The organism is Marvinbryantia sp. (assembly GCF_047017445.1).
GTDB lineage: Bacteria > Bacillota > Clostridia > Lachnospirales > Lachnospiraceae > Marvinbryantia.
On record NZ_JBKXTT010000002.1, the window covers coordinates 345,696 to 403,366 of the forward strand.

53 protein-coding genes and 2 tRNA genes (1 of these 55 only partly in view) are annotated in these 57,671 nt (G+C 50.7%); 12 read left to right on the plus strand and 43 right to left on the minus strand.

The genetic code is table 11. The features are described from left to right. The 14 genes from ACLU9Q_RS03490 to ACLU9Q_RS03555 form a co-directional block, all read right to left on the minus strand. On the minus strand, positions 1-639 hold the start of the coding sequence (locus ACLU9Q_RS03490; RefSeq protein ID WP_412624665.1) for a glycoside hydrolase family 32 protein. 879 nt of this gene lie to the left of the window's left edge; only the first 639 of its 1,518 coding nucleotides appear in the window; the start codon lies at positions 637-639; its stop codon lies off the left edge, out of view. A gap of 219 nt (positions 640-858) precedes the next feature. Beyond that, positions 859-1,707, minus strand: coding sequence for a carbohydrate ABC transporter permease (locus ACLU9Q_RS03495; RefSeq protein WP_298515077.1), 849 nt, complete (start codon positions 1,705-1,707; stop codon positions 859-861). Beyond that, positions 1,707-2,588, minus strand: coding sequence for a carbohydrate ABC transporter permease (locus ACLU9Q_RS03500; protein WP_298515074.1), 882 nt, complete (start codon positions 2,586-2,588; stop codon positions 1,707-1,709). The genes ACLU9Q_RS03495 and ACLU9Q_RS03500 overlap by 1 nt, the downstream gene beginning before the upstream one ends. Next, the gene (locus ACLU9Q_RS03505) at positions 2,588-3,913 is read right to left on the minus strand and encodes an extracellular solute-binding protein (protein ID WP_330666978.1); all 1,326 of its coding nucleotides are present in this window, start codon (positions 3,911-3,913) and stop codon (positions 2,588-2,590) included. Before ACLU9Q_RS03505 ends, ACLU9Q_RS03500 begins: the two co-directional genes overlap by 1 nt. Before the next feature lie 436 nt (positions 3,914-4,349). Further along, positions 4,350-5,327: a LacI family DNA-binding transcriptional regulator gene (locus ACLU9Q_RS03510; protein WP_412624666.1), complete on the minus strand. Its 978-nt coding sequence runs from the start codon at positions 5,325-5,327 to the stop codon at positions 4,350-4,352. Positions 5,328-5,448: 121 nt separating this feature from the next. After that, positions 5,449-6,138, minus strand: a complete 690-nt coding sequence (locus ACLU9Q_RS03515; RefSeq protein ID WP_296834434.1) for a P-II family nitrogen regulator — start codon at positions 6,136-6,138, stop codon at positions 5,449-5,451. Positions 6,139-6,218: 80 nt separating this feature from the next. Continuing rightward, entirely contained in the window at positions 6,219-7,676 is a 1,458-nt protein-coding gene (locus tag ACLU9Q_RS03520; protein ID WP_296834477.1) for a DUF1538 domain-containing protein, read from the minus strand. A gap of 188 nt (positions 7,677-7,864) precedes the next feature. Next, on the minus strand, positions 7,865-8,791 hold the full coding sequence (locus tag ACLU9Q_RS03525) for a TraX family protein (protein ID WP_296907325.1): 927 nt from the start codon (positions 8,789-8,791) through the stop codon (positions 7,865-7,867). A 29-nt stretch (positions 8,792-8,820) separates the two neighbouring features. Next, the gene (locus ACLU9Q_RS03530; protein WP_298514467.1) at positions 8,821-9,966 is read right to left on the minus strand and encodes an arabinogalactan endo-beta-1,4-galactanase; all 1,146 of its coding nucleotides are present in this window, start codon (positions 9,964-9,966) and stop codon (positions 8,821-8,823) included. A gap of 224 nt (positions 9,967-10,190) precedes the next feature. Further along, positions 10,191-10,415 carry a hypothetical protein gene (locus ACLU9Q_RS03535; RefSeq protein ID WP_298514464.1) on the minus strand — a complete coding sequence of 75 codons (225 nt, stop codon included), beginning with the start codon at positions 10,413-10,415 and terminating at the stop codon, positions 10,191-10,193. Continuing rightward, the gene (locus ACLU9Q_RS03540) at positions 10,388-12,226 is read right to left on the minus strand and encodes a hypothetical protein (protein ID WP_412624667.1); all 1,839 of its coding nucleotides are present in this window, start codon (positions 12,224-12,226) and stop codon (positions 10,388-10,390) included. Before ACLU9Q_RS03540 ends, ACLU9Q_RS03535 begins: the two co-directional genes overlap by 28 nt. A 30-nt stretch (positions 12,227-12,256) precedes the next feature. Further along, the gene (locus ACLU9Q_RS03545) at positions 12,257-13,111 is read right to left on the minus strand and encodes a sugar ABC transporter permease (RefSeq protein WP_296838109.1); all 855 of its coding nucleotides are present in this window, start codon (positions 13,109-13,111) and stop codon (positions 12,257-12,259) included. Then, the gene (locus ACLU9Q_RS03550; RefSeq protein WP_296838113.1) at positions 13,111-14,568 is read right to left on the minus strand and encodes a carbohydrate ABC transporter permease; all 1,458 of its coding nucleotides are present in this window, start codon (positions 14,566-14,568) and stop codon (positions 13,111-13,113) included. The genes ACLU9Q_RS03545 and ACLU9Q_RS03550 overlap by 1 nt, the downstream gene beginning before the upstream one ends. Before the next feature lie 252 nt (positions 14,569-14,820). After that, complete coding sequence (locus ACLU9Q_RS03555) at positions 14,821-16,074, minus strand: extracellular solute-binding protein (protein WP_302592012.1); 1,254 nt, start codon at positions 16,072-16,074, stop codon at positions 14,821-14,823. A 322-nt stretch (positions 16,075-16,396) separates the two neighbouring features. On the opposite strand from ACLU9Q_RS03555, the gene ACLU9Q_RS03560 reads away from it, so the two are divergent. From ACLU9Q_RS03560 to ACLU9Q_RS03575, 4 genes are all read left to right on the plus strand, one after another. Then, positions 16,397-16,470, plus strand: a tRNA-Val gene (locus tag ACLU9Q_RS03560). A 63-nt stretch (positions 16,471-16,533) separates the two neighbouring features. Continuing rightward, positions 16,534-16,606: transfer RNA gene (locus tag ACLU9Q_RS03565), tRNA-Ala, on the plus strand. Between the two features lie 162 nt (positions 16,607-16,768). Beyond that, a complete protein-coding gene (locus tag ACLU9Q_RS03570; RefSeq protein ID WP_296838118.1) occupies positions 16,769-17,314 on the plus strand; it encodes a Uma2 family endonuclease in 546 nt (181 codons plus the stop codon). A gap of 50 nt (positions 17,315-17,364) precedes the next feature. Next, positions 17,365-17,682 (plus strand): hypothetical protein, encoded by a 318-nt coding sequence (locus ACLU9Q_RS03575; protein ID WP_296838121.1) that lies wholly within the window; start codon positions 17,365-17,367, stop codon positions 17,680-17,682. A 315-nt stretch (positions 17,683-17,997) separates the two neighbouring features. Here the strand turns inward: ACLU9Q_RS03575 and ACLU9Q_RS03580 are convergent, their stop codons facing one another. Genes ACLU9Q_RS03580 through ACLU9Q_RS03590 form a run of 3 tightly spaced genes read right to left on the minus strand, consistent with a single transcriptional unit; the run spans position 17,998 to position 19,456 of the window. After that, positions 17,998-18,414, minus strand: coding sequence for a hypothetical protein (locus ACLU9Q_RS03580; protein WP_296838124.1), 417 nt, complete (start codon positions 18,412-18,414; stop codon positions 17,998-18,000). Between the two features lie 35 nt (positions 18,415-18,449). After that, complete coding sequence (locus ACLU9Q_RS03585; RefSeq protein ID WP_296838127.1) at positions 18,450-19,007, minus strand: hypothetical protein; 558 nt, start codon at positions 19,005-19,007, stop codon at positions 18,450-18,452. An 8-nt stretch (positions 19,008-19,015) separates the two neighbouring features. Continuing rightward, on the minus strand, positions 19,016-19,456 hold the full coding sequence (locus ACLU9Q_RS03590; RefSeq protein WP_298514455.1) for a hypothetical protein: 441 nt from the start codon (positions 19,454-19,456) through the stop codon (positions 19,016-19,018). A 90-nt stretch (positions 19,457-19,546) separates the two neighbouring features. Between ACLU9Q_RS03590 and ACLU9Q_RS03595 the strand changes: the two genes are divergently transcribed. Both ACLU9Q_RS03595 and ACLU9Q_RS03600 read left to right on the plus strand, forming a co-directional pair. Next, on the plus strand, positions 19,547-19,915 hold the full coding sequence (locus tag ACLU9Q_RS03595) for a DUF6120 family protein (RefSeq protein ID WP_296838132.1): 369 nt from the start codon (positions 19,547-19,549) through the stop codon (positions 19,913-19,915). Positions 19,916-19,941: 26 nt separating this feature from the next. Further along, positions 19,942-20,403, plus strand: a complete 462-nt coding sequence (locus ACLU9Q_RS03600) for a hypothetical protein (RefSeq protein WP_296838135.1) — start codon at positions 19,942-19,944, stop codon at positions 20,401-20,403. 151 nt (positions 20,404-20,554) lie between these two features. On the opposite strand, the gene proC is transcribed toward ACLU9Q_RS03600, so the two are convergent. The 6 genes from proC to ACLU9Q_RS03630 all read right to left on the minus strand — a co-directional run bounded on the left by proC (position 20,555) and on the right by ACLU9Q_RS03630 (position 26,451). Next, on the minus strand, positions 20,555-21,346 hold the full coding sequence (proC, locus tag ACLU9Q_RS03605; protein ID WP_296838138.1) for a pyrroline-5-carboxylate reductase: 792 nt from the start codon (positions 21,344-21,346) through the stop codon (positions 20,555-20,557). Positions 21,347-21,430: 84 nt separating this feature from the next. Then, positions 21,431-22,435, minus strand: a complete 1,005-nt coding sequence (locus ACLU9Q_RS03610) for a LacI family DNA-binding transcriptional regulator (protein ID WP_296838141.1) — start codon at positions 22,433-22,435, stop codon at positions 21,431-21,433. A gap of 193 nt (positions 22,436-22,628) precedes the next feature. After that, positions 22,629-23,294, minus strand: coding sequence for an ABC transporter ATP-binding protein (locus ACLU9Q_RS03615; protein WP_296838145.1), 666 nt, complete (start codon positions 23,292-23,294; stop codon positions 22,629-22,631). Between the two features lie 2 nt (positions 23,295-23,296). Continuing rightward, positions 23,297-24,739: an ABC transporter permease gene (locus tag ACLU9Q_RS03620; protein WP_412624668.1), complete on the minus strand. Its 1,443-nt coding sequence runs from the start codon at positions 24,737-24,739 to the stop codon at positions 23,297-23,299. A gap of 4 nt (positions 24,740-24,743) precedes the next feature. After that, positions 24,744-25,961 carry an ABC transporter permease gene (locus tag ACLU9Q_RS03625; protein ID WP_296832557.1) on the minus strand — a complete coding sequence of 406 codons (1,218 nt, stop codon included), beginning with the start codon at positions 25,959-25,961 and terminating at the stop codon, positions 24,744-24,746. A gap of 16 nt (positions 25,962-25,977) precedes the next feature. Continuing rightward, a complete protein-coding gene (locus ACLU9Q_RS03630) occupies positions 25,978-26,451 on the minus strand; it encodes a hypothetical protein (RefSeq protein WP_296832552.1) in 474 nt (157 codons plus the stop codon). A 253-nt stretch (positions 26,452-26,704) separates the two neighbouring features. Between ACLU9Q_RS03630 and ACLU9Q_RS03635 the strand changes: the two genes are divergently transcribed. Together ACLU9Q_RS03635 and ACLU9Q_RS03640 are read left to right on the plus strand one after the other, a co-directional pair. Then, positions 26,705-27,394, plus strand: coding sequence for a response regulator transcription factor (locus ACLU9Q_RS03635; protein ID WP_296832549.1), 690 nt, complete (start codon positions 26,705-26,707; stop codon positions 27,392-27,394). Further along, complete coding sequence (locus tag ACLU9Q_RS03640) at positions 27,387-28,697, plus strand: sensor histidine kinase (protein WP_296832546.1); 1,311 nt, start codon at positions 27,387-27,389, stop codon at positions 28,695-28,697. Before ACLU9Q_RS03635 ends, ACLU9Q_RS03640 begins: the two co-directional genes overlap by 8 nt. 174 nt (positions 28,698-28,871) lie before the next feature. Here ACLU9Q_RS03640 and ACLU9Q_RS03645 read toward each other — a convergent pair whose 3' ends face one another. The 7 genes from ACLU9Q_RS03645 to ACLU9Q_RS03675 form a co-directional block, all read right to left on the minus strand. Further along, entirely contained in the window at positions 28,872-29,777 is a 906-nt protein-coding gene (locus tag ACLU9Q_RS03645) for a carbohydrate ABC transporter permease (RefSeq protein ID WP_296832543.1), read from the minus strand. Positions 29,778-29,793: 16 nt separating this feature from the next. Beyond that, a complete protein-coding gene (locus tag ACLU9Q_RS03650; RefSeq protein ID WP_296832540.1) occupies positions 29,794-30,708 on the minus strand; it encodes a carbohydrate ABC transporter permease in 915 nt (304 codons plus the stop codon). 149 nt (positions 30,709-30,857) lie between these two features. Then, positions 30,858-32,114, minus strand: a complete 1,257-nt coding sequence (locus ACLU9Q_RS03655) for an ABC transporter substrate-binding protein (protein WP_296832537.1) — start codon at positions 32,112-32,114, stop codon at positions 30,858-30,860. A gap of 147 nt (positions 32,115-32,261) precedes the next feature. Then, positions 32,262-32,903, minus strand: coding sequence for an SGNH/GDSL hydrolase family protein (locus ACLU9Q_RS03660; protein ID WP_296832533.1), 642 nt, complete (start codon positions 32,901-32,903; stop codon positions 32,262-32,264). A gap of 1 nt (position 32,904) precedes the next feature. Further along, positions 32,905-33,603, minus strand: a complete 699-nt coding sequence (locus ACLU9Q_RS03665) for an N-acetylmannosamine-6-phosphate 2-epimerase (RefSeq protein WP_296832529.1) — start codon at positions 33,601-33,603, stop codon at positions 32,905-32,907. 13 nt (positions 33,604-33,616) lie between these two features. Further along, positions 33,617-34,501, minus strand: coding sequence for an ROK family protein (locus ACLU9Q_RS03670; protein ID WP_296832526.1), 885 nt, complete (start codon positions 34,499-34,501; stop codon positions 33,617-33,619). Positions 34,502-34,549: 48 nt separating this feature from the next. Further along, positions 34,550-35,467: a dihydrodipicolinate synthase family protein gene (locus ACLU9Q_RS03675; RefSeq protein ID WP_296832522.1), complete on the minus strand. Its 918-nt coding sequence runs from the start codon at positions 35,465-35,467 to the stop codon at positions 34,550-34,552. A gap of 200 nt (positions 35,468-35,667) precedes the next feature. Here ACLU9Q_RS03675 and ACLU9Q_RS03680 point away from each other — a divergent pair, with 200 nt between their 5' ends. Then, positions 35,668-36,525 carry a MurR/RpiR family transcriptional regulator gene (locus tag ACLU9Q_RS03680; RefSeq protein WP_296832519.1) on the plus strand — a complete coding sequence of 286 codons (858 nt, stop codon included), beginning with the start codon at positions 35,668-35,670 and terminating at the stop codon, positions 36,523-36,525. An 85-nt stretch (positions 36,526-36,610) separates the two neighbouring features. On the opposite strand, the gene ACLU9Q_RS03685 is transcribed toward ACLU9Q_RS03680, so the two are convergent. The 3 genes from ACLU9Q_RS03685 to ACLU9Q_RS03695 all read right to left on the minus strand — a co-directional run bounded on the left by ACLU9Q_RS03685 (position 36,611) and on the right by ACLU9Q_RS03695 (position 39,684). Then, positions 36,611-37,477, minus strand: a complete 867-nt coding sequence (locus ACLU9Q_RS03685; RefSeq protein WP_296832516.1) for a carbohydrate ABC transporter permease — start codon at positions 37,475-37,477, stop codon at positions 36,611-36,613. Next, positions 37,470-38,360, minus strand: coding sequence for a carbohydrate ABC transporter permease (locus tag ACLU9Q_RS03690; RefSeq protein ID WP_296832513.1), 891 nt, complete (start codon positions 38,358-38,360; stop codon positions 37,470-37,472). The genes ACLU9Q_RS03685 and ACLU9Q_RS03690 overlap by 8 nt, the downstream gene beginning before the upstream one ends. A gap of 103 nt (positions 38,361-38,463) precedes the next feature. After that, on the minus strand, positions 38,464-39,684 hold the full coding sequence (locus ACLU9Q_RS03695; RefSeq protein WP_296832511.1) for an ABC transporter substrate-binding protein: 1,221 nt from the start codon (positions 39,682-39,684) through the stop codon (positions 38,464-38,466). A 246-nt stretch (positions 39,685-39,930) separates the two neighbouring features. Here ACLU9Q_RS03695 and ACLU9Q_RS03700 point away from each other — a divergent pair, with 246 nt between their 5' ends. Beyond that, on the plus strand, positions 39,931-41,049 hold the full coding sequence (locus ACLU9Q_RS03700) for a phosphotransferase enzyme family protein (RefSeq protein WP_298513976.1): 1,119 nt from the start codon (positions 39,931-39,933) through the stop codon (positions 41,047-41,049). A gap of 214 nt (positions 41,050-41,263) precedes the next feature. Here ACLU9Q_RS03700 and ACLU9Q_RS03705 read toward each other — a convergent pair whose 3' ends face one another. From ACLU9Q_RS03705 to ACLU9Q_RS03725, 5 genes are all read right to left on the minus strand, one after another. Continuing rightward, a complete protein-coding gene (locus tag ACLU9Q_RS03705) occupies positions 41,264-43,273 on the minus strand; it encodes a beta-galactosidase (protein WP_296832505.1) in 2,010 nt (669 codons plus the stop codon). Positions 43,274-43,286: 13 nt separating this feature from the next. Then, the gene (locus ACLU9Q_RS03710) at positions 43,287-45,122 is read right to left on the minus strand and encodes a hypothetical protein (RefSeq protein ID WP_296832503.1); all 1,836 of its coding nucleotides are present in this window, start codon (positions 45,120-45,122) and stop codon (positions 43,287-43,289) included. A gap of 9 nt (positions 45,123-45,131) precedes the next feature. Next, entirely contained in the window at positions 45,132-46,016 is an 885-nt protein-coding gene (locus ACLU9Q_RS03715; RefSeq protein WP_302592007.1) for a carbohydrate ABC transporter permease, read from the minus strand. Between the two features lie 12 nt (positions 46,017-46,028). Continuing rightward, positions 46,029-46,937, minus strand: coding sequence for an ABC transporter permease (locus ACLU9Q_RS03720; protein ID WP_412624669.1), 909 nt, complete (start codon positions 46,935-46,937; stop codon positions 46,029-46,031). Between the two features lie 77 nt (positions 46,938-47,014). Beyond that, the gene (locus tag ACLU9Q_RS03725; protein ID WP_302592006.1) at positions 47,015-48,697 is read right to left on the minus strand and encodes an extracellular solute-binding protein; all 1,683 of its coding nucleotides are present in this window, start codon (positions 48,695-48,697) and stop codon (positions 47,015-47,017) included. A gap of 232 nt (positions 48,698-48,929) precedes the next feature. Here ACLU9Q_RS03725 and ACLU9Q_RS03730 point away from each other — a divergent pair, with 232 nt between their 5' ends. Together ACLU9Q_RS03730 and ACLU9Q_RS03735 are read left to right on the plus strand one after the other, a co-directional pair. Beyond that, positions 48,930-50,705 carry a sensor histidine kinase gene (locus ACLU9Q_RS03730; protein ID WP_302592005.1) on the plus strand — a complete coding sequence of 592 codons (1,776 nt, stop codon included), beginning with the start codon at positions 48,930-48,932 and terminating at the stop codon, positions 50,703-50,705. Beyond that, a complete protein-coding gene (locus ACLU9Q_RS03735) occupies positions 50,680-52,077 on the plus strand; it encodes a response regulator transcription factor (RefSeq protein WP_296832490.1) in 1,398 nt (465 codons plus the stop codon). Before ACLU9Q_RS03730 ends, ACLU9Q_RS03735 begins: the two co-directional genes overlap by 26 nt. A gap of 59 nt (positions 52,078-52,136) precedes the next feature. Here the strand turns inward: ACLU9Q_RS03735 and ACLU9Q_RS03740 are convergent, their stop codons facing one another. The 5 genes from ACLU9Q_RS03740 to otnK all read right to left on the minus strand — a co-directional run bounded on the left by ACLU9Q_RS03740 (position 52,137) and on the right by otnK (position 57,658). Beyond that, a complete protein-coding gene (locus ACLU9Q_RS03740; RefSeq protein ID WP_296832485.1) occupies positions 52,137-53,015 on the minus strand; it encodes a methylenetetrahydrofolate reductase in 879 nt (292 codons plus the stop codon). Between the two features lie 19 nt (positions 53,016-53,034). Then, positions 53,035-53,658, minus strand: a complete 624-nt coding sequence (locus ACLU9Q_RS03745) for a methylenetetrahydrofolate reductase C-terminal domain-containing protein (protein ID WP_296832482.1) — start codon at positions 53,656-53,658, stop codon at positions 53,035-53,037. A 1-nt stretch (position 53,659) separates the two neighbouring features. Beyond that, a complete protein-coding gene (rsxC, locus tag ACLU9Q_RS03750) occupies positions 53,660-55,621 on the minus strand; it encodes an electron transport complex subunit RsxC (RefSeq protein WP_296832478.1) in 1,962 nt (653 codons plus the stop codon). Positions 55,622-55,776: 155 nt separating this feature from the next. Then, the gene (locus tag ACLU9Q_RS03755) at positions 55,777-56,376 is read right to left on the minus strand and encodes a class II aldolase/adducin family protein (protein WP_296832476.1); all 600 of its coding nucleotides are present in this window, start codon (positions 56,374-56,376) and stop codon (positions 55,777-55,779) included. A gap of 1 nt (position 56,377) precedes the next feature. Then, on the minus strand, positions 56,378-57,658 hold the full coding sequence (gene otnK, locus ACLU9Q_RS03760; RefSeq protein WP_296832473.1) for a 3-oxo-tetronate kinase: 1,281 nt from the start codon (positions 57,656-57,658) through the stop codon (positions 56,378-56,380). Positions 57,659-57,671 lie beyond the last annotated feature (13 nt).

Sequence of the window (57,671 nt, forward strand, 5' to 3'; positions counted from 1 at the left end):
CTCGCCGCCGTCCGTGCTGTAAGCGATGCGCTGCGTGAACAGCTTATCCTTACTCCACCGGTTTCCCCCGCCTGCCGCCGTGTAGTAAAACAGCAGCGCATCCTTCGGCAAATCCAGCATTCCCCGCTCGTTGACAAGACCGCAGCCGGAATACATCGTGCCGTTTTCATCCGGGTACAGCGCCTCTTCTTTCTGCGTAAAGTGAAGCAGATCCTCCGAAACTGCGTGTCCCCACGACATGTTCTGCCAGCGCGTATTCATCGGATTGTACTGAAAAAACAGGTGGTACCTGCCGTCGTGATACACCAGACCGTTCGGATCGTTGATCCACCCTCTCTGCGCCGTGAAATGAATCAGCGGTCTTACCAGCGGCTCCTGCGCGTCGCTGTCGGCCTGCACAAGCTCCTCAAAAAACGCTTCGGAAAAATCGCCCCGCAGAGCCAGCTCATGTCCCCGGTATTTTTCTACATTCAGATAGCTGTAATAATCGCATTTCCCGTCCGTTTCCTTCTGGTTTACCGGCACCTGAAATTCAAACAGCTTCTCCTCACCGCAAAAAATCTCCAGGAGCTCCTCCTGCCTTCCGGCATACACCGGGATCCCCAGGTATTTCTGATTTATTTTTATGCCATATTCCATATTCTGTCCTCCGTAAAGCTGTTGGGTTTTCTCTATAATCATAAACAAAACGCAGCGGGAATGCAAGATACACTTCCCGCTGCGTCAGAAAAACCTTTTCGCATCAGCCTTTTACTGCACCGGAGGTTACATCCTCTGCAATATATCTCTGCAGGAACAGGTACAGAACCAGGATCGTACACAGTTCCTTGCGTCCAAGTACAAAGCTCGGAAGCTATACTACTTAACAGCGCCGTTTACAACACCATTTAAAATCTGCTTCTGGCATACGATATAGAACAGAAGAATCGGAATCAATGCCAGCAGGTAGGATGCAAATGCCAGGTTGTAATTCGTACCAAACTGTGTCTGAAAGTTGAGCTGCGCCAGCGGCAACGTATTCTGTCCGGTACCGGACATAATAACAAGCGGTGTCATAACATCGTTCCAGGTGCTCATCGCCGTCAGAACGGCAACGGTAGCATGCATCGGTTTCATGATCGGGAACACGATAGACCAGTAGGTCTTCCATGTCGTCGCACCGTCTACACGCGCCGCTTCTTCCAGCGCCAGCGGAATGTTGGTCAGATAACCTCTGTACAGCATCAGGTTCAGCGGCATATAGAACACCGTATAACAAAGGATAACGCCAAGACGGTTCGCAATACCCATCTGCGCCGTCTGCTTAACCAGCGGCATCATCAGAATCGCAAACGGTACGAACATACCGCTTACAATATACAGGTACGCAAAATTGTAAAATTTGCTGCCCTTCATGCTGCGTCCGATCGCATAACCGCCAAGACCGTGAATCACAATAGAAAGTACAACGGTGGTTACCGTAAGGAGTAAGCTGTTGCCAAGAGAATGCCAGAAATCAGTCACGCGCATCGCCTCTGCAAAATTTGAAAGGCTCCAGGATGCCGGAAGCGACAGTGCACCGGCAATATCGTTTGTCATTTCAGAAGGCTGCTTGAATGCGATGATTACTGCCATATATAAGGGAAAGAAAATCGTCACACAGCCGATAATCAACAGAATTGTAATCGGCCAGTTGACCGTTCTTGCTGCTTTATTCGTCTTACGCATTATAACTGCTCCTCCTTTCTGTTGGTAATCATTGTCTGTGCTACGGAAATAACAACAATTACGACAAAGAATACGAATGCGTTCGCACTCTGGAAACCAAACTGTCCGCCGCTCATACCATTATTATAAATCAGGTAGGAGATAGACTCTGTGCTCTGGGAAGGACCGCCCTTTGTCAATGCCATAATCTGATCGAATACCATCAGGAAGTTTTTCATGCAAAGTACCATGTTGATGGAGAAGAACGGAATAATCAGCGGGAAGGTAAGCTCTTTAAACTGTTTCCATCCGCTTACACCGTCAATTGCACCCGCCTCATATACATCCTCCGGAACGGTCTGAAGACCGGAAATATAAATGATGGTATTCATTGCAATTGCCTGCCAGCATCCTACGATTACAATAGCAATCCATGCCGTGTTCGTGCTGGAAAGCATACTGCTGCTCAGCGCTCCAATACCGAGTGCCTGTCCGATCGCCGGCAGAACATAGGTGAAGATAAAGCTGAAAATGTAGCCGATAACCAGTCCGCCGAGTACGTTCGGGATAAAGTAAATTCCGCGGAGCGCACTCTTAAATTTGATTTTACTGTTAAGCCCCAGCGCAAGAATCAGACTGATTATATTAGTGATAATTGTGCTGACCAGTGCATACTTAAAAGTAAACCAATAAGATTTCCCCACACGCGCATCGGAAAACAGGTCTATGTAGTTTCGAAGGCCAACCCACTCATAAGAACCATAGCCTTTAAAATTTGTGAAGCTGTACATGAAGCCTTTAATCAGCGGCAACGTATTAAAGCAGAAAAACAATGCCAGTATCGGAATCGTAATCAGCATAAATGTACGTTTTCTGTCCTGTGCCCCTTTAGATAATTTCATCACTCTTCTCCCCCTTCTGTCAGTTTTTCCGGATGCTCTTCGTAGAACTTCTGAACCTTTGTGACGAGGTCGCGGTTGTAACGAACCCACTCTGTATCAAATCTCTCAAGGAAGGTATCCAGCGCATTTTCGCTGTCATCCATCAGGAAGGTCTGAATCATTGCGTCTACCGCCATCTCAGACGGATAGTGATGGTCCTGATAGTCCGCCATCTTATCATTTTCGATGTATTCCTTCATGCCATCCAGCATGGATGGAAGCTCGAAGTCACCCTTCTTACATGGAACCGCACTCTGGTCATCCAGATATGTCTGGATATTCTCATCTTCATACAGGAAATCCAGCACCTCGTAGATAGCGTCCTTTTTGTCTTCCATTCCTGCCATAACAGACCACTGAAGGTCGTTACCGGAATTAAGGAGGTTTTCGTCAGCATTATTGCTTGCCGGGAATACGAAAGAATCAATATTGATATCCGGATTTACGGATTTAATCTGCGGAACCGCATAGCTTCCGATTACATACATTGCGGATTCCCCTCTTGCAAATGCCGTGCAGGCATCGTTATAGCTGTATGCATACGGGTCTGCCTGTGCATACTGGAGCAAAGATTTTGTTACTTCCGCTACCGGGCGATATGCATCTGCGAATTTTGCCGTACCCGCATTTACCTGTGAGCAGATATCAGACGGTGCAAGGTCTACGCAGATCGCATTCCATGGTGCAAAACATGTCCAGGTATCCTTAAATCCAAAGTAAAGCGGCTGAATGCCCGCTGCCTGGATATCATCGCAGAGTTTATAGAATTCATCCAGTGTGGTCGGAATTGTCCATCCATGTTCGTCAAAGATATCCTTGTTATACAGGACACCGGCTGCATTTGCCATGTACGGAACTGCATAAACGCCATCATACGGGATAAATTCCAGCTCTTTATCCGTGCGAAGATAGGATTCCTTGATCTCACTCAGCCCCTGATAGTCGGAAATATCCATCAGCATATCAGAATCCAGGAAATTGGAATAGTTGATATCGCCACCGATGCCAATAATCTCCGGATAATCCTCACGGATAAATCTCGTTTTCAGGATGGTCATTGCATCGTTCGGAGAATCGATCTTCAGCTCAATGTCATCATGTGTTGCGTTAAATTTCTCCTCCAGTGCCTCGAAGGCTTTTACTGCTTCCGGCTTGTACTGGACAATTTCAATGACCGTCTTGCCGTCTGCTCCTTCTTTTGCGCCGCAGCCGGAAAGCAGCGCCGCAGTTGCCGCAAGCCCCATCAGCGCGATGACACCTGCGGCAGTTTTTTTGTGTTGTTTCATAAATACATCCTCCCTTCTTTTTTTCTGCTTTTGATAGTCATATCTTAGCACAATCGCGCTTCATATGTCAACCGATTATCACAATAAAACCGCCCCATTTTTGCATTTTCAGTACATATTCACGAAAATACGTTTATATTTTTGTATGTTTTTACCATCAATTTTGTTTAAAAGTGATTACTCGACATTTCACTCCATTTTCGCGAATGTTTATCGTATGTTATGTTTTCAAAAAAAATCTGTATTTTCTGCCAAATATATGCTGCATTTATTTTGCTTTTACGTGTGCATCCCCACAGATCTTTTGGGGCCGAGCAGGAAATCCGGCGCAATTTTCCATGCAACAAAAAAGAGAGTACATGCATAATCATGCTGTATACTCTCTATAAGGCTGATTTTCTGCTGTCTCTTTATCCGGCAAAGCGCCCTTTCCCCGTCAGGTGCTCTCCCTTATCACCAAACTCACCGGGAAGACACTTCTTGCCGGGACCATCTCGCCTGCCGCAGAACGCACCACCGCCGAAATGGCCGCCTCCGCCATTTCCTTCACCGGCTGGCGGATCGTCGTGATGCCGGGCGACATCAGGGACGCGATCATCACATCATCGTACCCGACGATCTTCATCTGCCCCGGAACCTCCATGTTTCTCTCGCAGCATACCTTAATCGCCTGCGCCGCGATCACGTCTGAGCTGGCGAAAATACCGTCCGTGTGCGGATACTGCTCCAGTGCACTTCTGATAACCGGATAATAGTTCATATCATCATAAAATGCCTGCCCCGGGTCGACCGCATAATGCTCGACGCCGTGCCGCCTGCACACCTCCTCAAAAGCTGCCTTTCTGCTGTCCGCGGGCATTGGCTGCTCATTGACGCCGCCGATATGCAGCAGGCACTTACACCCCCTGCCGATCAGATGCTCCGCCGCCAGCACGCCGCCGCTGTAGTTGTCGCATTCGATGCCGGCAGTGCCCGCATCCAGAAAACGCTCAATTGTAATCAGCGGAAATCCGAGATTTTTGAATTTCTCCGTGCTGAAGGAACCGCTGCACAGGATCACTCCCGCCACCCGGTTGCTCTTGCACGCCTCTATGTATTCCTCCTCTTTTTCCTCCTTTTCTTTGGAATTGAAAAGAAGTATCCGGTACCGACTGTTATACGCCGCCTGCTCCAGATTGCTGATCACCTTTGAGAAAAACGGATGAACAATGTGCGGAACGATCACGCCGATGGTATTGCTTTTCTGCTTGGAAAGCGAACGCGCCATCTCGTTCGGCTGATAATTCAGCCTCTTCATCACATCGTATACCTTTTCTCTTGTCTGCCCGCTGATATACCCCCTGTTGTTGAGCACTCTTGACACGGTGCCGACGGTCAGCCCCGCCTCCCGCGCAACATCCTTTAAAGTCGCCACTGTTTCACCTTCTCTGTCGTTTTCTTTCCTTAAATATACCATTTTTCCGACAATGTGTCAACCGCTAAACATATTAAGGACAGCCTGCCCATAACAGCCCTGTCAAGCCGCTCTGTTAAGACTACTCTTCCGGCACCGGCTCCATCAGGCGCATACCCAGCGCACTCGTAACAGGCAGGGAAAATATAATGGTTCGCGCCTTGCTCTCCAGCCCCGCTTCGTCCATAATCGCCCGCATCACGCTGTTTTTATCGACGCTTTTCACCACAATAAGCACGATTTCCTTTTCCTCCGCCAGAGATACGCCGAGGAACTTCTTTGCACCCTCCATTCCGGTTCCCTTGGCGTGAACCACGGTTCCGCCGCCCGCGCCCGCACCGCGCGCCGCATCCATGACAAGCTCCGTGTACCCCTGGTTTGAAATGGCAATCAGAAGTTCGTATTTTGTATCCTTCAAGCTGCTCTCCTCCCCCTTCACAAAATTCTGGCGCTCCGTCAGAAACCGGAGCTGTTTTTCCCCTCCGATGCTGCTCACCGGGATGATAAAGACAATTCCCGTACCGGGCACTTCAATATTCAGCTTCTCGCGCAGCCCCTTTTTTACATCACCCCAGGTTTCACGCGTAACCAACGAAATCAACACTACCTTTGTCGATTCCTCCAGACCAAAATAATCCAGGATCTCACCGGCGGCGGTTCCCCGCGCCATCATCCACATTATCACGCTGATGCCCTGCTGCCCGTAGAACTCCGAAATTTTCTTCACCTTATATTTATTTAAAACAGATACCATCATATACAGTTCGCTCATATTTTCCTCCCACGCCCGGCACACATCCGGCAGCTTCCTTCACACCGGATGCCATACTCACACAGCTTTCGTCTGTGCCGTTACAGTTCGATAATCGCATCGTCGTCCAGCTCTCCCGTCTCTGCGATCTCCGGCTGTTTCGCTGTAAGGTGTGAGAACAGTCCGAGGAGCTGGATGGTAATCGGCGGCGTCATCGCTACCATCGCCACTACGCCAAAAGCGTCCGTGACAAGATTTCCGCCAAGCGCAATGCAGGCGCCCTGCGCCAGCGGCAGCAGAAAGGTAGCTGTCATCGGTCCCGACGCCACGCCGCCGGAGTCAAATGCTATCGCCGTGTAGATTTTCGGAACAAAAAAGGAAATCCCCAGCGCGATCGCATATCCCGGAATCACAAACCACAAAATGGAAATACCGGTAAGCACACGTATCATGGCAATCCCGACGGATACCGACACCCCAATGGAAAGAGCGGTTCCCATTGTCCCCGCCGAAATCATGCCGTCCGTAATCTCCTCCACCTGCTTATTCAGCACGTAGACCGCCGGCTCGGCGCGCACGATAAAGAAGCCAATCAGCATACCGATCGGCACCAGGATCCAGGGATGATTCAGGCTCGCCAGCACCTGCCCCAGATAATTTCCGGCAGGCATAAAGCCCACATTCGCTCCCGTGAGAAACAGCACCAGCCCGATATATGTATAGACAAGCCCGACAAGAATCCTCACCAGATTTTTCTTTGACAGCTTCAGAAACAGAATCTGGAAAATTCCGAAGAATACCACGATCGGCAGCACCGACAGGGCAATCTCCCGGAAATATTCCGGAAAGCCCTCGCCGAACAGCGCCCACAGCTCCTTCGAATCCGCAATTTCCGGGATTTCCTGCAGCGCATAAGCGCCCTCCTGCGGATGATAAATCATGCCAAGCAGCAGCACCGCAATAATCGGTCCCACCGAGCAGAGCGAAACCAGACCAAAGCTGTCGTCCGCCGCATGGCGGTCACTCCGGATGGAAGCGATGCCGACGCCGAGCGCCATGATAAAGGGCACGGTCATCGGTCCCGTCGTCACACCGCCGGAGTCAAATGCAATGCTCTGGAAGCTCTCCGGCACAAAAAATACCAGCACGAAAACCATCAGATATAACACAATCAGCATCCGGGAAAGCTCAATGCCGAACAGCATACGCAGAATTGCCGCCACAAGTAGCAGTCCGACACCGCACGCCACCGCTATAATCAGCACCATATTCGGCACCGACGGCACCTGCTGCGCAAGCACCTGCAGATCCGGCTCCGATATGGTAATGACAAAGCCAAGCAGGAATGCGATCACAACAACCATCCCCAGCTTCTGCGTCTTTGCCATACACACACCCATACGTTCACCCATCGGCGACATGGCAAGCTCCGCACCAAGCGTAAAAAACATCATCCCGATAATGACCAGAATAGAACCTATTAAAAAACAAAGGAGAATGCTTGGGGAAATCGGCGTAATAGTAAACGACAGTATCAGCACGATTGCAACAATCGGCATAACCGCCTGCAGCGCTTCCTTCAGCTTCTCCTTTAATTTTTCCTTTAGCTTTTCTCTCGTACCCGGTGTATACAGCAATCGGCACTTCCTCCCCGCACAAATCTTTATACCATCCCAGTATACCGGAAAACTTTTTTCAAGACAAGCGTTATCCCCATAAAAAAAGTATTAACTTTTCTGTGCAGACGCTATAGGAGCAGATTCGCGATCAGTCCCAGTACGAGCAGGTGCAGCGGATAAAAGGCGTAGAATACGTATTTGGAGAATTTGTCTTTGCGCACGCCGTTGTAGCACCAGATAGGATAGAAAGAGAGCGGTCCGGTGACATACAAAAGGCTCACGATCGCGCCGAGTATCATTTTCAGCACGTTTTTCGTGTAGAAAATATAGAAGATCGCCACAAGCAGCACCATGCAGAGTCCATACGCCGAACGGAACAACGTCACCCAGGCGACCGCGCACAGCACGATGAGCGCCTGCAGGAATCCGCCCGCCGCGCCGCCTTTCTCTTTTCCCATGCGCAGGAAGTAGAGCATCAGCAGGCAGATGCACATTGTCACCAGCGCATTCTGGGACGACCAGTCGATGACCTTCTGGCTGACAGCGTAGTCGTAGGGTATCTCACTGAGCAGCGCAAAGATGACCATGCCAAGCAAATAATTGCGATAGCTGGAGGTATTTAAAAAGCCCTCCACCAGCAGAAACGCAAACACCGGCACCGCCAGTCCTCCTATAAGCTGCAGGACGGAGCCGACGCCTGCCTGCGTCATCAGCGCGGAGTCCGCCGCCATCGCCTGCGACAGCTCCTCCTGCGTATAGCTGCCCAGATGAATGATTCCGTTCTGCACGATCGTGATCCCGATCGTCTGCAGCAGCATTGCCGCGCAGGCAAACATTTTCAGCCCAAAGGACGTTATCTCCGGCGTCTTCCAGACTACGTTTCTTCTTCCTGTCATACCAGCCATTTCCTGTTCTTCTCCTTTCCCGTTCTGCCCGGCAGCATTTCCCTTTTGCCGCCGAACGCTTTCTTCCGTTTTGTTTTCCGTGCGAAAGCCTGCACTTTCGTCCGTTTTTCCTGTGAAAACCGGCAGGCGCTCCGTCTGCTTTTCGCTCAAATTCCGGCAGACTGCCTTCCGCTCTCCTTTTACACTCCTGCGGTCTCCCCGTCGTCCCCGGCATTCTGCGCAAAGCCGCGGATTACCTCCAGCGCCGGAAGCGCATTTCCATCGTAATCAAAGAGCGCCTGATTCGCCCACTCGTTTCCGCCGGGACCTTTCTCTCCCATATAGGCGCATGCCTTTTCCGTCGCCCAGCCGCTTCCCGGCACCGGGATCCACGCCGGTTCCCAGTAGAAAAATCCCCTGCCGCGACCGTCCGGCACCTCGCGGATAAGCCTTAAAATGTCTCTCATAAAGTCCGCCTGCCCCTGCTCCGTCATCTGGTAAGCAATCTTTTCCGCCAGCTCTTTCCGCGTGGCCATGCCCTTGCGCTGCGCGTCAGGCAGCTTTTCATATTCCTTGTAGTCCTCCATCGTATGTCCCATGGACACCTCAGCGACGATCAGATCCTTGCCGTAGCGCCGCGCGATGTCGTTCATATTTTCCCGCAGCATTTCCATCGTCCCGTGCCAGAACGGATAGTAGGAAAGCCCGATATACGTGAAGTCCTCCCCGCCCTCCGCAAAATACCGGTCGAACCAGTTCCGGTAAAGCGCATTGTTTCCGCCATTATCCAGATGGAGCATCACCGGAAGCCCCGGAGCTGTTTCGTGCACCGCACGGATGCCTGCATTGATAAACCTTACAATATTCTTAAAGTCCGGCACTCTGCCGTAAGGCCAGAGCAGTCCGTTTGTCAGCTCATTACCGACCGCAACCATCTGCGGCAGGATATCCTCCTTCCCACAGTGCTGCAGCACCTCCGCGGTGTAATCATACACCGCCGCGGTAAGCTCATCCTCGTTCATGCCCTGCCACGCCTTCGGCGGGATCTGCTTTCCGGGGTCCGCCCAGAAATCGCTGTAATGGAAATCCAGCAGCCAGCCGATTCCCTTTTCCTTCGCGCGCTTTGCCAGCGCAAGTGTCGTCTCTATATCATTGCCGCCCGCTCCGTAGGAATTCCCGTCCTCGTCAAACGGATCATTCCACAGGCGCAGCCGCACCATATTCATCCCATAATCCTTCAGAATATCCATCGCATCGCGGCGGGCTCCCCCGTCATAAAATTTTCCGCCGCAGCGCTCCACCTCCAGCAGGGTGGACAGATCCATACCGGTAATCCATTTTTCCATAATTATACCTCACAAGTAAAATACCGTGCAAGCCTGTATTCTCACGCAGACCTGCACGGTAACCTATTCGTTACTGTTCACTCCGTTCACAGCAACCTATTCAGTGCCTTCCTGGTTACAATGCAAAATCCATTTACGATCAGTTTCTCTGATGGGATTTTGCACTCATGAATCACTTTCTTACGACCTCAGCAGCAAGTGCTTCGGTCTGTGCCAGACGGATCCTAAAAGTTTTCAAAATCCTCTTCGGTAAATCTTGTCATCATATCGCCGTACCTGAAACGCGCCATCTGATTTTTTGCCAGGACGTCCTCCTCCGTGCCTCTGTACTGGCAGCGCAGGCAGTAATACTCTTTTTTGTCCTTGTCGTAAAACATATCGAGGTCCAGGTCACGCATAAAGCACGACGGACAACGGTAATTTAATTTGCCTTTTCCAGATTGAGCCATGTCGTGAAGACCTCCTTGTCAGCTAATTTTCCGTTGTACCCAATGGTAAACATCGGGCTGAACGCATATCCTTCTTTGAAATAGCCTTCCTTTTCCCTGCCCTCGCAGTTCATGGAAACCACCGTGTCAATCGGCGGGAGCGTGCAGCTTACCTTCTCAGCAGCCGCCATGGAAACCTCGCGGCACTTATACTCGTAAGCAAGCGTTTCTTTTTCCCCGTCCTTTTCGATCGCCAGCGTCAGGCTGCTCATGTCTTCCGTGTACTCGGTCGTTCCGTAGCAGCCGACCATATACTCGTTGATCGTCACCTCTGCCGTCGGATCGCTCATCTCCAGCACGCGGCGCTCGATCTTGATGGTGCCCGTTCCCTCGATAAACGTCATCACCGTCTGCAGCTTCACAGTCAGATCCGCAAATTCGATATCCACCGGATCGATCGTCAGCACGCGGTTTTTGCCGTCCTGTGAAAAATGCGCCTTTGTGCGGCACAGGCAGAGATCGACTTCCTCACCGTTATGGCAGATTTTTGCGCTGCGCACGGTTCCCTCGCCTGCATAATGCGTGAAGTAGCCCGCGCGGTACTTTTCCTGGATAAGGAACGGATAGCTCGCATCCTGGATGTGCGGCGTGCCGATACCTACCGGCCAGTTAAGCTTCGCCGCATACGGACGCAGATCAACGATCGCGCCGCCCTGGTCCATATTTACGCCCACACGCATGTACGGGTCGCAGTACCAGAACACCTGCTTCTTACTTCCGTACAGAATATCTCTCCACAGCGCGCACTCCGGCTCCGTGTAGCTCTTCTTCTGACGGTAGAAATCCGCGAATTCGCTCATCGTCATGTCGATCAGCCTGCCCTCTTTTTTCAGCTTTCCGTAGTACGCGCAGCCTTCCTCATAGGATTTCAGCAGCAGCTCGTACGGCGCCTCCCAGCGTCCCATCTTGTTCATCCAGCCCGGTCCCACAAACATCATGTTGTAAGCGTAGCCATTGTTAAATTTCGCCTGGTAGCGGAACTGGTCGATGAGATTGTAAAGGTACGGAAACTCCCATGTCTCGGTGTCGTAGATCATACCGCGCAGAACGTTCTGCGGGTGCGTGCCGAAATTGGAACCGTTGCCATCGTAGCAGGCGATCAGATCACGGCTTAAATGCGGGATCGCCACCACGCCGGAATCCTCCGCCTCATTTGCCGCCGGTGCGTGCGTGTTCTGCTTCGACGGAATCCACGGCGCCCAGGGACCGCCGTCCATAAAGGTGTACCAGCTATTGTTGCAGGTATGATATGCCTTCGGACCTTCCTCCCAGCAGGTTGCCACCTCACATTTTACGGATGGGTACTGCTCCTTGATATAATTTGTCAGCTCCGCATCCATATAGTAGGAACCAGTCGATTCGGGATAAAAGCCAAAACGCTCATAAAACTTCCCAAAGACGTCCTTTACGATCGCCTTCTTGTCCTCCATCGAGAACATCCAGATGCAGAAATCCTTTGTTTTGTACTTCTCGCGGAATTCCTTGCACGGAAGCCCCAGAAGCGACAGCGCGATCTCATCACCGTATTTCTCATGATGCTCCTTTGCAAGCGCCACCGCCTCGTCGTTGAAAAGGCTGGCATATGTCATCTGGATCGTTGTTTTCAAACCGTTTTTGTGCGCGCATTCCTGCTGTGTCTTAAAAATATCGAGACTTTCCGTGAGCAGCGCCTTGCGCCCGATATCCTCCGCCTGTCCGTGCCCGGTTACTTTCTCCGCATACTCCGGCACCATCTCCGGACGGTGGATAATATTTACAACAAACTGTTCCATAATAGATAATTTCCTTTCGTGTTCCTTTTTTTAGCCCTTTACAGCGCCGCCCGTGATACCCTCTACATAGAATTTCTGCATAATCATGAACAGAATTGAGATCGGGATGGATACCAGCACGCCGCCTGCGCAGAACATGGTAAAGTAGCTGTTGATAAGGCTCTTATCCAGCATCTTATAAAGACCGATCGCAACAGTATACTTCTCCGAGATACCCGCGTTCAGGATCATCTTCGCATAAACGAAGTCCATCCACGGAACCAGGAAGCTGCTGATAACCGTATAAACAATGATCGGACGGCTCATCGGAATGACGATCTGCCAGAAAATACGCGCCTCGCTGCATCCGTCAATGCGCGCCGCCTCGCAGAGCGCACGCGGAACCGTGTCGAAAAAGCCCTTCGCGATCAGATAGCCCAGACCGGCAGAACCAGAATATACCATGATCAGTCCGGCATAGCTGTTGGTCAGATTAAAGCTCTTCAAGGTGAAGTACACCGCGATCATCGCCAGCATACCCGGAAACAGATTTAAAATAACGAAGAAATTCATCAGCGGCTTGCGCGCCTTGAAGCGCATCACCGACATCGCATATGCCACCATCAGCACAAACGCTGTGGAAATGACGCAGGTAACGCACGCGATGATAAAGGTGTTCATAAACCACTGCGGGAACTGCGCCACCGTATCCGGCTGGAACAGCTTGACGTAGTGGATAACGCTCCACTCCTTCGGGAAAAAGGTGCTGGTGTTCATTCCGGAGTAGGAACTAAACGATGTGCAGACAAGCCACACGATCGGAATCAGCCAGATGAACGCCAGAACCGCGATCAGTAAATTGTGGAGTACAATAGATGATGTACGATTTCCTTTCATCTTTTTCATTATTGATAGTCCTCCTCCTTTCCGTTTCCTACCATGCGGTTAAAGGCTGCCAGCGTGAATACCGCACAGATGATAAATACGATGATACCGATCGCCGATGCCATCTTGTAGTTGTAGTAATCCTGCGTTAATCGGAACAGCCAGGTTACCAGAAGGTCGACCTCCTTTGCCTGCGAATTTGCCATCGCCTGATTGGTGGTCGTGTATACATCCTGCGTCAGCAGGTAGATTACATTGAAGTTGTTGATGTTCTTTACAAAGTCCGTAACCAGCGCCGGTCCCGTGACGAATAGCATGTACGGCATCGTGATCTTGCGGAAGATCTGGAACGGCTTTGCGCCGTCCACGCGCGCACTCTCAAGCTGGTCCGCCGGAAGGTTCATCAGCACGCCGGTTGCGATCAGCATCTGATACGGTACGCCGATCCAGATGTTGATGAGAATGATCATCACGTGCGCCCAGCCCGGAGCCGACAGGAACGGGATGTAGCTGGTCGAAACCAGACCGATATCACGCAAAAAACCGGTCAGACCGATGTTCGCACAGATCGTATTGACGATACCGCCGTTTGAGAAGAAGTTTCGAACGAGCAGCAGCGATACGAACTGCGGCACGGCAATTGTGATGATAAACAGAAGACGCCAGAATTTCGGCGCTTTTGTCTTTTTGCTGTTCAGAAGCAGAGACAGCAGGATACCGCCGATGTAGGTGGTGAAGGTTGCAAAGAATGCCCATACCAGCGTCCATCCGAGTACGCGCACGAAAGCGTAGCTGAAGGTGCTGGTGAGACCGCCGCCGCCAAACAGACTCAAAAAGTTTGTAAATCCTACCCAGCTAAACAGCTCTGTGGGCGGCATATGCTGCTGATCGTAATTCGTGAATGCCACGAAGATCAAAAGCAAAATCGGGATTGCCGTAAATACCACGATACCGAGCACCGGAAGGGTGAGCAGGGTGATATGGAATTTCTCTTCAATATAAGAGTGCAGATCCTCTTTAAAGGTGTTGATGTGCTCGCCCGTTTCCTCCATCATCTGAAGCTTGTAGGCGTTCACAATATTTCTCATCCAGACAACAATGAATGCTCCCCAGACTACAAAGCTGAACAGGGAAAACAGCAGGATCTGGAAAGAGTTATCGTAGTCGTTAAATTCACTCTTCATGGTCTGCATATTGAAGACCTTTTCCATCTTTACCGTTCCCAGTGTTCCGAATTTCGGCACATACTGCATTGCAAACGTAAGGGTAAATGCGATCACAGCAACCTCAAGGATTGTCATGATGATCGCCTTCACATACTGCTTGCGGCGCGCATAGCCTGCCCCCATCCACAGTGCAGACAGCTTTACAAACGCATCACCCTTTGCAAATGCCGTTCCAAATTCGGAGAAGTAATTGCCAATTGCTTTGAAGAAACCGCCGACTGCCGCGGCAGCTCCCTTTTTCTCACTTGCCATAATGACTTCCTCCCGAAAAAAGAGCCACTGCGAGCATACGCCCTGTTGCGCGGGCGTGGTGTCTCGCAGCAGCCCATGTCTGTTCTTTCCTGATTATTTTACGCCGTGCCGCCGTGCGCTTCTCGCAAATCCTACGGCTTTGCTCGCACGCGGGCTTACGCCCTATGAAGCCCCTGACCTCCCAGTCCGTCTGCATGCAAGCATGCACAGACTGTTCTGCCAGTGTCTTCGCACGGCTTAATGCCTTCGCACTTACTCGATCGGAGCGGTTACACCTTCCACGAGGGTATCCAGTGCTGCCTGGATGCCGGCGTCGTCATCAGCTTTCAGTGTGCCCTGTGCGATCAGCTCGCCAAAGGTCTGTGCCGGATCCCAGTACTTTCCGCCAACCTTCTGTGTCTTACCGAACTCAGCCTGCTCTGCAAGTGCTGCGATCGCTACGTTTTCTTTTACAGCATCAGAATCGATAATGTTGTTGTTGCTCGGGCCGCTCTCGCGCTGGTCGAAGAACTTCTGCTGAGACGTCTCGTTTGTGATGAAGTCAGCCAGAAGAACTGCCCATCCTGCGTTCTCCGCATAGCCGTTTACACCAACAAACTTATAGCCGGCTACAGAACCCTGCTGAACCTGCGCATCGCCAACCGTGAAGGTCGGGAGCTTGGTTGCCGCATAGCCGTCGCCGAATGCTTCCTGTGCAGTAATGCTGTCCCATGTTCCGGAAACTGCTGCGCAGAGACCGCCCGCTGCAAGCTGGTTGGAGATATCGCCGTCAGCGATTGCCATGAATGCCGGGCTGGATGCGATGCTCAGCATACCCTTTACAACATCAACACCTGTGTAGCCGTCAGCACTTGTGCCGTTCCAGTCGATCGCGGTGGTTCCATCCTCATTCAGATCGGTTGTGAAGCCTGCGCCGTAGAAGAAGGAAGCGTTATACCAGCCGGATGCCAGCGTCATGCCAACCTTTTTGCCTGCCGCTTCCGCTGCCGCAAGAAGACTGTCCCAGGATGCAACGTCCTCTTCGGACAGCACGCTGGAATCATAGTACAGGAAGTAGCCGTTGTCCGCTGCGCGCGGGAAAGCATAGAGTTTTCCGTCTACGGTTGCTGCCTCGATGGAACCTGCAACGTTTGCAGCCTTTACGTCATCCAGCGTCTTTCCTGCCATGGTGAGCGCTTCTGCATACTCATCCAGGTCGATCAGCGCGCCTGCGTTTACCAGATCATAGATCTGGTCGCTTGCGAAGGAATATACATCCGCAGCCGCCTCTACGTCTGTCAGAATAGTATCCTTTGCGGTAGATTCAGATTCTACGCCGATCTGGATGTCGAAGGTGACATCCGGATATGCCGCCTTAAATTCCTCTACCAGTTCGCCGAGAAGAGTCTGATCCTCCTCTGCTCCCCACAGGGTAAGTGTGATGGTTTCCTCTGCATTTACGAGTACGGCTGAAGACAGAACTGTCGCAGCAGCAAGGGTAGATGCTAATACTTTTTTGAGCTTCATGTTAATCCTCCTTTAAATATGTTTTGTAGGGTTGTTGCGCAATTTGCGCAACCGTTTGCTCGTATCTTTAGTATATACCCTCTTCTTTTTCTAGTCAATTATTACATTTTACCGAAAAATGCCCTTTATTTTTGTATGATTTTAACAGCATTTTTGTTTTGGTGCAACCCATTTGCGCAATCGGTTGCTCATCAAGTAAAAGACATTTCCATATTACTGTTCACAGCAACCTTCGCAAATCCATTTAAAATTCTCTGCGATATGCAAAAAAGTGCAATCAACTGTTGCATTTTCTGATTTTTGCGTTATAATATTTGCATATGGAAGCATAGCTCAGCCGGGATGAGCGTTCGCCTCACACGCGAAAGGTCAGGAGTTCGAGCCTCCTTGCTTCCATTTTTTTATTCCCGCGAGCAATGAGCCAGGTGCCGTGCTTGCAGCGGGGTATTTGATTTAAGCGGGGCATTGGCGCAGCTGGGAGCGCGCCACACTGGCAGTGTGGAGGTCACGGGTTCGAATCCCGTATGCTCCATTTCTCAGAATTGGCATATTTGCAGGAAAAATTGAGAAGAATTTATTCCTGGACAGTTATGTATTCGTGTCGTTTTTTCTTTTTCATTTTCTTCACCTCTTATTGCCCTTGCGGAAAATAAAAGCGGGAATCTGATTTCAGAACAAGAAAGGATGTGACTTTATGCCATTACCAGAAGAAAAACTCTATACTGCTGAAGATTACTGGAATCTCCCGGAGGGACAACGTGCCGAACTCATCGATGGGCAGCTTTACGCTATGGCTCCGCCCAGTTATATTCATCAGAAATTAATCAGTGCTTTTACCGTGATTTTTTCCAATCACATAAAATCCAGCGGCGGTTCCTGCGATGTAATTCCGGCTCCATTTGCAGTAAATTTAAATGCAGATGATAAAACTTATGTAGAACCGGATATCAGCATTATCTGTGATAAAAATAAAATATCAGACCGCGGATGTGAAGGTGCTCCGGATTTTATTATAGAAGTCGTTTCCCCTGGCAGCCGCCGGATGGATTATAATATCAAAAATGCCAAATATGCTGAGGCTGGTGTCCGCGAATACTGGATTGTAGACCCAGCCAAAGAACGTACTACTGTTTATCGATATGAAGAAGATGCCGCTCCCATGATTATTCCTTTTGAGCAGCCGGTTATTGTCGGAATTTACAGTGGCCTCCGGATAACAATATCAGATTTATTAAAATAGACGCATGGCACCGGACAACAGCCGTATTTTGAAAGGAGTACGATTGAAATATGATTATCGGATTTATCATATGGAGTATAGTCGCCGCTGTCTTTTTCGGAATCGGAATCAGCTGCCTCAGGTCAACTGAGGCCGTGGGTTTTTTCACGTTTGTGAATCCGCCGGAAATAAAAGATGTAGCGCATTATAATAAGGCGGTATCTGTATTATGGCTTACAGCGGCAGCTGTATTTGAAATCATTGGTATTCCTGTTTTGTTTTTAGAGCAAAATTCTCCTTTTTTTGTTCTCGTGATATTCGCGGTAATGATTTTGCTCATCGGAATGATGATCACATATCTGAAAATCGAAGCAAAATACAGAAAATAAGCTCTTATCATCAACCTGTTCAGCAAAAAGCCCCGGTGTTCCAGCACCGGGGTTTTTCTATTCTCATTCTGGAGCGGCAGGGCATATAATGTTTTTTCCGCCGAAAGTGACACAGGATGTTCTCCTTACGATAAAAACCTCGGAAGTCGCTGTGAAGTTCGTCGGCAACTACGCCCCTTGTGGACTTACACCACAGACTGACGGCATGCCCGTCATACAAAGGAAGAACGCTTCCAGGTATTATGCCTGAAAGCGTTCTTTTTTCATGGGCCTTTTTCACAGCCCCTTTTATTTTGATACTTACTCTGCCAAAAATTATTCAACAACCAGTGTAAACCGTACCGATGCGAAATTTAACGCACAATTTCTTTCGTTTCTTAATTCAAACGGATATCCGCTCATAAGCGCAATTACTTCGTATTCTCCAGGATTTTGCGGCGCCTTAAATTCTATCAGTCCGCAATTTGTACGCTGGTGTTGATTCTCTGTAAATGCATACGGTTTTCCATTGATGTCCGTTTGCTTCCAGTCTACCAGAAGCAGAAATAAAATATCAGATGAGTCCTCGTAGCCGGAAGCCCGGTAAACCAACGTTACTGTTTCGTCCGGCGCTGCGTCAAGCACATCCGGCGGGAAGTAAACTTCATTATCATCCTTCAACTCCATATCCCGGTTTAACATAATTCCAGAAAACGGAATCTCATAAAATTCAGCTTGCCAGTTATGCTTCAATACAGATTGCTGCTCAGATTGTTTTGACGCCCCTGTCAGGGTAAAATCGGCAGAATAAGAATCTCTTTCTGTCGATACGATACCGGCTTCCGGTGCGCCCGCGGGTCTTTAAACATAGCAACTGTAATCGTGTGTGACTGATTTAAATCAATTTTATTTTCGGGCAGAAAAAATTCTATCGCAAATCCTTCTGTTGCATCGGCCGTAAAATAATATTCTTCATATGTTTCGCCATCAATCTTAAATTCCGATTCTATATAATCCACAAAGATTTTCAGCACATATTCCGCTTTACTTCCGTTTGCAAAATCAAAGATTAAAAACAGACTGTCTTTTTCGCTTTCCAAAAGTACCGTATTATTCAGCGTAGGTTCTTTCCCATTTGAAAGCCCGATGCTCATAATATCGTACCATGAATCTGCCAGTGCCGAAGATTCTTCACGTGCTCGCTGAATTTCCTCCCGAATAAATTCCGGAACATCAGAATTTCCAACAGAATCATCTGCTGATATCGGCGATGACAAGATTAAAAAGCAACATAGAACAAGACTTATCCAACGAAAAAAAAGCGTTTTTTTAGCAAATCCATTCATAAATACTGTTAATTATAAGATTTGCTTAAAGTTCCTGCCACTAAATTACTACTTGAAGTGTGTTTACTCTGCCCTTCGCCTGTATAAGTACAAACGTTGGTAGTAGCATATACATAATTACCGGATGCAGCAGTTGTATTGTATTGCGTAGTCCAACCACTTGTAGCAACTGTTTGTCCATTATTATTTACAGTGCATTGCGCTTTATGAAAATACGCTGTGATGTCTGAATAAGATTTGCAATACATCCCACTGCGATCTCCATACAAAGCGGCGTAAGCATTATATGTAGCAAACGGCGCAACAGCATCAGATCGATGTTCGACAGCTCGCTGAGGCACTACTCCCAGACACATTTCAGAAGCCTGTACTCCAATAGGTGTGCATCCTACTACAAGAGTTAACAAAATAGCTACTAATTTCGAAGTGCGTTTTGTTCTCTTCTTCATAACAATTCTCCTTTCCATATTTGGAAGAATACTATTCACTTCATGATGGTATCCAAAGCATTCTAAAATGTTCATTAGGGAGGAATTTTTATGAATAATTCTTTTGAGCGATATTTACATGATGTCCGTTCTGTTTTTCCTGTTTTTCAAAAATCCGAGCAAAGATTTTTTCAAGATTTTTCATCTGCGATACAGGAATATCAGAACACACATCCAGACTGTACATTCGAAGAATTAAAAGAAAATTTCGGCTCACCAGAAGACATCATTACAGAATATTACGATAATATCGGTTCTGGTGCTTACGTGAAAACTATGCGAAAATCATATTACTTAAAAATTATAACTATAGCTGTCATTATTCTGTCCATGTGTATTGTCTCCCGAATATATTACATATATAAAGAATGGGATAATACGCAAATATCCTCTGAACAGACCATTATTATCTATAATTAAAAAATTTTTATAAGAAGTATAAATGTATGAAATTATTTAAATATTGTTTTCTTACAATTTGTCTGCTTTTTATGTTTTCTCTTCCGTCATCAGCAAATACTGGTAATGTAACTGCAAACACAGGAATTGAATATCTTTCCAATGGTGATTATCTGGAAACTGTCATTACACAAACCTTCTCGACACGTTCTTCTCTAAGTGGAACAAAAACTACAAACTATAAGAACTCCGCCGGTTCTATAATGTGGTCAGTGTCTGTTAATGCAACTTTTTCCTATACATACGGTAAATCATCTTCATGCACAAGTGTCAACGGCAGTTCCGCTTCTTACTCTTCTGCATGGTCTGTTTCCGATGCAACTACCAGCAAAAGCGGAAATCATGCTACCGCGTCAGCAACCGGATACCATTATGTAGCCGGTATATTAACAGACTCTCTTTCCCGCTCTGTCACACTCTATTGCGACAGCTACGGTAATTTATCTTAAAGTCTACTATATATACAAAAAAGGTGCCGCATCCAGAGATTTTTCTCAAATGCGGCACTCTTTTTAAAACCCTTTTATCTCTATTTTTTCCGTCTTTTCTGAAATGACGCTGATATTTTTTCTCTGCGATGTTCCTGTAAACATGTTTCCGTCACAGTCCCTTCGCTTTCTTTACGCACGCTCTCTGCGCCTCGATCACCGCACTGCGCAGCCCTTTCTCTTCGAGCACACGCACCGCCTCGATAGTGGTTCCTGCCGGGGAGCAGACCATGTCCTTTAAAACGCCGGGATGTTCGCCGGTCTCCAGCATCAGCTTCGCGCTCCCCATCACCGCCTGCGCAGCGAATTTATACGCCTGCGCGCGCGGCATCCCGTCTGCCACCGCAGCGTCCGCCATTGCCTCCAGAAACAGAAAGACGTAGGCGGGCGAGCTTCCGGACACGCCGACCACCACATCGATCAGGCTTTCCGGCACTATTTCCGTCTTGCCAAAGCTGTCGCAAAGCCTGCACACCATCTCCGCTTCCTCATGTGTCACAAGTTCGTTTTTGCAAAGCCCGGTCATACCTGCACCCACCATCGCCGGGGTGTTCGGCATCGTGCGGATGATCTTCACACTGTCTCCCAGGCGTTCCTGCAGCCATGCGAGCGTTTTCCCCGGAGCAATGGACACAAAAATCTGTTTGCTCACAGAGGGACGGATTTCCGTAAGCACCTCTTCAAAATACTGCGGCTTCACCGCCAGAAACACGACGTCCGCAAACTCCACCGCCTCGCGGTTACTCTCTGCCGCACGGATGCCAAGCTGCTCCCTTATTTTGTTTCTGGTCGCCTCTGTCTTTGCCGACGCCATTATATTTTCTTTCGGTGCCTGCCCGCTTGAAAGAATTCCGTTTATCATTGCCTTCGCCATATTTCCACAGCCAATAAATCCTATCTTCATATCTATCTTTTCCTCCATTTTCACAATCTGTCCCATGCAAAATCGATCCATGCAGATACCTTACATCCGCCGGAAATCTCTATTCTATTTTGTCGATTGACGCAAGATCACCTGATAATTTAATACCGCCTCATCCTCCGCCACTTCCTCGCCGAGCTGCCGCAAAAGCGTCATACAGGCATTTTCTCCCAGCCCTTTTGTGTTGTAGTGCAGACTGGTGACGGTCGGTCTGAAAAGTTCAAGCTGCGGATTGTCGTAAAAGCTTGCAATCTTCATATCCTCCGGTACCCGGATATTCCGCTCGCGCAGGCAGCCGATCAGCATACTGGTGATAAAATCATCCATACACAAAATGCCGTCTGCGCCCCTTGCCAGAATTTCCTCCAGCGCAGCCGACGTCGCCGTATAATTTTCAATATCAAAGAATATCAGCGACTCGTCCACCGGCACCTTCTGCTCGCGATGCGCCTCCAGAAAGCCCTGCAGTCGGCTTTCCGTCACAAGATGCCCACGATTTCCGCCCAGCAGCGCCAGCCGCCGGATCCCTTTCAAAAGAAGAATGCCTGTCAGCTCGCAGCTTCCCTCCCGGTTCTGATTATCCACCCAGACGATGCCCTCTTCGTCCGCCGGTCCCACCACGACAAACGGCACCTGTTTTTCCTTCAGATAACGCTGCATTGCAGAATTATCCACCGTAGACCGGCTCAGGATCATTCCGTCTATCTTGCGGTTCTCTACCATGCGGCGGCTCCCGGAAAAGTCCTTGGCGTCCGCGATCGTGATCACAATGTCATAATTATGTCTGGACGCCGCTTCAATAATCCCATTCATGCACTCCTTAAAAAACGGAAAATCCATCACTGAATAATCCGCCGGGAGCACAAGCCCCAGATTGTATGTTCTGCTCTGCGCAAGCGCGCGCGCCACCACGTTCGGTCGGTAGTCATGCTCCTCAATAAAAGCAAATACCCGTTCCCTCGTCTCCTTGCTGATGCGCCCCTTTCCCGAGATCGCCCGCGATACCGTCGTCTTGCTCACGCCAAGCTCCCTGGCGATATCGTCAATCGTGTAAATTTTATCCTTCTCCATAATTCTTCACCACCCTGCATCCTCCGGCTGCCGCCTGCGCCCTGTTCCGTTTTCCCCGGCACAGAAAACAGTCTGTCATGTCGTCCTGCTGCAAAAAGCGGCTCCCTGTTACTCTCCGCCACAGAAAGCAGCGTCTTCTGTCTGCGCAACCGTTTTCTTCTAGCATAGCAGACCCCGTCGCCGCCTGCAAGCATTATTTCCGGAAGATATCCACAGGCTCAGCAGACTGCCTTTTCTGCAGCGTTCCCTGCCCGATTTCCAGCACTTCATCCGCCTCGTCTGCCAGTTGCCTGCTGTGCGTCACCACAATAACGCATCTGCCCGATTCATGGGCGGTCTTTTTCAGCAGCCGGATAATGCCGCCGGCTGTCTCTTCGTCCAGATTCCCGGTCGGTTCGTCCGCGAGCAGCACCTTCGCATCGCCTGCCAGAGCGCGGGCGATCGCTACCCGCTGCTGCTGACCGCCGGAAAGCTGCAGCACATTTCTTTTCCAGTCCCCGCAAAGGATGCCGACCTTTTGCAAAAGTTCTCCCGCGTCCCTGGTGCCGCCCAGCTTCACATTCTCTTCGGCAGTAAGATAATCAATCAGATTATAGTTCTGGAATACCAGAGAGACATGATGCCTGCGATGGTAATTCAGCCCTTTTTTGCGGATATCCTCCCCTTCATAAAGAATCCTTCCCTCCGCCGGGTTATCCAGCCCCGCCAGCAGGGAAAGAAACGTCGTTTTCCCAGAGCCGCTGGGACCGGTAACCGCATAGAACACCGCCTCTTCAAAAGCGGCGGACACATTTTCCAGAACCATTTTGTCACGCCTTGATTTATAAAAATACCGGATATTTTCCGCTTCCAGAATCATAGTTATTCCCCCTTTAAAATATCTGCCGGCTTTCTGCGCAGAATCAGCACACCGGCGACGCCTGTCGATAAAAGAATCAGAGCGCCCACACAGAGACCATCCGTCAGCAGCATCGCCGGCGTGAGCTCTGTTTCCACATCCGTTACCGTCAGCTCCGGCGCCTGGTACTCCGTGGCGGTTCCGCCCGCATCCAGCTCCGCCTGCAGTTCGTCCTGCTGCGCCTGCCAGTCTGTCAGATAGCCCGCGGCGGCGTCCGATACCGCCGGAGCCGCCAGAAAGGAAAGTGCCAGCGCCAGCGCGCCGCCCAGGAAAGCCTCCGCTGCAATCTGCAGAAGAATCTTCCCTCTGGCAATTCCAAGCGACAGCAGTATCCCAATTTCATGCGTCCTGCTCCTGAGCCAGAAAATAAAAATGAAAAACAGAATCATAAAACCGGCTCCGGCAACCACCAGCAGCAGCGTATTGTTGATTTTTTCCAAATCATGAAAGTACGCCGCCATCGTTTCCAGACTGCCGTTATTGTCAATCAAATCGTATCTCTGCCAGTCGATATCCGCCGCCGCGATTGCTTCCCGCACCGCATCGTATTCGTTGACATCCGCCACCTTAAAATACGCCTTCTCATACAGCGGGTCGTCCTGCTCCACCTTTTCCGGAAAATGCAGGTCCGTGAAAATCACATTCTCGGAGCGGTACGTATCGCCGGACATATAAGGCTCCATCCGCTCTTTTACCTGATAAATGCCCACAATTACCGCCTCCTGTACCGGCTCCTCCTCCTTCACCGGGCAGAACCTCAGACTGTCGCCCACCTCCAGATGGTTTTTCTCTGCCAGCTCCTCCGATATCACGCAGACGTTACTGTCCTCTGCCGTTGTCATCCTTCCTTCTTTGATGGTGACGTTTCCGCCAAGAACATTGTCATCCATCGTCATATCCAGATTTCCGACCAGCGCCACTCCCTGCAGATCGCCGGTCTGGTCCGTACCTGCATCCTCAATCCGCTCAAAGCCGACCGGCAGGACCGCCGTGGGAACCGTCGTGATATTATAATCGGAAATCCCCTCCACAGCGGCGATTTTTTCAATATCTTCCATTTTCAGTGATTCAAAAGAATTATCCGTCCAGCTCTGCCATACTTCATTGCCGTTTACCGTAATCTTCTGCTGATGGTAGCCATCGTATTCTCCCTGCCCGTCCGCGGACAACTCCTCTATCTTCCGGCTGGCTTCCTCTATCCGCCTGCTGCGGTTCTCCGGATTCTCCTCCAGCAAAAACCCGGCGCCGATTGCCTGTCTTGTACTGTCCTTTACAGCGATATTTGCCGAGCGCCCCGCCATGCCGGATAAAAACAGCAGGCTGACCAGAAACACGACCAGCAAAAGCAGAATACTCCGGACCGGCTTTCTGAGGCAGGAGCGGATTGCTCTCTGAAATAAATTCATGGTATCATTCCTCCATTTCTGACAAAATATCTTTCGGATTTGTCTTGAGTACCGGCAGCACTGACAGCAGAACAGCCGCCAGCACCACCAGAATGCCGCTTCCCGCCAGAAGGGCGATATCGGCTGTCCGCACGGATATCTGCGCGGATACCTCCGTCTTTGCAAAAGTCATCAGAAACGCCTGCAGCTTCCCCGCCGCCAGATTTCCAAGGATGCAGGCGGCGCACAGGGCAGCCGCAAATACGGCAGCCGATTCCAGAAATGCCTGCAGAAAAATAAACAGCTTCCGTTCGCCCATGCTCAGAAATACCGCCATTTCCTTCTTTCTTCCGCGCATCCACATGCAGAGCAGCAGGGAGACGACCGTGATGCCGGTCAGAAAAGCAAGTATCCTCATCAGCCCCACCATCCCGGTCATCTGCGTAAGCGGCGCTTTCATCTGCCGGTAAAGGACGTCCGATGTGGTAATCTCCGCTTTTCCCTGCAGAATTTCCTCTATCTCCTCCGCCAGCGTATCCAGAAGCTCCGGCTGCCCGGTGCAGACGGTCACCTGGTAAAATCCGCCGCCGGTCAGCTCCAGATACGTCGTGCTGTCGATATAAATGCGGTTCTCCAGCCGGTAAAGGGCGGGAGTGTCGTTTTCCTGCCGGCTTTCATTCCCGGCAAGGTACACTCCGGTCACTTCTACGGTCACGACATTCCCGTCCTCTGCTTCCAGCGAAATCGTATCGCCGACCGAAAGACCGTTTGCATCCGCAAATCCGGCGTTCACCAAAACACCGCGGCGGGTTTGGGCATCAATCAGGCTGCCCTCCGTAAGCCGGAAGGACTGCTCCGCAAAAGGTCCTTCGCTTTCCAGGTCGTCATATGCGTACAGACTGACCTGCCGGTTCTCAGGCTCCCCGGAATCGCTGGCGGTGACCGGCGTAAGGCTGACCGCGTATGCCGCCTGCTGCCCCATCCGGTTGACGGATGTTACCGCTTCCAGGCTCCGGATGCTTTCCGCCTCCTGCTCCGTAACCGGATGCGCAGTATCCGAAGCCTCGCAGATGACACTGGCTTTCGTTTTTTCCCGCATTGACACTTCCGTGGCTTCTGCGGCTTCCAGCAGCATCGTCGTGCCCAGAATCATGCCGCTGACAAAAAGAAATACCAGAAACAAAAGAGCCGTCTTCGCACAGTTCCTTCTCAGATAAAGGAACCCTCTCCGATAAAAAGGCATCGCTTTCTCCCTCCCGTCACTGATAGCGGGTAATCAGCACCTTTACGGCATGAATTTCCCCGTTTTCCTGTGTATCTCCGTAGACGGCGACACCGGTGGATTTTTTCACGTCCGCCGCGCTGGCGTCCTTAAGCGTAATTTCCCCGGTGGTGGTGCTGATACTGGCAATCTGAAAAAGGCAGTCCTCCCCATAAGAAACAGTGGTGCTGTCCATACCGCTCTCATAACCGGCTGCCGCCTGGATTGCCGTATCTTCTGTGCTCTGCTCCGGAACCACCTGGAAGCTCCCGTCCTGGAAATCAGATACGCTTCCAATCAGGGCTGCAGACGCCTGCATTTCATCCAGATTCTGCGGATTCTGATTTTCCTCCTGGCTCTGCGCTGCTGTGTCACTCTCCCCGTTTTGTCCGGCGACAGAGCCCTGGCAGCCGGTCAGCGCAAGTGCGCAGAGCAGAATCGCTGTTACCGTTATTGTTCTCCTGTGTTTCATCAGAAATCTCTCCTTTCTTTATCTGCCGGCTTTTGCACGCCCGGCAGCATCACGGCATTCCCTTTTCGGAATGTTTGTTTTTACGCGCCTATCATAATGGAAAACTTCTCTAAAAATCCTCAGAAAAAAGAAAAAGGAAATCCCCCGGATTTTGATAACTTTTAGAGGATTTCTCTGGTATACTATAAAAGTTAAGTGACAAATGGCAGCCTTTTTCATGTTCAGCCACCCGCAAAGAGAGGAATGCAATGATATGATAAAAATATTACTTATAGAAGACGACCGGGAGCTGTGCCGCTCCATCCGGCGGGAGCTGGAAAAAAACGGCTATATGGTGGAATGCTGCAGCGACGGGGAGACGGCAATGTTCTATGCGCTGAATACCGATTATGGATATGATATCGCTATCGTGGACCGTATGCTGCCGGTCATCGACGGTCTGACCATCATCCGGGCAATGCGCCAGAAAAATATCCAGATTCCTGTCATCATCATTACGGGAATGTCCGCTCTGGACGACCGGGTGGACGGTCTGGACGGCGGGGCAGACGACTATCTGGTAAAGCCCTTTCACATCCGCGAGCTGCTGGCAAGGGTGCGCGCGCTGACGCGGCGGCCGCATCAGATACAGGATGCAGAGTTACTCACCTGCGGCGACCTCCGGTTCGATACTTCCACCCGGACGCTCCAATGCAGTCAGCGAAAGGTCGCGCTGACAGCAAAAGAAGCAGAGCTTCTCGGCACACTGATGAGGCAGCCGGAAGCTGTATTTTCACGGGAGCAGCTTGTTCTGAAGGTATGGGGAAGCGATTCTGATATTGAACCTGGAAATGTGGACAACTATATTTCTTTTCTTCGCAGACGCCTCCGGGAGCTTGGGAGCGCCTGCCAGATTAAAACGATTTACGGTACCGGCTACCGGTTGGAGGAATCACATGCTTAAACGACTGCAAAACCGCCTGCGTATTTTTCTGATTGTCGTTTTTATGGCAATCGTCACGCTGATTCTCTGCTTTTCCTTCCACAGCATCCGGCAGGCGCAGCAGACTGCCGATATCACTTATATCCAGCGCATAGCGTCTCTTATTATTTATCAACTGGAAGCGGATTCCTCAGAACCGGAAGCACTCCTCGCCGACTATGAAAGCGAAATGCACGTTTACAGCCTCCTGACGGACGAAGATGGCTCTGTCCTGTTCCGGAGCGCCCCGGATACCCGCACAGACCCTGATACGCTGTGGGAAACGGCAGAGAAAAGCATGTCCGCACGGACGACTGACGGGGCCCTGAGCAGTCCCGCCGTTACCGAGCAGAGCGGGTATATGGAGATTTCCGGTGACAGCGGCGACCACTATCTTGCCATCTGCGCCAGCATTCTCACAAAGTCCCAAAAGCTGCTCTCTCTGATTTTATTTTATGAGGAGCCCTCCGCCGGAAGCCTGCTGGCAGAACAGGCTCCGGCATACTGCGCCATCTGGCTGCTGGCATTTGCGGGCATTCTGATTGTCAGCCGTTTTCTGCTGCGCAGAGCATTCGCCCCCACAGAGCAGGTGCTTAAGGGACAGAAGGACTTTATTGCCGCCGCCTCCCACGAATTAAAATCCCCCCTGGCGGTCATTATGGCAAACGCGGAAGCCATCCAGGATGCCGGTGAGACCTCCCCGCAGGTGCGGGAGAGCCTTGGCATCATCGACGCGGAATGCACCCGGATGTCCGGACTGATACGTGATATGCTGCTCCTTGCCGCCTCGGATGCCGACCAGTGGACCCTCCAGAAAACTCTGACGGATGTGGATACGCTGCTGATTACGCTGTATGAAGCCTACGAGCCCGTATGTCTGAAAAAAAATATCCGTCTGAAGCTGGAGCTGGACGAAAAAAGCTACCCGCCTCTTTTTACGGACCAGGAGCGTGTTTTCCAGATATTGAGCATCTTTCTGGACAACGCAGTCTGTTACTCGCCGGAAAACAGCTCCATTGAAATAAAAACGAGGCAGACCGCCAGAGAATTGATTTTTCTTGTCGCAGATCATGGAAGCGGCATTGCAGAGAAGGATAAACCGTTTATTTTCAACCGTTTTTACTGCGCCGATAAATCCCGCACCGATAAATCGCATTTCGGTCTGGGACTGAGCATTGCAAAGGAGCTGTCCGGAATGCTGTCCGGAAAAATATGGTTTGAAGATACGCCCGGCGGCGGAGCGACGTTCTTCCTTTCGCTGCCCTCCGGACAGTCACCTGCATAGCATCATCCGACGGCGATCTTCCGTTTTTAATCAGAATATTTCCAACCGCACCGGTGAAAATATTTTTTCCGGACGCCGCAGACGAAACAGAGCAGGGACAGTTTTATTCTGCCCCTGCTCCTGATTGAATTTTTTATCATTTTTAATACGCTCTTTTGAGATCTGTTTTCTTTCTTAACCTTTAACCGCACCCATCGTAATGCCCTTCGTGAAGTATTTCTGGAAGATCAGGAATACCACGATAATCGGAACCGCCGCCAGCGCAGCGCCTGCCATGATCAGACCGAAGTCTGTGGAGTTCTCCGCCTGCATACGTGCGATACCAAGGGAAATCGTTGCGTTTTCCGTACTTGAAAGCATGATTAACTGCATGAAGTAATCGTTCCAGGAATTGATGAACGTGAAAATCGCCAGCGCGCCGATACCCGGTTTAATCATCGGCAGCGCAATGTTTGTAAAGGTTTTCCACTCGCTCGCGCCGTCGATGCGCGCAGCTTCCATCATCTCTCCCGGTATCCCCTCCGCGAACTGCTTAATCAGGAATACGCCGAACGGCCAGCCCACAATCGGGAAGATTACCGCCCAGATGGTATTGTACAGATTCAGCGCCGACATCTCCCGAAGCAACGGAATCAGGATAACCTGTTTCGGCAGCGCCATCGCACAGACAATCAACGAAAACAGCACCGTTCTGCCGATAAAGCGCTTCTTTGCCAGCGCATAGCCCGCCATAGCCGAAGTCGCGCAGGTAAGGATCATGGACATAACCGCCATAAATATCGTGTTCATCAGCCAGCGGATAGAAGCCGGAACAGTCGGTCCCGCAAAAGTAATGCCGGTAAACGGAATGCTCAGAGACCAGAGCGGCGCCGTCTGCTTGCTGAACAGCTTTTGATAGTTATCCAAAACCCACTCATTGGGTATCCACTGCGGGGTCGTAGAGTTGATTGCTTTTGCCGTCTTAAAGGAGCCGGTAATAATCCAGTAAAGCGGGAATGCAAAGGCAATCGCCAGAAGGATGATCACCGCTATCGATATAATCTTATAGCACTTGGTTCGTACTGCCGTCGTCTTATTCATTTTCCGTACCTCCCCTCTAATCTGACTGCGCCATCTTAAACTGGACAGCGGAAAGCACAGCAATAATAATCGCCAGGACAACTCCCATCGCATTACCGTAGCCATAGCGATACAGCTTGAACGCCGTGTGATAGATATAGTACATTATCGTATCTGTGCTGTGGTTCGGACCGCCGCTTGTCAGAAGCTGTATCAGCGCGAAGCACTGGAAGCTGTTGATCGTCGTGATAACGAGGATGTAAAGCGTGGTCGGCATGATCTGCGGCCATTTAATCTTCCAGAAGCACTGCATCTTATTCGCTCCGTCTACCTCTGCAGCCTCCACCAGAGACGCGTCCACGTTGTTCAGCGCGGATACATAAAGCACGATCGGCTGTCCCACAGAGGTTGTAAGCAGAATCAGAATAATACATCCAAGCGCAAATCGTTCATCGCCGAGCCAGTTGATGTTTTTGTCAATCAGTCCCAGGCCCTTGCCGACGTAGTTGAAAATACCATAGTAATTGTTGTACATCCATTTCCATACAACCGCAACTGCCACGGAACCGGTAACGACCGGAAGATAAAATACGCATCTGAGCAGGGAACACAAGGGCCCCTTCAAATCGTAAATGATCGAACTTACCCACAGTGAAAAGATACAGGTTACAGGAACGGAAACTACTACAATAATAATGGTATTCCACAGTGCGCGCAGGAACACGCCGTCCTGGAACAGCTCTATATAATTTCCCAGTCCGACAAAGATATCCGCCCGGTTCATTGTAGAATCAAAGAAACTGGTAATCACACACTGAATCATCGGATAAATAACAAACCCGACAAAAAATATCAGATTCGGCAGCATAAACGCATATCCCGCGATCGTTTCTCTGCGCACCAGCGCTCTGCTCATGCTGTAGCCAGTGTTTTTCTTTGCTTTACCGGCCATGAAGCCTCCCCCTTTCTCTTTTTGAACCTTCCCCTTCATACGCCACTACATATGAAGACACCCTTCCCGCGCGCAAAGCAGGAAGGGTGCACGAGTTCAGATAATTATTCCGTTATCAGATGATAACCTTTCCGCATTCACAGTACAGCCTACTGTCCTGCTGCTGCGTTTGCCGTGGTCTGGAATTCTGCAACTGCGGTAGCAACGTCTGCGCCGGTACCGATCTGCTGCAGCATGTTCCACCATGCGGTACGAGCCTCTGCCCATCCGCCAACTACCTGGTAGTAGTCGCCCATGTACTGGGTGAAGATAGAGTACTCTGTCATCAGCTCATCGCCCTCGTAGATGTTTCCAAGATCCTTAACCGGCCAGTATGTGGAAGCCTTTACGCTCTCTGCCGCCATGGATTCATCGTTTGCCATAAAGTCAATGAAAGTCTTCGCTGCTGCGATCTTCGCCTCGTCGCCGTTGTTGAAGATACCGAAGCCCCAGATACCGCCGCAAAGCTGCGGTTCGCCGCTCTCAGACGGGAATGCCATCGGAAGCGCATCAAACTCCATAAGCTCAGCATTGTTCTTTTCCTGTGCAACGTTCCAGCAGAATGCCATCGCCAGTGTGCCGTTGCAGAAGAGCTGGATCTCATCGCCGCCTGCGATGGATGCGTCAAAGTTGATGCCGTCCATGCCAGCCAGAAGCTCAAGAGCCTTGATGTTCTCTTCGCTGTCCAGTGTGTAAGCGGTGTGCTCTGCGTTTGTGAAGGTGCCGCCGTACAGGTTGTTTACCAGTGCGCGTGTACCCTGGTCTCCGCCCTGTCCGCTGCAGTATACTGCGCCAACCGGATCCTGTCCGCTCTCATAAACTGCCTTTACAGCGTTGATGAAGCCTTCGGTTGTCCAGGTGCGTGTTTCCTCATCGAGATACTGAAGAGCGTCTGCTGCTTCAAATACGTCTCTGTTGATCGCCATGGTGTGAGCTGTCATGCAAAGCGGATACTCATAGAATACGCCGTCGTTGCTCTGGCACGCTGCTTCTACGGAATCGTAGATCGCTTCTTTTGCTTCGTCTGTCCAGAGGTCCGCCAGGTCTACCATAAGCCCCTTTGCGCCCCAGTTTGCAACCAGACGCTCCGGTCCTTCAAATACGATATCCGGTGCCTGTCCGCCTTCGATCGCGGTGTTGATCTGGTCGTCGCCGTTGGTGTAATCAAGATATTCGATCTTTACGCTGATCTCCGGATGCGCCTCGTTGAATTTTGCTACCAGGCCGTCCATTACTTCTGCGTTGCCCCAATCACCAACCGGATAGGTCCACATTGTGATTTCTGTTGTTTCTCCTTCAGCAAATGCAGTCGCAGATAATGCCATCGTTCCAACAAGTGCAAGTGCTAAGATCCTACGGAATTTCATATTTAACGCCCTCCTTTAATTATTAGAATGAACAGGTCTTAGCCTGTTCATTCTTTATAAATGTTGTACCCTTATTCTACATTTCTTTAGGCAATTTGTCAATATGTTTTTGAAAATATTTTCATTTTTTCATTTTCTGAAAAATTTTTACATAATCGTGGGAATTATTTTCAAAAGCGCCTGTGCAAGCTGTCTGTGCCCATCTTCCGTCAAATGCATGAAATCAACCTGGTTCGGTCCTGCAGATACCACCTGGTTCGCATCCAGGTAATGACAGCCCATCATTTTGGCGATCTGCTCATATTGCGCAGCAAGCCCTTCAGACTTCTTGGCACAGCCTCTTCCCATCGTCTGCGCCACCTCGGTGTCCGCATATTCTCTGCCGATATTCTGCGGCGTTACCACCAGGATATTTGGTTTTCCATCACGCCAGCAGTCCGTCGTGGCGATCGCTTTTGCGATCAGGCGCTTCAGTCCGAGCGCGATACACGCCGCCGAGGAGCCGAACCGTTCCTTTGTATCGTTCGTTCCCAGCATAATGATCAGCAGATCCACCGGCTCATGGCTCATCAGGCAGGGATAAATGTAATCCAGACCGTTCAGCCCCTCGTGGATCGGATCGGTAAAGCAGGTCGTCCGCCCGCTCAATCCCTCTTCGAGCACAAGGTAATCGTCGCCAAGTCCCTTCTGCAAAAGGCATGTCCAGCGCTGCGTCTCGTCAAATCTGCCGTTGTTTTCCGCACAGTAGCCATGCGTATTGGAATCCCCAAAGCAAACAATATGTTTCATCTTATCTTGCCTCCACAGCACTGATAAATCTCTGCGCGATCTCAAGCGGTCTGGTGATTGCCCCGCCAACTACCACAGCGAACGCCCCGGCGTCGAGCATCTTAACCGCCTGCTCCGGTGAATGTATCCTTCCCTCTCCGATCACAGGGATATCCAGCGCTGCAGAAAGCTCTTTCACCAGCTCGTAGTTCGGTCCGTCCGTCTTTTCGGTATAACTGGTATAGCCGTTCATCGTCGTTCCAACGATATCCATGCCAAGCTTCCATGCGCGCACACCCTCTTCATAGGTAGAAATGTCCGCCATCAGGATCGCTTCCGGATATTTTGCACGCACCTCCGTTATAAACTCACTGATAGTCTTCCCGTCGCCGCGCTTCTGATCGGTGCAGTCCAGGGCGATAATGTCGGAGCCTGCCGCCACAAGGTCATCCACCTCTTTCATGGTCGGCGTGATATAGCTTTCAAATCCCTCATACTGTATTTTCACAAGCCCGATCACCGGCAGCCCGGTTTCTTCCTTGATTGCAACCACGTCACGGATACTGCTGGTGCGGATCATCGGAGTGCCCGCCCGCTTTGCGGCTCTCGCCATCAGATACATGATGGATTTCTCTTCCACATAAAGCGGCTCGCCCGGCACTGCCTGGCAGGACACGATCACTTTTCCCTTCATCTTCGCAAAGAGTTCTTCTTTATTCACAAAATTTCCCTCCCTATCTTTTCTCATGCAGCACGGATGCGCCGAGCATCCCCGCGCGATTTCCAAGCTCCGCTTTTTTCAGCTCCACGCCGCGGAAGCTCGGTATCGTATTCCTGTATAACCGTTCTTTGATTTTTTCCAGCACGCAGGGCTGCTCCATCACACCGCCGCCCAGGATAATGCCTCCGGGGTTCAGCATATGAATGATCGTGATAAGACCGTAGACGATCTCACCGATCCATTCATCGATGACCGCCGCCACCTCCGGCTCTTCTTTTCTTTCAAAAACAAGACGCCCGTTCGAAAGCGACTCATCCAGCGCCCTTGCGCGCTCCACCAGCGCAGTGGCGGAAGCGTACTTTTCATAGCAGCCGGAGAAAAAATCTTTTTCCGGATCGCGATCCTCCGGGTGCGTGACTAACGCCCCGAATTCTCCGGCAGAAAAGCTGCTGCCTGAGTACAGCTTTCCGCCGAGAAACAGCGCCCCGCCAACGCCGGTTCCGTAGGTAAGGCAGGCAAAATCACGCATTCCTCTGCCTGCGCCGAACACCGCCTCGCCGAGCGCCGCCGCATTCACATCGTTTTCCACGGCGGTCGGAAGCTGGAATTTTTCTTCCATCATATCCTTCAGGCGCATACCTGTATAGCCTGGAATATTTTCGTTTGCCCAGATAATGCTTCCCTGCACCGGGTTCACCTGTCCCGCCGTGCTGATGCCGATCCTTGAAAACGCGTGCTCCCTCCGGTATCCTTCGATGATCTCCTGCGCGCGCGCTGCGACATGCGCGCCCCCAAGCTTCGCCTCTGTGGGAAATTCTTTGAGAGCGCTTAAATTTCCGTTCTCACAGATACCGGCTTTGATCGCCGTCCCGCCGATATCCAACACACAGATTTTCATGTTTCCCTCCTCTGCCGCGGTTCCGCCGCATTGCCGCAGTTCGCAGCCTCAGCAGAATTTCGCGATCGCTTCGTCGATCATCTTCGCGCACTTTTCTACCTGCGGCATATCCTCCGGGATCAGAGACGGAAGCGGTTTACGCACGCCGCCAAGCTCCAGACCGTCGCGTATCTTCATGACCTCTTTCATCACCGCATACAGGTTGCCGTGGCACGCGCACATCGCATAGATGATCGCATCCGCCGCGTTCTGTACATCCTGCGCCTCTTTGATCCTGCCGGCGTCCACCAGCTCCTTGATCTTCAGATACAGCTCTGGCATTACCCCGTAGGTTCCGCCGATTCCGCCGTCCGCACCGATCGCAAGACCGGAAACAAGCTGCTCATCGGGACCGTTGAACACGATAAAGCCCTCGCCGCCTTCCATCTTGAACATCTGGATATCCTGCGTCGGCATGGAGCTGTTCTTTACGGCAACTACTCTCGGATTTTTTCTCATTTCCTTAAAAAGCGGCATCGTCAGCGCCACGCCCGCGAGCTGCGGGATATTATAGATCACAAAATCCGTGTTCGGAGCCGCCGCGGAAATGTCATTCCAGTACTGCGCGATCGCATGCTCCGGCAGATGGAAATAAATCGGCGGGATCGCCGCGATCGCATCCACCCCAAGGCTCTCCGCATGTCTTGCCAGCTCCTGGCTCTCTGCCGTATTGTTGCAGGCAACGTGCGCGATAACTGTCAGCTTACCCTCCGCCGCTTTCATCACGTGCTCCAGCGTCAGCTTTCTGTCAGCAACCGTCTGATAGATGCACTCTCCCGAAGAACCGCCTACATAAACGCCCTTTACGCCCTTTTTTACAAGATGGCGTGTCAGCGCCTCCACCCGTTCTCCGTCTACCTCTCCGTTCTCATCATAGCAGGCATAAAATGCCGGAATGATGCCCTGGTACTTCTCCGCTTTGCTCATACTATCCCTTCCTTTCTTTATTTTGGGACATGCCGTCCCAGCTATTTTTATTATACTCTACCGGAAAATTATTTTCAATAAAATTGTTCCTGAAATTCCATTTCATTTTTAGTTTATAACCTTTACTTGCAGAGGAAGCATTTTTACTTTATAATAGTAGGAAATACTAAACGGAAAAATCTTACGAAAGGAGGTTTTCTATGTCTGTTAATATCCTGGATTATATCACGGAGCAATATCCCTCATTCACCCGCTCCGGCAAAAAGCTGGCTGATTATATTTTTGCAAACACCACGGAAACGCAGTATCTTTCCATTTCAGCGCTTGCGGAAAAAAGCGGGGTTTCGGAAGCTACCATCACACGTTTCTGCCACAAGCTCGGTTTAGCGGGTTACAACGACTTCAAGCTTGCGATCGCAAAATCAGACCGCGTGACGGATATGGGCGAGCCGTCCGGCACCCCCTCCACGATCACCTCGCAGGACAGCCTTTCCAGTATCTTCCAGAAGCTGCTGTCTGCAAATATCCTGTCTCTCACAGAGACCTTTGATCTGCTGGACGAAAAGGCAATTTCGAAAGCGGTCGATCTGCTCTACGATGCGCGCCACGTTTACTGCTTCGGGCATGGAAGCAGTTCTGTGATGGCAATGGAAGCATGGGCGCGGTTCAGCACGGCGTCCACGCAGTTCATCCACATCGCGGATTCCCATATGCAGATGCTTTCCACTGCGCTCGCCACCCCGCAGGATGTGATTTTATTTTTCTCTTACTCCGGCGCCACCCGCGACATGGAGGACATTATGAACGTCGCGCACCAGCGCAAAATTCCCGTGATCCTGGTCACACACTTTCCAAAATCGCAGGCTGCCGCCTTTGCCGACGTCATCCTGCTGTGCGGCTACAACGAAAGCCCGCTCCAATCCGGCTCCATCGCGGCAAGGATGGGGCAGATGCTCATCATCGACTGTCTGTTCCACGGCTTCTGCCTGAAAAGCCCCGGATACTATGCGTCCGCAAAGGCGACCGCCGCGGAAGCAATCGCAAAAAAACTGCTGTAAAAATGCTCTGAGTGGTCTCCACCGCAAACGCATCCGCGGTGAATACCACTCAGAGCATATTTTATTTAAATCACAGATCGGGCATTTATCCCTTTACGCCGCCGCTTGTCAGACCGCCCACCAGATGCTTCTCGATACAGATAAAGAGAATGACAACCGGTATGGTAGCAAACAGCGATGATGCAAACAGATACTGCCACTCGATCATATTGTAGCCGTTAAATACCGTGATGCCGACCGTCAGCGGTTTCAGAAGGTCGCTGGAGATCAGCGTCAGCGCAACCGTGTACTCGTTCCACGCATTGATAAACACGAAGATCAGCGCCGTCACAATGCCAGGTGCCGCTACCGGGAGAAGAACCCGGATCATCGCCTGGAGCTGATTGCAGCCGTCAATCGTCGCCGCCTGCTCCATCTCCGGAGAGATCGACATAAAGGTCCCCCGCAGAAGCCAGATGGCAAACGCCTGGTTAAACGCCGCGTTGATAAAGATCAGACCAAGCAGGCTGTCGGTGAGATGCAGCACGCTCATGACCTTGTAAATACCCACCAGAAGCACGACCGGCGCAAACATCTGGGAAACGATCACCAGACCGAGGAAAAATTTCTTTCCCTTAAACTTCATGCGCGACAGCGCATAAGCCGCCGGAATACCGCAGAGGATCGCGATTGCCGTCGCTCCGCCTGATATCAGAATGGAATTGATAAAGTAGCGTCCCAGCGGCGCCAGGCTCCAGATATCCACGAAGTTTTCCCACTCCCACTCGATCGGGAGCAGCGTGCCCTTCATGGAATAGATTTCCGCGCGGGATTTCAGCGCTGTGGTAAACATCACAAAATAAGGATACAGCGTTACCAGGACCATTACAATGATCGCCACATACAGCAGCACCCTGAGCACTTTATCCTTGGGTGTACGCGCTTTCTTGATGTACTTTTTTTCTTTACTCATCCTGCTCCTCCTTTCTTAAAGAAGCAATCATATAGACGGAGGCACAGACGCACAGAATCAGAAAGCCGATTACGGAAATCGCCGCCGCTTCACCGGTTCTGCCTTTATAAAATGCCTGCTTATACAGGTAAGTAACAAGGGTATCGGTACGGTTTGCCGGGTCTCCCTTGGTGATCGTCCAGACGATCGGAAAGGAATTGAATACATAAATAATATTCAGTACCGTGCTGACGGTAAGGGACGATTTTACAAGCGGGATCGTGATATTGAACAGCTTCTGCCAGAATCCCGCTCCGTCCACCGTTGCCGATTCATAATAAGATGCGTCAATACTCTGCAGCCCGGAAAGCACGCAAAAAGTGACAAACGGAATCGTTACAAAAATACCAACCCAGCACTCCCATGCGAAATAAGCGCCCGGCGTGGGCGTCCAGTTCACAGGACTGCTGATAAGCCCCAGCTTCAAAAGCAGGGTATTTAAGGTACCGTAATCCGGGTTAATGATAAATTTCCAGACGCCGGCCTGGATGATCAGCGATGTCGCCCAGGGAAATACAACGATCGCGCGCGCAACCTTTCTTCCGCGGAATTCGTTGTTCAGCATGAGCGCCAGCGCAAAACCGATGAGGGTGGACAGACCTACTACCACGATCGTCCATACGAGTGTGTTCTTCAGTACCATCCCGAAGGTAGAGCCTGTGACCACTTTTTTAAAGTTGTCAAGCCCCGCAAAGCCCTTGATGATACCGGCTCTGCTCACTTCACTCAGGGACGTGCGGAACACCTCGAAAATCGGAAACAGAATAAAAACTGTCATTAATAAAATGCTCGGAAGCAGCCAGATATAGGGACTCGCCGCCTTTAATAGATTCTTTTTTTTCATGTTTCACCACCAGTTTGAGACTTATCTGTACAAAGAGCCGGGCCTTTGTGCAGCCCGGCTCCCGGTTCTCTTTTTTGAGAAAATAAAGTATGTGTTTCGAAAATTAACCTGCGATGTCAGCCTGCAGCTCATCCAGCAGTGTTCTTACATCTTCACCGAGGAGTGCTCTCTGCTCAACGTCGATAACGCCCTGTTTTACATCTGCCCATTCAGCTTTTGCTGTCGGATAGAATTTGCTGGAGCCTACGATGTCAACCCATGCAGCCATGCTCTCGTCTGCTGCTGCAACTGCTTCGCCGCCTGCGATCGTTGCCGGAAGGAAGCCTTCCATCAGAACCCAGTCAGAGTAGCGTGCATCGTCATAGAAATAATCAAAGAATGTGGTGATCGCTGCCAGCTCTTCCTCAGAATAGCCGTTGTCAAAGCACATGAAGCGGTCCATAACGCCTGCGGATACGGATTCACCGGTATTGCACGGAATGGAAGCTACCGCATAGTTTACTTCGTGTCCGCCGTCTGCAATGTAGGTCGGAAGGCTGTTCGGTGCGATAACCATTGCGATCTGACCTGCGCCGAACATATCCTGCAGATCGTAACGTGTGTTGTTCGCCGGATCTGTGTTGGTGTAGCCGGCATTTACAAGACCGATCGCATACTCGATCGCTTCTACGTTTGCATCGCTGTTGAGCGCCCAGTCGCCGTTCTCATCAACAAAGCCGCCGCCGTTGTTCCAGGTGTAGTATGCGAACGCAGCCTGACCTTCGTCAGTTGTCATATCGATACCCCACGGATAAATGCTGTCGTCATATGCCTTGATCGCTTCGCAAGCCGCCGTCAGTTCATCCCATGTGGTCGGAACCTCCACACCTGCTGCTTCCAGAATATCTACGTTGTAATAAAGCGCACGTGCGGAAGCAAGGTCCGGAACTGCCCATACAACATCGTCCACTACAGACTGCTCAAGGAAGGACGGATACATCTTCGCATAGGTTTCTTCGGAAACGTAATCCTGTGCCGGGAGAAGCAGACCGTCCGCCTGATAATCCGCAAATACGTCGATGTTCAGAATATCCGGCGCGTTGTTTCCCTGAATACGGGTGTTTACTACGGTGTAAATGTCATTCCAGGAGACAACCTCTACCGTAAGCTTGATGCCTGCATTGTCATTGTTGAAATCCTCTACAAAATTTGCCCACCAGTCTGCGGTGTTCTGGCCATACTCTGCTGCAATTACATTGATTTCCACATCCTCTGCGGAGCATACCGCCGGTACCGCTGCCACCATAGATGCAACTGCTGCCATTGCTAAAAATTTCTTGTTCATAGCTTATGTCCTCCTTTAAGGTGAAATCGGACGTCCAAAGTTCACGAGACTGCGGCGTCCGTCTTATAGACGGATTATATAATATTTCCCTCAAAAAAGCAATCATTTTTGATAAATTTGTGAAATTTATTTTTATTTTTAAAAAATATTTGTATGTTAATCCCACAAAAACTGTTATATTCATTTGAATTTCTCTGATAGATACGATATAATAGCAGACAGAAAAACATATCGGGAGGAACGATCATGAATCAGAAAGCAATATCCCAGGAAGTGCTGAATGCCTTTTGCCTCGACGCAGATCCTGCATCCGTCCGCTCCTACGGCGACGGTCACATCAACGATACCTTTCTTGTGGAGGTTTCCGTGACAGACAAGTTTATCCTGCAGCGCATAAATACGGAAATATTTCATCATCCGGAAGAATTGATGGAAAATATCAGCGGCGTTACCGGCTGGCTTCGGAAAAAGATCATAGAGGAAGGCGGCGATCCGGCGCGGGAGACCTTAAACGTACGCCTCGCCGCTGACGGAAAGCCGTATTATAAGGATAACTTAAACGGCTACTGGCGTGTGTACGATTTTATCGGAAATACCTCCTGCTTCAACCAGTCGGAGTCTGTGGAGGATTTTTACCAGAGTGCGCTCTCCTTCGGGCATTTCCAGCGCCTGCTGGCGGATTATCCGGCGCACACGCTTCACGAAACGATCCCGCATTTTCACGACACGCCGGTACGGTTTGCCGATTTTGAAAAAGCGGTCGCAGCAGACAGCGCCGGACGCGCGGACAATGTGCGCGGGGAAATTGCTTTTGTGGAGGCGCGCAGAGAATACGTCCACACGCTGGTGGACCGGCAGGCATCCGGCGAGCTGCCCCTTCGCGTTACGCACAACGACACGAAGCTGAATAATATCCTGATCGACAATGCAACCGGAAAGGGCATCTGCGTCATCGACCTTGACACCGTGATGCCGGGACTTTCCGCCAATGATTTCGGAGATTCCATCCGCTTCGGCGCAAGCACCGCCGCCGAGGATGAGCAGGATCTCTCAAAAGTCTCCTGCAGTCTGGAGCTTTTCGAGGCATACACGAAAGGCTTCCTGAAAGGCTGCGGCGGCACGCTCACCCCCGCCGAGCTGGATTCGCTGATCGACGGTGCAATTATGATGACGCTCGAATGCGGGATGCGCTTTCTCGCAGACCACTTAGAGGGCGACCACTATTTCAAGATACACCGTGAGAACCACAACCTGGACCGCGCACGCACGCAGTTTAAGCTGGTGAAGGATATGGAAGAAAAACGCGGACAGATGGAAGAGATCGTCAGAAAAGTGGCAGAAGAGGTTCAAAAGAATCCCTGTTGATTGTATGGGGACAAAAGTTCTCAAACGTTACTGTTCACAGTAATATTCGCAAATCCATTTAAAATTCGCTCCGCGAATGGGATTTGCTCACACCTGTATCACTTTCTTACGGACTTTGCATTGAATGCAAAGTCCTGACCTGAACAGTAACTCTCAAACCCACTTCTGAACAAGCTCGTATGGGTTTAGACCTTTTGTCCCCTGGCTCATATAATTATTTTTCCACCTGCACTATGCATACATCAAATTTCTTTAAGACTGTATCCTCTGCAAGCACGCTGCCCGTCAGCAGATCCTTCTGTCCCCGGAACATTTCCGGCAGTCTGCATTCCTCATCCCCGAAGTTCAGAGCAAAATAGATCTTGTGCGTTTCGGTTTCGCGACAGGTGATCTCCAGCCCCGGTGCTGTTTCCGCCAGCCCTTTTATCTGCGCATTCCCACAGATATAGGAGAACAGCTTTCCGCGCGCGGATTCCTCCAGCAGTGTGCCGATATAGTACACTTTACCGTTTCCATAGCAATTTTCTGTGACAGCCGGCATTCCCGCATAGAAATCCTCCGCGTATTCGCCGAGGCTCTTTGCGCCCTCCAGATGCATCAGATCGCACACCAGGCTGCAGCTTCCGGTGCTGCCGTCTGCGAACCGCACCCGGTTTGTCTGTTCCGGCGAGAGCGCGTCGATTTCCTCCACCCAGACGCCGGCCATCTCCCGGAACGGACCGGGATAGCCGCCGAGATAAACATTGTCGGACTGATCCGCGATCCCGCTCATATAAGTGAGAACCAGCACACCGCCATCCTGCACGAATTTCTCCAGCGCTTCCTTCATTCCCGCCTTCACCATGTACAGTACCGGCGCTACGATCAGCTTATATTTACTGAAATCCGCGTCGAACGGAATCATGTTCACCGGTATATTATGCTGATAAAAATACTGATAATACGCATAAATCTGCTTTACATACATCAAATCCACCGTCGGACCGCTCGTGTACTCCAGCGCCCAGTAATTATCCCAGTCAAATACGACGCCGACCTCTGCCGAGCTGCGGCTGCCCAGGATCACGTCTCCCAGCTTTTCCAGCTCGCCGCCAAGCTGCTGCACTTCCCGGAAAACTCTCGTATTTTCTGTTCCCGCGTGGCTGATCACCGCTCCATGGAATTTCTCGCACGCCCCGACGCTTCTGCGGAGCTGGAAAAACTGGATGGTGTCGGCTCCGTGCGCGATGGTCTGCAGGCTCTGCGCGCGCATCTGCCCCGGGCGCTTCAGCGAATTATATGGCTGCCAGTTCTGCTGGCTCGGCGTCTGCTCCATCAGCATAAACGGCGCATCCTTCAAGCCGCGCATAAGATCATGCTGCATCGCCGTATATCCCGGCTGTGTATCGTACGCCGGATAATTATCCCAGGAGATCACATCCATCTCCTTCGCCCACTTAAAATAGTCAAGCTCCTTATAGCTTCCCATCAGGTTTGTGGTGATGACAGCCTCGGAATCAAACCTGCGGATCGCATCCCGCTCCAGCTTATAGTTTTCCAGAATGCTGTCTGAGTTAAAGCGTTTATAATCAATGGAAATTCCCGCAAACGCTGTTTTTTCCGTACCAATGCCCTCGCTGAGCGCGTTCGGCGCCACGATCTCATCCCAATCGTACAGCGTATGTCCCCAGAATTCCATATTCCAGGCTTTGTTCACCGCATCCAGCGTTCCATATTTTTTCCTTACCCACACGCGGAATGCCTTTTCACAGTTCTCGCAGTAGCAGGTGCCGCCGTATTCGTTGTTCACATGCCAGCACTTCACATGCGGATTGCTTCCGTAGCGCTCCGCCAGCTTTGCTGCAAGCGCCGCCGAATATTTCTGAAAAACCGGAGAATTCGGGCACGCGTTATGACGCTGACCAAACTTGTGATGACGTCCCTCGTAGTCCGTGCGCTCAACCTCCGGATATTTTTTCGCCATCCATGCCGGAACCGCTCCGGTGGAGGTCGCCAGCACGATATCATAATCTTCTTTGCTTAACATATCGACAATCTCATCCAGTTCGGAGAAATCGTAGGTTTCCTCCGACGGCTGCAGCTTTGCCCAGGAAAAAACATTGATCGTCGCACTGTTGATATGAGCATCCCGGAAAATCTGCATATCCTCCTTCCAGATTTCCCGCGGCCACTGATTCGGGTTATAGTCGCCGCCGTACAAGATCCGGCTGATCTTTTTTCCCATCTGTTAATCCTCCTTAGTCTCTTTGATACGCCTCTCCTTCGCGGAGATAAAAATACAGTCCCCAGTCCTGATCATTCGCATACGGATCATAAAATGACGCCCGCCTGTTATTCACACTCTGCGGATAAACGTACGCGCAGGAGGCGCGTCCATCCGGGAAAATCATCGGCAGCACTCCTCTTCTGGAATCCTCCGCCCGCTTCATGTATGAAGCATCTTTCGTCGCCTTTGCATAAAGCGCAAACACATTTCCAGTCAGCGCGCTCCAATAATGCGGAAACGTATCACCGTAATACCGGCGTTTTCCAAACCAGTATCCGTCCCAGTGACGCACGGCGCTCTCATACAGATGATAGTCCGGCTGCATTCCATTAAACAGCTCCAGAACCTTTACCTGCTGCCCGCCCGCGTGCAGATACTTTTCCTTTCCCGTCAGCAGATAGACAGACAGTAAAATCTGCGCCGCCGGAGCGACAATGCTCTGCTCGTAGTTCACCTCGCTGGGCGGATAATCCAGTCCCCGCCCGCACAGCCAGTCAGCGTGGTTTATAAACAGCACCCGCATTTCTCTCTGCTCCGCCTCCATCTGCACTTCGCCAAGCGCCTTTATCAGCGCGAGCACCGGAAGCTCGATCGGATAAAATTCTTTGCCGCCCTCCTGATAGTAGCGCTTCACAATCCGGCAGGCATATGTGAGATACTCTCTTTTCTGTTCCAGCCGGTAAAGCTCTGTGAAAAGGGTCGCTGCCCAGGGCGCATTGTACAGCCTGTGATAACTGTCATCGCGTTCCATATCATTATAAACACATCCCGTTTCTTTGTCCACCAGTTCACGCAGCACAAAATCCCTATATTTTTCGAGACTATCCATCAGATTTTCGTCCTTTTTCTGCTGCAGGTAACGCGCCATCAGGATTCCCATGCCGATGCGCTCCCTGCCGCCGTTAAAATCATTTTCCGGCGTGTACACCAGACGCTCCTCCTCGTTATCGTATGCCAGATAAGCGCCGTTAAGAGGTCCCTCTCCCGTATACTGCTGATTCTTTGCCAGAAAACGGCACCGCCGCTGCGCTAAAAGCTCCGGTCTCTCCTGCACCAATATGCGGCATTCGGTCTGCACATCATCCGCGCAGATGGAAAAGGTCAGCTCACCGATCTTCTCCGCCGTGTAAGAATAAACAAAGGAATTTCCCTCCCGCTGCGCTTCCTCGCCGTTCACCGTCACGCGCTCCGCCGGGAATGCTGGCGTTATCTCTATCCGGTTTGTCTCGCCCAAAAACAGTACATAGCGCTGCGCCTCCACGCACACCATGCGCGGCTGATAGACACTCAGCTTCTTCAGAAAATCAGCTTTGCCATCGTGCGGAAAGATCGTCCAGCGAAGCTTCCTCGTCTCATGCGGCTGAAGCTGCATCCCCTCCGGATGCAGAAGGAAACAGCCACGATCATTGCTCTGGTGAAGGATATTCCGCTGGATACTGTATGCCGCAAGGCTGCCCTCCGTCAGCACCATGCCGAGGTGGGGAGCCTCCCCGCCCATGCGCAGAGCGCAGATCCAGCTCACCTGTTTTCCGCAGAAAATGTGTACATGACAGCGCTTTTTCAGACAGGTTCTGCTGTCCTCATAGCTGTCCGGCAGCGGAAAGGTAATCGCAATGCTCTCGTTGTTCGTAAAATACGGTTTGTCCGACGGATTTGTTATCGAAACACAGGTGTATGCAATATCCCCCTTCTGCTCCGTCTCTGCCGCAAACTCCAGCTCCTCCGGTCCCGTGACCTTCCCGTACCGGAAATCCTGCCGCAGCCAGTCCATCTCATAACTGTCATTGCTGAAAATCAAATGCTCCATCTTTTCCTCCTACTCCTTCACGCCGCCCAGGGTGATGCCTGTGACAAAATATTTCTGTAAAAACGGATAAATGCAAAGCACCGGAACCATCGATATAAATATCTTCGCTGCGTTCATCGTGGTGTTTGACATCATCGACGCCTGCTTGATCTGCTCCGCCGTCATGGTCGTCGTATCCACCTGAAAAATCAACTGCTTAATGTAGGTCTGCAGCGGATAATATTTTTCGCCTGTGGAAAGCACGAGTCCCTGGAAGAAATCGTTCCAGTGCGTCACGATCGTAAATAATGCGATAGTTGCCAGCACGGGCTTCGAAAGCGGCACGACAATATGCGTCAGAATGTACCACGCCCCGGCCCCGTCCACCATCGCCGCCTCCTCCAATTCCTTCGGGATATCCTGGAAGAAATTCACCATAAGGATCAGGTTAAACACCGGGATGCCGCCGCAGACTGCCAGCCCGAAAACGCTGTTTGTCAGTCCGTATGCTTTCATCACAATATACCACGGGATCGTACCTCCCGAAAACAGCATACAGAATACAAAAATCCATAAAATCATATTGCGCGGCGCAAATTCATGTTTGCTCTTTGCCAGCGGATACGCTGCCATCGTAAGAACCGGCAGAGTGATGAGAAGCGCGAGCGCCACACGCTTTACCGCTGTGAGGAAGGATACAAAAAACGCCTTCTCCCCCATGATCTCCTTGTAGGCATTCAAAGTGAAATCCACCGGCCAGAACGCCACAAGCCCCGCTTCCGCCGCCTCCTTCGAGCTGAAAGACACTGCCAGATTATACAGAAGCGGCAGCAGACAGCTCAGCGCAAGAAGCACCAGGATAACGACAAACGTTCCCTGTATGATATAATATCCGGCTGTTTTTTTCTCTACCATTCGTAAGCCCTCCTAAAAAATCCGATAATTTGCCTTCTTGTATGCAATCGCATAAGACAGGGAGATCAGTAAAAATCCTACGACAGACTTCAGAAGCCCGACCGCAGTCGCCAGCGAAAACTGCAGATCGTTCAGGCCAACACGATATACCCAGGTATCGATAATATCACCGGTGGAATAAACCGCCTGATTGTAGATGTTATAAATCTGATCGAAGCCCGCGTTTAAGATATTGCCAAGCGCAAGGATCGTCATCAGAACGATGATCGGTTTCAGTCCCGGAAGCGTGATGTGCCACATGCGCTGCCAGCGGCTCGCTCCGTCGATTGCCGCCGCCTCGTAAAGCGCCGGGCTGATTCCCGTCAGCGCCGCCAGATAAACCACGGCATTGAAGCCAAATTCCTTCCACACATCCGTTCCGATCGCGAGCTGCCGGAAGATCGAAGCAATCCGGAAGAACGCCACCCGCTCCATACCAAGAGCGGAAAGGACAGAGTTGATCGGTCCGTATAACCCAAACACATCCAGAAGTATTCCACCCATGATAACCCATGAGATAAAATGCGGGAGGTACACAATGGTCTGCACGCTTTTCTTAAACGCCGCATTTTTTATTTCGTTGAGCAGCAGTGCAAATACCACAGGCACAAACACGTTCAGCAGCAGCTTGCCCACCGCGATCACCACCGTATTTGTAAAAATCTGGGACACATCTTTTATCTGGAACATATATTCAAAATTTTCCAGCCCGATAAATTCAGAGCGAAAGATGCCAAGCCCCGGATTGTAATCCTGGAACGCCATCACGATACCAAACATTGGGACAATATTTATCATGATCATCCAGACCAGAGCCGGGAGCAGCATCAGCCAGTATGCCCCTGTCCTGGAATGGAAGATATTATTTTTCTTTCTATTCATGTCTGTCTCCTTTTTTGAAAAAGAGAGGGCATCTGAAATTTCTCAGATGCCCCGGGCACCCATTCACAGCGCCGCTCTTACTGATTTGCAAGTTCCTGCACTTCCGCCGTAATATCCGCTCCGCCTTCGGCGTTCCACTCTTCCACAAAGGTGTCGAATGCCTCCAGAGGTTCCTCGCCGATGATGATTTTCAGGAAGGTTTCGTCCTCTTTCTTCTTGAGGTTCGTCCATCTGCGCTCCATCGTATCGGTCTGTGTGTAGGTCACACTGTAAACCTTGTTTACAATGCCCGCTTCCTCTGCGTCCTCCACCGCGGACATGCCCATCAGCAGGGAATACAGTCTTCCGAAGCTTCCGGAGGTGGACATGATTTCGGTATTCCATTTTTCAATACTCAGATCATCGTAGGGCGCCTCCAGGCACTCCTCCAGACTGTTTAAATCGCTTTCAAGCAGCTTGTAGTTCAGCGGATCGTACTCCGGAATTTCCTCGCCGTTCATTTTTGCCCGCAGCGCTTCTACGCTGAAGCTGCATTCGTCGCTCGGAGCAACAACAACGCATCCCGGATAATAGCTCATATCCAGACTTGTCTCCTCCTGGAAGAGGCCCTCGCTTCTTCGAAGCAGGTTGTTCAGCATAATCGCTGCCTCCGGATGCTCATAGCCCTTGCGCACCACACAGTAACTGTTGCCAACGCCGCCAAGCTTCGGATACCAGTTTCCATCCTCCGCGACCGGAGCTGCATATGCCTTCCATTCCGCCTCCGGATTGTTGGCGATGCAGTCCTTTACGTTGTAGCCGTGCCACCACGGGGAGAACAGGATACCTGCTTTTCCGCTCTTCCACGCCTCATCCGCGTCTTTTCTCACGCCAAGCTCCTGGTCGAGTACGCCGTCTGCGTAGAGCTTCTGCAGCTCGGCAAGCGCCTCCTTCGTCTCCTGCGTCGTGGAGCCGTAAACAACATTTCCTTCCTCATCCTGCACCCAGAAGCCCGGATAGCTCTGGTATGCCTGGAAGATTCCGTCCAGGCAGTTCAAATTGTTAATCGAAAGAAACGTGTTGTACAGCGCACCGTTGATCGTCGGTCCCAGGATTCCGATGGTATTTTCTCCGCCCATGTTATTATCTACAAATGCCTTTGCCACCTGCTCCAGCTCTTCTATAGTCTGAGGCGCTTCCAGTTCCAGCTCGTCCAGCCAGTCCTGCCGGATCCACATCAGATTGTAGCCGTCACCTTCCACCTGCACATTTGGAATCGCATAGATTTTTCCATCATAAGTGATGTTTTCCATCGCTTTTCCGTCAGTCGTGTCAATGTTCTGTTTGATGATGTCATATGTATAGGTGTCAAAGTACGGCGTCAGATCTGCCAGCATATCCGATTTGAGCAGCTTGCGGAATTGCTGTTCATTTACTACGAACACATCCGGCAGGTCGTTTGCCGCGATCGCCAGATTCAGCTTCTCATTGTAATCTGCGGAAGCTGCCGACCACTTCACCGCGATATCAATATTCAGATTTTCCTTGATGTATCTGGTAAAGTAGTTGTCTGTCGCGCTGTCGCCTTCCGGGAGCGGAAGCGTCGGATTGATCGACTGAACGATTTCCACCGTGACCGGCTCCTCGTATTTTCCGAAGGGACTGGGATTTCCGCTCTCGTCCACCGGCATATTTTCGCTCGCGCCCACCGAAACCGCTCCGCCAAGAGCCATCGCACATGCTAATCCGGCAATTAAAATTGTTTGCTTTCTTTTCTTCATTTTCACACCTCCATGTTTTTTTGATGAATCCAGTATATCTTTTCTGTGCGCTTTTTTGAACCGACATACTTCACCGAAAGGGGTACTTTGTTCAAAACTGCTGTGTCCGCATTTCATTATTGTCCTCCTGTCCGGCAAAATACTCCACCCCTTCTGTGCGGCATCTATGTTGACAAATGATTTGTACAAATTTTATAATAAGAACAGGAATTTTAAAAAGGAAGGCAGAAAAATGACCAATTTGCGGAGCGTTTCTTTAAAAGCGAGAATCTTTATTTCTTTTTTCGGTATCCTGCTGCTCATGCTGTTTACCTATATTTTTATCGGCGGCCGCTTCATCACCCGCTTTACGGAAAAACAGCTCGCCGACGATTACAACAGCCTGCTCTCCGAAACCTGCGATACCATGCAGGATCTTCTGTGGAATCTGACGCTGACCTCCGGGCAGATTCTCGACAACGAAGCGATACAGGACACGCTGCTTCTCTATTATTCAGTTTCCTCGCCGTATGACCATCAGGAGCAGTATTCTGCCCTTATGAACGATATCACGATGCTTACGCTCTCCAACACCGATGTTTCTCTGCTCTCTTTATATGATAACACAGAATCGGAATATATCTACAGCAGTTATCCCGTGAGCGGAAATCAAACTGATCAGCTTCCCGTGCTCTATCAGAATTCTGCCTTTTCGTTCTACGGTCCCTGCTCCAGCCAGAGCAACTACAACGGCAATCCGGTGCTGATCCTCAACCGGACCGAGACGCTGCCAAACGGAAGGAGCGTTACGCTGTCTATTGAGACAGGCTTTTATTCCATGCTCGATCCGATTGAGCTTGCCGGGCGAAAATCCGCCTATCTTGCGGTAACAAACACGGACGGCGAGCTGATTTATACAAATTTCCCCGAGGACAGCAGCGAGGAAATCCCCGCTCTGCTGTCCGTCGGCAAAACAAAGAACTTCCGCAGTCTTTCCAGGGATATGCCGCAGGGCTGGCAGGTGCATCTGATCATTCCGAACCAGATTTACGCGCTTGACTACTACCATTCTCTCCGGGAAGCCCTGCTCTGCACGATCATCGTTGCGGTTCTGGTGGGGCTGCTCGCCGTCTATTTCTGGCGAAGCATCTATACGCCGCTGCAGCTTTTCGATCGTCAGCTTGAGCTTCTGCTCTCCGACGAGGAGGTTTCCCGGGAATGGCATTCCTCCATCCCGGAATATGAGCATCTTCTGCAGAAAATAGCTTCTCTGCAAAAGCAGATCCAGCAGATGATCCAAAAGATTATCGCGCAGGAAAAAACAACCGCCCAGGTTCAGCTCGAAAAGCTGCGCGCACAAATCAATCCGCACTTTCTGCTAAACACGCTGAATACGATGCACTGGCTGGCGCTGATGAACGGACAGCATGAAATAGATGACCTTACGCAGTCGCTCGCCCATCTTCTGAGCTACAATCTTGACAAGGACAGCGTTTCCGCCACTCTGGAAAAGGAGCTTGGCGCCCTGCAGGAATATATCCGGCTCCAGAAGGTGCGCTACGATTTTCACTTTGAAATAATCCGCCCGTCTGCTGCAGAGGAGCTGAATTACCCCTGCCCCAAATTCCTGCTGCAGCCGCTGGTAGAAAACGCGCTGAGCCACGGCTACCGTCCCGGCATGGAAATCCTCGTGGAAGTCCAAATTGACGAGCGCATCCGTCTTACCGTCTCCGACACCGGCTCCGGCATCGCTCCCGACCGGCTGGAAGCAATCAATCGCCTGTGTGGAGCCGTTTTAAATACCGGTCCGGTCTCTCCCGGTGCAGGTTTTTCTGCGGCTTCAGCATCTCCCGACATCCCGCAGTCCGGCATCGGTCTGTCTTACGTGGTCAACAGTCTGCACAGCTTTTTCCCGGACAACTGCTCTTTCTCTGTCAGCAGCGAAAGCGGCGCCGGAACAACGATATCAATAGAATTTCCAAAAATGAAAGGCGGCGGTTATCATGCTGAAAATACTGATCGTAGATGACGATATTTTAACGCGAAAGGGTATCCAGATACTGATGCCCTGGGAAAAGCATCATATGAAAATTGTCGGCGAGGCATCCAACGGAAAAGAGGCGCTTGATTTTCTTGCGAAAAATCCTGTCGACCTTGTGCTTGTGGATCTCGATATGCCAATCATGGATGGCATGACCTTTATCCAGACAGCGTCCGCACGCTATCCGGCGCTTAGCTATGTTGTGCTGACGGTTCACACGGAATTTGAGTACATCCAGAGCGTACTGCGCGTCGGCGCGATTGACTATATCGCAAAAACGCATTTTGACAGGGAAAATTTCGACCAGATTCTTGACCGTATCTATGCCGCCGTCATGAAAAAGAAAAGCAATGTATCCGGTCCGGCAGGCGTCGACTGGAGGAACAGCAAAATTCTCTATCCGTCAATTTATGCGCTTCTGACTGTGGAGCCGGACGGGGAGGAGCATATTTTTCAATTTCAGGAGCTGAATCAGCTTGCCGACAGCAAAAATATTTTTGAGCTTTTTGCAGGTGTCTGGGTATTTACAAGCGATACAAAAGAATTTTCCTTCCCGGAGCATTTTCCGAACACGATGCTGCTGCGCATCTCGGACGTGTCGGAAATGACGTACGCACAGCTCGGCAAGCTTCTGCGCCACTATCAGAAGGAGCAGTTTTTCTACGATTACCAGCCGCTGAAAACCGTCAACGACAAACACGCCTATGAGCTTTTTGAGGACGAAACGATTCAGAGCGCGGAGTCGGTAGAGCAGCTCAAAAAAGAGTGGCTTTCTCTGAACTGGATTCACGAAAACGACCTTTTTCACCAGATCACCTTTGATCTGAAAACGCAGAAGCTAAGGCCCTCCGCCCTCTATCACCTTCTGCTGGCGCTGGAGGCGGTCTGGAATTCCTCCTACAGCGAGCTGACCGGAGAAAAAATAGCGGTCCCCGCTGTATTTCACAACTGGCAAGAGGTGGAGGACTGGCTGATCCTGCTCTATGAGAAAACAAATTATTTTCGTTTTTCATCCAAATACTCCGACGCGGTCGTCCGGAGCATTCTGAATGTGAAGAATTATATCGACACGCACTACACGGAGCAGATTGATACGACGGAGATCGCCCGGAACGCCCAGATGAGCTACGGCTATTTCAGCCGCTGCTTTCACGATATCGTCGGGGTTTCCTTCAGCGACTATTGCATCCGTCTGCGCATGGAGTGCGCCAGAAAGCTGCTGACCACCACCGGAAAATCCATCCAGGAGATTTCTTTCCAGACAGGTTACCGGGACGAAAAATATTTCAGCCGCCTGTTTAAAAAAATGACCGGAAAAAGCCCTTCAGAATACCGCAGGGAGCCGCATCCGAAAGCATAAAAAATACTGCCGCACCAATGATTTATTCCATCATTTCGTGCGGCAGCACTTTTTTATATTTAGATTCCAGCCTGTTCAAGAAGCGCCGGTACCTTGGACTCCCAGCCAAGCGCCATGATATGTACGCCCTGGCAGTACGGCTTACATTCTTTGATAATGCGGGCAGCGATCTCCACACCGGTGATGCCTGCCTTTGTCTTTTCCTTGTCAGCCTTCAGCTCTTCGATCATCTCATCCGGAACATGGACGCCGGCAACATTGTTGTTCATGAACTTTGCCATGCCCGCGGATTTCGGGATGATGATGCCAACCTGGACCGGTTTGCCGAACTGTTTTGCCTTCTCCATGAATTTGATGAATTTCTCCGGCTCGAATACTGCCTGTGTCTGGAAGTAGTCTGCGCCTGCTGCTACCTTGCGCTCCATCTTTGCAAGCTGTGCGTCCACAGAATCGCTGCACGGAGAAACAACTGCGCCCTTCGCAAACTTCGGCGGCTCGCCAATCAACTCGTTTCCGCCGAGATCAACGCCAGATTCCAGCTTCGTCACGGTATGAAGAAGAGAAACGGAATCGAGGTCGAATACCGGCTTTGCCTGCGGATGGTCGCCCATCTTTGTGTGGTCGCCCGTCAGACAGAGAATGTTTTCGATGCCGAGCATCGCCGCACTCAGCAGGTCGGACTGCAGCGCGATACGGTTTCTGTCGCGGCAGGTAAGCTGATAGATCGGCGTCAGCCCCTCGTCCTTGAGAGCTTTACATACCGCAAGGGAACCGAGACGCATAACGGAGGACTGGTTGTCGGTTACGTTGACAGCCGTAATGCCGCTCAGATACGTTTTCGCTTCTTCCAGTGTATGTTCAATATGAATTCCTTTAGGCGGTCCTACTTCCGCAGAAACCACAAATTCACCACGTTCAAATAATTCCGTAATTTTCATTGTACATTACTCCTACTCATTATAAATTTTTCACTTCGTCATCGGTTGCGAAATTACGTATCTGCGTCGGACATTTCAGCGCGTCAAGACGTCCGATCTGCGCAAGTCTTCTGTAGATGCGCTCCCAGCCGCACTCCATGTCGCCATCCACCTCGCACATGCCGTTTTTGGAACCGCCGCACTGACCATTTACAAGGCTCTTGGAACATGCCGTGATCGGGCAGATGCCGCCGGTTAAGTTCAGATAGCACTCGCCGCACTGCTTGCAGTCGTACTCCAGCGGCGTCACGCCCTGGAAGCCCGGCAGCGGATAGGTATCACATGCCGCGCATACTTTTTTATCCTCAAAATACTCTGCGACCGTCTGCACGCCAACGCCGCAGGAAAGTACCAGGATCACATCGGCTGCCGCGATCTCATCTTTGTGCTTTTCCAGACGCAGCTTCATGTTGTCCGGATTGCAGATATAATCTGTTGTGATCGCTCCTGTCAGTTTCCCGTCAGCCTCCAGCTCCTTCTGAAGCTCCAGCGCTTCCTTTTCCGGGAAATGCACTTCCTTGCATCCATGGCAGTTAATGATAAAAACCTTGCCCTCTGCCAGCGATGCGATTGTCTCTTTGGATTTTAACTGGGTAATCAACATATTACTTCATCCCCCTTACCGCATTTTTTCCGGCTTTTATCTTTGCCACTAACGGAATCTTGGAGGAACAGATGTATTCACAGCTTCTGCACTCCACACAATCCATAACGTTTCTATCCTTCATGCCCTGCCAGTTTTCCTCATCCGCATATTTTGCGAAATACAGCGGAGTGAGTTCCATCGGACATACGTCAACACAGCGTCCGCACTTGATGCACGGCTGCTCCACACTGTGGTCCGTCTCAACGGCAATGATACCGTTGGAGCCCTTCATGATCGGCACGTTCGTATCGTTCAGAACAAAGCCCATCATCGGACCGCCTGCCTTGATGGTGATGTCGTCGCCCACCAGACCTCCGCAGTAGTCGATCAGATCTTTGGTGTTGGTACCGATCTTTACTATGTAATTGCCCGGATTCTTTATTCTCTCACCGGTTACCGTTACCACACGCTCGATCAGCGGCATACCCTTCCGGATCGCGTCGGAGATCGCTTTTGTGGTGCTGATATTGCTGACAACGCAGCCTACATCTGCAGGCAGCCCTCCGCGCGGAACCTGTCTGCCCATCACGCGCTTGATCAGCATCTTCTCAGCGCCCTGCGGGTACTTCGTCTTAGCCACTACTACCTCGATGTTGTCGCAGTCCGCGATCTTGGCCTGCATCAGCTCGATGGCATCCGGCTTGTTATCCTCAATAACGATCAGACCTTTTTCTGCATTGACGGTTTTGATGATCGCTTTCAGACCGTAAATGACGTCGTCCGCAAACTCCAGGAGCACCCGGTGGTCTGCCGTCAGATACGGCTCACATTCGCAGCCGTTCAGCAGGATCGTGTCGATCGGCTTCGGCGGTTTCAGTTTTACAGATGTCGGGAATCCGGCTCCGCCCATGCCGACGATTCCTGCCTCGCGGACAATCTCAACGATCTCGTCCGGCGTAAGCTCATCGAGAGACTTATGCGGCTTTACGGATTCGTCCAGCGTATTCTTTCCGTCCGAACGAATGACAACGGAGAGACATTCGCCTCTTGTGGCATGTCCGTGCGGCTCGATCGCAACTACCGTTCCGCTCACACTGGAGTGGATCGGACTGCTGATGAAGGCTGCCGCTTCGCCGATCTTCTGTCCGACCTTCACGGTATCGCCCACCTGCACGACCGGGTTCGCCGGAGCGCCCGCATGCATGGACAGCGGAATCACGACCTCTTCCGGCTCCGGGAATCTCACAAGCGGAAGATGCTCTGTGAATTCCTTGCGCTCCGAGGGATGAACGCCGCCGTAATAGCCCGCAAGTCTGCTCTCGCGGACAGATTTCACATAATCGTTGATGACTTTGAAGTTTACCTTCGAGTAATCCCGTATCTGTACCGGCTGGTGTAAGAACTCTTCCAGACGTCCCTGCTTCTCCAGCCTTCTGTAAATCTTTTCCCATGCGCAGTCTTTATTGCCGTCTACCTCGCATTTGCCGTCCTTTGCGCCTCCGCACTGTCCGTTCACAAGACTCTTGGAACAGTCAACGATCGGACAGATACCTCCGGTAATATTCAGATAACACTGCGCGCACGCGTCACAGCTCTTTTTCGTCAGCGCCATGCCGTGATGCCCCGTATAATTCAGTGAATTGCTGGCCGCATATACGGGCTTTCCTGCCAGATCTGCGACGGTCTGGATACCCAGACCACAGGAAGCGACAAGCACATTTTCCGTTCCTTCCGGAATCATGTCCTGCAGCTTTTTCTCAGTCTGGACCTTGTTGCATAAAAAATCAACCTTTGCACTGCCGGTAATTGTTTTGCCCTGCTCGGCTGCGAGCTTTTCAAGCTCTTCACAATCCGGCTCGTCAATGTTTTCAAACTCCTTAAAGCACTTGTTACAGGCAACGATAAACAGGTTGTCCTTCCCGGCCAGCAGGGACACCAGCTCTTCGCTGCTTTTTAACTTATACTTGGTATAGTTTTCCAATCGCTCACCTTCCTTATCTGATTGTTTCCCTCGTGAATACGAGTTTAAGTATAACACATATTAGCTGTATTATCCAGCGTAAACGTGTATTTTTCCGTAAAAAAACGCGGCCCTTTGCCAGTAAGGCTGCCCGGGCCGCATAACTCTGTCAGTTTTCAGATCCTATTTGCATTTTCTTTTCTAAGCTCCCAGGCTACGTGTAAGCTTTCTTCCAGTTCTTCTATCGCATAAAACGCAGACAGCAGATCCTTTCCGCCTGCAATAGCGCCATGATTAGCCAGCAAATATCCATTGCATTCATTTATATTGTTTTCAAACAACTGAAATAATTCCTGCGAACCAGGCTCTGCGTATGGAATCCACCCTACCGCTCCAAGCTTCATTGCAAGATAAGGTGTGTATCTCGGAATTACCAATTTTGTATTTTCCGGCGGCATACATGACCAAACTACCGAATAAAAACTATGCACATGAATCACTGCCTGTATACTACTGTCTTTTTTATAAAAGCACCGATGCAGGGGCAATTCCTTGCTTGGCTTTATTCCGCCAATATGCTCACCATCCGACAGCCGGACTCTGGAAAATTCCTCCGGTTTTAATCTCCCGAAGCAGGTTCCGCTGCCCGAAATATAAATGATTCCTCTGTGCAGAAAGCTCAGATTCGCCGAAGAACCCGACGTCTTTCCCCTGTCAAACAAACTTTTTGCTATCCATACCGCTGTTTCTGTTTTTTCTTCCAGCAAATTTCCCATATTATCTTCCTCCGGTCATGTCAAGCGCACGGACAAAAAAATCGGGCTGCCCAAAATTACCGGATTTCAATACGAGACGCACTTCCGGTCTGCGAAGCGGAATCATGACCGGTACCCCCGGCGCTATGCTTTTTCCAATCAGAAATGCGTCAAATCCCAATGCAAGAGCAATCGCCCCCGATGTTTCTCCTCCCGCTGCAATAATACGATTATATCCATTGTGATATGCTCTTACAGCAATATCTGCCAGCGCCTTTTCCAATACGTTTGCATTTCGCTCCTGTTCCGCCCTTGTCCGCGTTTCCTTCCGCTCGTACCCATCACAATAGATCAATACCTCCTCCTGCGTATTCTCCTGTATAAACTGCCATATTACTTCCAGGCTCATTTCTCCGCTGAGCAGCTTTTCGGGAAAAAGCGCCAGACTTCGTCCGCCTTTTTCCTTAAAATAACGAATCTGCTCCCTGGTCGCCTTTGAACAGCTTCCGGATAAAACAAGCCCTTTTCCAACAGTTCCGGCATCTGCTGTCTCCTTCATCTCCTTCTGTGCCTGTGGGGCATATTTTTCTGCCATATGCGCCAGAAGACCTGCCCCTCCCGTAAGCAGCTTTAAATCCCCGAAAACTTCTGCAATTTTATTTCCCTGCGCGTCTGTCTCAAAATCGGGGATAACATAAAAGTGATCCTTGTCCTGCCCATACTCTTCTATATAATTCAAAATCTCCTCTTTCGGCCTGGCAAGCAATTCTCCATCTATTACAAACGAGGAATATTTGCCCTGTTCTTTCATAAGGCGTTCAATATGGGAATCCCACATTGGGTTTAGCGGATGGTTCCGCATTGGACTTTCGTCCAGCGGCACGCCATCCACAAAAAGCTGCCCGCTCCGTACAGTTCGTTTATTTACCGGAAGAGAAGGACAAAGCACTGTATACTTCACTCCATACGCTTCCAGAATGCAGTCCACAACCGGACCTATATTCCCCTCTGGCGAGGAGTCAAACGTAGAACAATACTTCACATAAAATTGTCTTGCCCCATGCATTTCAAGCCAGTGAAATGCCGTCAACGTCTGCGCTGCTGCAATTTCCGGCCGAGCGCTTCTTGTTTTCAATGCAATGACCACTGCCCGGCAGTCCATCGCAAGCTCTTCCTCTCCCGGAATTCCATTAAAAAGCATCGTCTTTATGCCCTTTTCCGCCAAAAAAGAAGCTGCATCTCCGGCGCCGGTAAAATCATCTGCCACACATCCGATTAAAATATTGCTTTCTTTTTTTCTCACCTGGACACCTGCC

Excerpts from the sequence above, each read along its gene's own strand:
- ACLU9Q_RS03495 (WP_298515077.1), bottom strand. The coding sequence starts at position 1,707 with ATGCGTAAGACGAATAAAGCAGCAAGAACGGTCAACTGGCCGATTACA.
- ACLU9Q_RS03500 (WP_298515074.1), bottom strand. The coding sequence starts at position 2,588 with ATGAAATTATCTAAAGGGGCACAGGACAGAAAACGTACATTTATGCTG.
- ACLU9Q_RS03505 (WP_330666978.1), bottom strand. The coding sequence starts at position 3,913 with ATGAAACAACACAAAAAAACTGCCGCAGGTGTCATCGCGCTGATGGGG.
- ACLU9Q_RS03515 (WP_296834434.1), bottom strand. The coding sequence starts at position 6,138 with ATGAGCGAACTGTATATGATGGTATCTGTTTTAAATAAATATAAGGTG.
- ACLU9Q_RS03520 (WP_296834477.1), bottom strand. The coding sequence starts at position 7,676 with ATGCCGATTGTTGCAATCGTGCTGATACTGTCGTTTACTATTACGCCG.
- ACLU9Q_RS03530 (WP_298514467.1), bottom strand. The coding sequence starts at position 9,966 with ATGGAAAAATGGATTACCGGTATGGATCTGTCCACCCTGCTGGAGGTG.
- ACLU9Q_RS03535 (WP_298514464.1), bottom strand. The coding sequence starts at position 10,415 with ATGGCTCAATCTGGAAAAGGCAAATTAAATTACCGTTGTCCGTCGTGC.
- ACLU9Q_RS03540 (WP_412624667.1), bottom strand. The coding sequence starts at position 12,226 with ATGGAACAGTTTGTTGTAAATATTATCCACCGTCCGGAGATGGTGCCG.
- ACLU9Q_RS03545 (WP_296838109.1), bottom strand. The coding sequence starts at position 13,111 with ATGAAAAAGATGAAAGGAAATCGTACATCATCTATTGTACTCCACAAT.
- ACLU9Q_RS03550 (WP_296838113.1), bottom strand. The coding sequence starts at position 14,568 with ATGGCAAGTGAGAAAAAGGGAGCTGCCGCGGCAGTCGGCGGTTTCTTC.
- ACLU9Q_RS03555 (WP_302592012.1), bottom strand. The coding sequence starts at position 16,074 with ATGAAGCTCAAAAAAGTATTAGCATCTACCCTTGCTGCTGCGACAGTT.
- ACLU9Q_RS03570 (WP_296838118.1), top strand. The coding sequence starts at position 16,769 with ATGCCATTACCAGAAGAAAAACTCTATACTGCTGAAGATTACTGGAAT.
- ACLU9Q_RS03575 (WP_296838121.1), top strand. The coding sequence starts at position 17,365 with ATGATTATCGGATTTATCATATGGAGTATAGTCGCCGCTGTCTTTTTC.
- ACLU9Q_RS03585 (WP_296838127.1), bottom strand. The coding sequence starts at position 19,007 with ATGAATGGATTTGCTAAAAAAACGCTTTTTTTTCGTTGGATAAGTCTT.
- ACLU9Q_RS03590 (WP_298514455.1), bottom strand. The coding sequence starts at position 19,456 with ATGAAGAAGAGAACAAAACGCACTTCGAAATTAGTAGCTATTTTGTTA.
- ACLU9Q_RS03595 (WP_296838132.1), top strand. The coding sequence starts at position 19,547 with ATGAATAATTCTTTTGAGCGATATTTACATGATGTCCGTTCTGTTTTT.
- ACLU9Q_RS03600 (WP_296838135.1), top strand. The coding sequence starts at position 19,942 with ATGAAATTATTTAAATATTGTTTTCTTACAATTTGTCTGCTTTTTATG.
- proC (WP_296838138.1), bottom strand. The coding sequence starts at position 21,346 with ATGAAGATAGGATTTATTGGCTGTGGAAATATGGCGAAGGCAATGATA.
- ACLU9Q_RS03610 (WP_296838141.1), bottom strand. The coding sequence starts at position 22,435 with ATGGAGAAGGATAAAATTTACACGATTGACGATATCGCCAGGGAGCTT.
- ACLU9Q_RS03615 (WP_296838145.1), bottom strand. The coding sequence starts at position 23,294 with ATGATTCTGGAAGCGGAAAATATCCGGTATTTTTATAAATCAAGGCGT.
- ACLU9Q_RS03620 (WP_412624668.1), bottom strand. The coding sequence starts at position 24,739 with ATGAATTTATTTCAGAGAGCAATCCGCTCCTGCCTCAGAAAGCCGGTC.
- ACLU9Q_RS03625 (WP_296832557.1), bottom strand. The coding sequence starts at position 25,961 with ATGCCTTTTTATCGGAGAGGGTTCCTTTATCTGAGAAGGAACTGTGCG.
- ACLU9Q_RS03630 (WP_296832552.1), bottom strand. The coding sequence starts at position 26,451 with ATGAAACACAGGAGAACAATAACGGTAACAGCGATTCTGCTCTGCGCA.
- ACLU9Q_RS03635 (WP_296832549.1), top strand. The coding sequence starts at position 26,705 with ATGATAAAAATATTACTTATAGAAGACGACCGGGAGCTGTGCCGCTCC.
- ACLU9Q_RS03640 (WP_296832546.1), top strand. The coding sequence starts at position 27,387 with ATGCTTAAACGACTGCAAAACCGCCTGCGTATTTTTCTGATTGTCGTT.
- ACLU9Q_RS03645 (WP_296832543.1), bottom strand. The coding sequence starts at position 29,777 with ATGAATAAGACGACGGCAGTACGAACCAAGTGCTATAAGATTATATCG.
- ACLU9Q_RS03650 (WP_296832540.1), bottom strand. The coding sequence starts at position 30,708 with ATGGCCGGTAAAGCAAAGAAAAACACTGGCTACAGCATGAGCAGAGCG.
- ACLU9Q_RS03655 (WP_296832537.1), bottom strand. The coding sequence starts at position 32,114 with ATGAAATTCCGTAGGATCTTAGCACTTGCACTTGTTGGAACGATGGCA.
- ACLU9Q_RS03660 (WP_296832533.1), bottom strand. The coding sequence starts at position 32,903 with ATGAAACATATTGTTTGCTTTGGGGATTCCAATACGCATGGCTACTGT.
- ACLU9Q_RS03670 (WP_296832526.1), bottom strand. The coding sequence starts at position 34,501 with ATGAAAATCTGTGTGTTGGATATCGGCGGGACGGCGATCAAAGCCGGT.
- ACLU9Q_RS03675 (WP_296832522.1), bottom strand. The coding sequence starts at position 35,467 with ATGAGCAAAGCGGAGAAGTACCAGGGCATCATTCCGGCATTTTATGCC.
- ACLU9Q_RS03680 (WP_296832519.1), top strand. The coding sequence starts at position 35,668 with ATGTCTGTTAATATCCTGGATTATATCACGGAGCAATATCCCTCATTC.
- ACLU9Q_RS03685 (WP_296832516.1), bottom strand. The coding sequence starts at position 37,477 with ATGAGTAAAGAAAAAAAGTACATCAAGAAAGCGCGTACACCCAAGGAT.
- ACLU9Q_RS03690 (WP_296832513.1), bottom strand. The coding sequence starts at position 38,360 with ATGAAAAAAAAGAATCTATTAAAGGCGGCGAGTCCCTATATCTGGCTG.
- ACLU9Q_RS03695 (WP_296832511.1), bottom strand. The coding sequence starts at position 39,684 with ATGAACAAGAAATTTTTAGCAATGGCAGCAGTTGCATCTATGGTGGCA.
- ACLU9Q_RS03700 (WP_298513976.1), top strand. The coding sequence starts at position 39,931 with ATGAATCAGAAAGCAATATCCCAGGAAGTGCTGAATGCCTTTTGCCTC.
- ACLU9Q_RS03705 (WP_296832505.1), bottom strand. The coding sequence starts at position 43,273 with ATGGGAAAAAAGATCAGCCGGATCTTGTACGGCGGCGACTATAACCCG.
- ACLU9Q_RS03710 (WP_296832503.1), bottom strand. The coding sequence starts at position 45,122 with ATGGAGCATTTGATTTTCAGCAATGACAGTTATGAGATGGACTGGCTG.
- ACLU9Q_RS03715 (WP_302592007.1), bottom strand. The coding sequence starts at position 46,016 with ATGGTAGAGAAAAAAACAGCCGGATATTATATCATACAGGGAACGTTT.
- ACLU9Q_RS03720 (WP_412624669.1), bottom strand. The coding sequence starts at position 46,937 with ATGAATAGAAAGAAAAATAATATCTTCCATTCCAGGACAGGGGCATAC.
- ACLU9Q_RS03725 (WP_302592006.1), bottom strand. The coding sequence starts at position 48,697 with ATGAAGAAAAGAAAGCAAACAATTTTAATTGCCGGATTAGCATGTGCG.
- ACLU9Q_RS03730 (WP_302592005.1), top strand. The coding sequence starts at position 48,930 with ATGACCAATTTGCGGAGCGTTTCTTTAAAAGCGAGAATCTTTATTTCT.
- ACLU9Q_RS03735 (WP_296832490.1), top strand. The coding sequence starts at position 50,680 with ATGCTGAAAATACTGATCGTAGATGACGATATTTTAACGCGAAAGGGT.
- ACLU9Q_RS03740 (WP_296832485.1), bottom strand. The coding sequence starts at position 53,015 with ATGAAAATTACGGAATTATTTGAACGTGGTGAATTTGTGGTTTCTGCG.
- ACLU9Q_RS03745 (WP_296832482.1), bottom strand. The coding sequence starts at position 53,658 with ATGTTGATTACCCAGTTAAAATCCAAAGAGACAATCGCATCGCTGGCA.
- ACLU9Q_RS03755 (WP_296832476.1), bottom strand. The coding sequence starts at position 56,376 with ATGGGAAATTTGCTGGAAGAAAAAACAGAAACAGCGGTATGGATAGCA.